General features: G+C 61.0%; 49 protein-coding genes, 3 tRNA genes and 1 pseudogene. 32 read left to right on the top strand and 21 right to left on the bottom strand.

The genetic code is table 11. The features are described from left to right. Positions 1-251: 251 nt before the first annotated feature. The 3 genes from I2H36_RS19235 to I2H36_RS19225 form a co-directional block, all read right to left on the bottom strand. Entirely contained in the window at positions 252-443 is a 192-nt protein-coding gene (locus tag I2H36_RS19235; RefSeq protein ID WP_196265513.1) for a hypothetical protein, read from the bottom strand. 233 nt (positions 444-676) lie between these two features. After that, positions 677-2,086 (bottom strand): type I glutamate--ammonia ligase, encoded by a 1,410-nt coding sequence (glnA, locus tag I2H36_RS19230; protein WP_196265512.1) that lies wholly within the window; start codon positions 2,084-2,086, stop codon positions 677-679. A gap of 70 nt (positions 2,087-2,156) precedes the next feature. Next, entirely contained in the window at positions 2,157-2,495 is a 339-nt protein-coding gene (locus tag I2H36_RS19225; protein ID WP_036352735.1) for a P-II family nitrogen regulator, read from the bottom strand. A gap of 180 nt (positions 2,496-2,675) precedes the next feature. On the opposite strand from I2H36_RS19225, the gene I2H36_RS19220 reads away from it, so the two are divergent. After that, positions 2,676-4,163, top strand: coding sequence for an NAD(P)H-hydrate dehydratase (locus I2H36_RS19220; protein WP_196265511.1), 1,488 nt, complete (start codon positions 2,676-2,678; stop codon positions 4,161-4,163). Here I2H36_RS19220 and I2H36_RS19215 read toward each other — a convergent pair. After that, positions 4,156-5,496, bottom strand: coding sequence for a multicopper oxidase family protein (locus tag I2H36_RS19215; protein WP_196265510.1), 1,341 nt, complete (start codon positions 5,494-5,496; stop codon positions 4,156-4,158). The genes I2H36_RS19220 and I2H36_RS19215 overlap by 8 nt on opposite strands. Positions 5,497-5,668: 172 nt before the next feature. Here I2H36_RS19215 and I2H36_RS19210 point away from each other — a divergent pair. From I2H36_RS19210 to I2H36_RS19180, 7 genes are all read left to right on the top strand, one after another. Next, positions 5,669-5,753 (top strand) — tRNA-Leu (locus I2H36_RS19210). A gap of 114 nt (positions 5,754-5,867) precedes the next feature. After that, a complete protein-coding gene (tig, locus tag I2H36_RS19205; protein WP_196265517.1) occupies positions 5,868-7,229 on the top strand; it encodes a trigger factor in 1,362 nt (453 codons plus the stop codon). Between the two features lie 77 nt (positions 7,230-7,306). After that, positions 7,307-7,939 (top strand): ATP-dependent Clp protease proteolytic subunit, encoded by a 633-nt coding sequence (locus tag I2H36_RS19200; RefSeq protein ID WP_196265509.1) that lies wholly within the window; start codon positions 7,307-7,309, stop codon positions 7,937-7,939. A 225-nt stretch (positions 7,940-8,164) separates the two neighbouring features. Continuing rightward, on the top strand, positions 8,165-9,433 hold the full coding sequence (gene clpX / locus I2H36_RS19195; protein ID WP_196265508.1) for an ATP-dependent Clp protease ATP-binding subunit ClpX: 1,269 nt from the start codon (positions 8,165-8,167) through the stop codon (positions 9,431-9,433). Between the two features lie 231 nt (positions 9,434-9,664). Next, positions 9,665-12,091 carry an endopeptidase La gene (lon, locus tag I2H36_RS19190; protein ID WP_196265507.1) on the top strand — a complete coding sequence of 809 codons (2,427 nt, stop codon included), beginning with the start codon at positions 9,665-9,667 and terminating at the stop codon, positions 12,089-12,091. 195 nt (positions 12,092-12,286) lie between these two features. Then, positions 12,287-12,565, top strand: a complete 279-nt coding sequence (locus I2H36_RS19185; RefSeq protein WP_009490969.1) for an HU family DNA-binding protein — start codon at positions 12,287-12,289, stop codon at positions 12,563-12,565. Between the two features lie 81 nt (positions 12,566-12,646). Next, positions 12,647-12,722 (top strand) — tRNA-Val (locus I2H36_RS19180). A gap of 61 nt (positions 12,723-12,783) precedes the next feature. On the opposite strand, the pseudogene I2H36_RS19175 reads toward I2H36_RS19180, so the two are convergent. The 4 genes and pseudogenes from I2H36_RS19175 to I2H36_RS19160 all read right to left on the bottom strand — a co-directional run bounded on the left by I2H36_RS19175 (position 12,784) and on the right by I2H36_RS19160 (position 14,693). Then, positions 12,784-13,258 (bottom strand): annotated as a pseudogene (locus tag I2H36_RS19175) (DUF1003 domain-containing protein). 293 nt (positions 13,259-13,551) lie between these two features. After that, positions 13,552-13,962: a DUF4142 domain-containing protein gene (locus I2H36_RS19170; RefSeq protein ID WP_196265516.1), complete on the bottom strand. Its 411-nt coding sequence runs from the start codon at positions 13,960-13,962 to the stop codon at positions 13,552-13,554. Positions 13,963-14,092: 130 nt separating this feature from the next. Further along, positions 14,093-14,170: transfer RNA gene (locus I2H36_RS19165), tRNA-Pro, on the bottom strand. Between the two features lie 100 nt (positions 14,171-14,270). After that, complete coding sequence (locus I2H36_RS19160; protein WP_196265506.1) at positions 14,271-14,693, bottom strand: DUF2141 domain-containing protein; 423 nt, start codon at positions 14,691-14,693, stop codon at positions 14,271-14,273. Between the two features lie 318 nt (positions 14,694-15,011). Between I2H36_RS19160 and I2H36_RS19155 the strand changes: the two genes are divergently transcribed. Both I2H36_RS19155 and I2H36_RS19150 read left to right on the top strand, forming a co-directional pair. Further along, on the top strand, positions 15,012-15,872 hold the full coding sequence (locus I2H36_RS19155) for an ABC transporter ATP-binding protein (protein ID WP_210331151.1): 861 nt from the start codon (positions 15,012-15,014) through the stop codon (positions 15,870-15,872). Then, on the top strand, positions 15,869-17,074 hold the full coding sequence (locus I2H36_RS19150; protein WP_196265504.1) for an ABC transporter permease: 1,206 nt from the start codon (positions 15,869-15,871) through the stop codon (positions 17,072-17,074). Before I2H36_RS19155 ends, I2H36_RS19150 begins: the two co-directional genes overlap by 4 nt. 24 nt (positions 17,075-17,098) lie before the next feature. Here I2H36_RS19150 and I2H36_RS19145 read toward each other — a convergent pair whose 3' ends face one another. Further along, a complete protein-coding gene (locus I2H36_RS19145) occupies positions 17,099-19,483 on the bottom strand; it encodes an AI-2E family transporter (protein WP_246718918.1) in 2,385 nt (794 codons plus the stop codon). A 152-nt stretch (positions 19,484-19,635) separates the two neighbouring features. Further along, positions 19,636-20,607, bottom strand: coding sequence for a threonine ammonia-lyase (locus I2H36_RS19140; RefSeq protein WP_196265502.1), 972 nt, complete (start codon positions 20,605-20,607; stop codon positions 19,636-19,638). A 125-nt stretch (positions 20,608-20,732) separates the two neighbouring features. Between I2H36_RS19140 and argE the strand changes: the two genes are divergently transcribed. The 9 genes from argE (at position 20,733) to I2H36_RS19095 (ending at position 30,824) form a co-directional block, all read left to right on the top strand. Continuing rightward, positions 20,733-21,920 (top strand): acetylornithine deacetylase, encoded by a 1,188-nt coding sequence (gene argE, locus I2H36_RS19135; RefSeq protein WP_196265501.1) that lies wholly within the window; start codon positions 20,733-20,735, stop codon positions 21,918-21,920. A gap of 152 nt (positions 21,921-22,072) precedes the next feature. Further along, on the top strand, positions 22,073-23,671 hold the full coding sequence (locus tag I2H36_RS19130) for an ABC transporter substrate-binding protein (protein ID WP_196265500.1): 1,599 nt from the start codon (positions 22,073-22,075) through the stop codon (positions 23,669-23,671). A 105-nt stretch (positions 23,672-23,776) separates the two neighbouring features. Further along, the gene (locus I2H36_RS19125; RefSeq protein WP_196265499.1) at positions 23,777-24,757 is read left to right on the top strand and encodes an ABC transporter permease; all 981 of its coding nucleotides are present in this window, start codon (positions 23,777-23,779) and stop codon (positions 24,755-24,757) included. Positions 24,758-24,767: 10 nt separating this feature from the next. Continuing rightward, the gene (locus I2H36_RS19120) at positions 24,768-25,724 is read left to right on the top strand and encodes an ABC transporter permease (protein ID WP_196265498.1); all 957 of its coding nucleotides are present in this window, start codon (positions 24,768-24,770) and stop codon (positions 25,722-25,724) included. Between the two features lie 415 nt (positions 25,725-26,139). Continuing rightward, the gene (locus I2H36_RS19115; RefSeq protein WP_196265497.1) at positions 26,140-27,132 is read left to right on the top strand and encodes an ABC transporter ATP-binding protein; all 993 of its coding nucleotides are present in this window, start codon (positions 26,140-26,142) and stop codon (positions 27,130-27,132) included. A 38-nt stretch (positions 27,133-27,170) separates the two neighbouring features. Beyond that, on the top strand, positions 27,171-28,133 hold the full coding sequence (locus I2H36_RS19110) for an ABC transporter ATP-binding protein (protein WP_196265515.1): 963 nt from the start codon (positions 27,171-27,173) through the stop codon (positions 28,131-28,133). A gap of 71 nt (positions 28,134-28,204) precedes the next feature. After that, positions 28,205-29,140 carry a bifunctional helix-turn-helix transcriptional regulator/GNAT family N-acetyltransferase gene (locus I2H36_RS19105; protein ID WP_196265496.1) on the top strand — a complete coding sequence of 312 codons (936 nt, stop codon included), beginning with the start codon at positions 28,205-28,207 and terminating at the stop codon, positions 29,138-29,140. Next, positions 29,137-30,027, top strand: coding sequence for an EamA family transporter (locus I2H36_RS19100; protein ID WP_196265495.1), 891 nt, complete (start codon positions 29,137-29,139; stop codon positions 30,025-30,027). The genes I2H36_RS19105 and I2H36_RS19100 overlap by 4 nt, the downstream gene beginning before the upstream one ends. A 356-nt stretch (positions 30,028-30,383) precedes the next feature. Further along, positions 30,384-30,824, top strand: coding sequence for a hypothetical protein (locus tag I2H36_RS19095; protein WP_196265494.1), 441 nt, complete (start codon positions 30,384-30,386; stop codon positions 30,822-30,824). 99 nt (positions 30,825-30,923) lie between these two features. Here the strand turns inward: I2H36_RS19095 and I2H36_RS19090 are convergent, their stop codons facing one another. Beyond that, complete coding sequence (locus I2H36_RS19090; RefSeq protein ID WP_196265493.1) at positions 30,924-33,200, bottom strand: CDC48 family AAA ATPase; 2,277 nt, start codon at positions 33,198-33,200, stop codon at positions 30,924-30,926. A 176-nt stretch (positions 33,201-33,376) separates the two neighbouring features. After that, positions 33,377-33,886 carry a hypothetical protein gene (locus tag I2H36_RS19085; protein WP_196265492.1) on the bottom strand — a complete coding sequence of 170 codons (510 nt, stop codon included), beginning with the start codon at positions 33,884-33,886 and terminating at the stop codon, positions 33,377-33,379. Positions 33,887-34,037: 151 nt separating this feature from the next. Here I2H36_RS19085 and I2H36_RS19080 point away from each other — a divergent pair, with 151 nt between their 5' ends. Together I2H36_RS19080 and I2H36_RS19075 are read left to right on the top strand one after the other, a co-directional pair. Then, the gene (locus I2H36_RS19080; protein WP_196265491.1) at positions 34,038-34,781 is read left to right on the top strand and encodes an extensin-like domain-containing protein; all 744 of its coding nucleotides are present in this window, start codon (positions 34,038-34,040) and stop codon (positions 34,779-34,781) included. 61 nt (positions 34,782-34,842) lie between these two features. Then, positions 34,843-35,829 (top strand): L,D-transpeptidase family protein, encoded by a 987-nt coding sequence (locus tag I2H36_RS19075; protein ID WP_196265490.1) that lies wholly within the window; start codon positions 34,843-34,845, stop codon positions 35,827-35,829. 25 nt (positions 35,830-35,854) lie between these two features. Here the strand turns inward: I2H36_RS19075 and I2H36_RS19070 are convergent, their stop codons facing one another. Both I2H36_RS19070 and I2H36_RS19065 read right to left on the bottom strand, forming a co-directional pair. Next, entirely contained in the window at positions 35,855-36,130 is a 276-nt protein-coding gene (locus tag I2H36_RS19070) for a hypothetical protein (RefSeq protein WP_196265489.1), read from the bottom strand. A 186-nt stretch (positions 36,131-36,316) separates the two neighbouring features. Then, the gene (locus I2H36_RS19065; protein ID WP_343234481.1) at positions 36,317-36,727 is read right to left on the bottom strand and encodes a BA14K family protein; all 411 of its coding nucleotides are present in this window, start codon (positions 36,725-36,727) and stop codon (positions 36,317-36,319) included. 391 nt (positions 36,728-37,118) lie between these two features. Here I2H36_RS19065 and I2H36_RS19060 point away from each other — a divergent pair, with 391 nt between their 5' ends. After that, positions 37,119-37,625 carry a putative pterin-binding protein gene (locus I2H36_RS19060; RefSeq protein ID WP_196265488.1) on the top strand — a complete coding sequence of 169 codons (507 nt, stop codon included), beginning with the start codon at positions 37,119-37,121 and terminating at the stop codon, positions 37,623-37,625. A gap of 194 nt (positions 37,626-37,819) precedes the next feature. On the opposite strand, the gene I2H36_RS19055 is transcribed toward I2H36_RS19060, so the two are convergent. Continuing rightward, positions 37,820-38,335, bottom strand: a complete 516-nt coding sequence (locus I2H36_RS19055) for a hypothetical protein (RefSeq protein WP_196265487.1) — start codon at positions 38,333-38,335, stop codon at positions 37,820-37,822. On the opposite strand from I2H36_RS19055, the gene I2H36_RS19050 reads away from it, so the two are divergent. From I2H36_RS19050 to I2H36_RS19035, 4 genes are all read left to right on the top strand, one after another. After that, complete coding sequence (locus I2H36_RS19050; RefSeq protein WP_196265486.1) at positions 38,321-39,772, top strand: sensor histidine kinase; 1,452 nt, start codon at positions 38,321-38,323, stop codon at positions 39,770-39,772. The two genes, I2H36_RS19055 and I2H36_RS19050, sit on opposite strands and share 15 nt — an antisense overlap. Before the next feature lie 12 nt (positions 39,773-39,784). After that, a complete protein-coding gene (locus tag I2H36_RS19045) occupies positions 39,785-40,828 on the top strand; it encodes a response regulator (protein ID WP_196265485.1) in 1,044 nt (347 codons plus the stop codon). Between the two features lie 164 nt (positions 40,829-40,992). Further along, positions 40,993-41,358: a hypothetical protein gene (locus I2H36_RS19040; RefSeq protein WP_196265484.1), complete on the top strand. Its 366-nt coding sequence runs from the start codon at positions 40,993-40,995 to the stop codon at positions 41,356-41,358. A 104-nt stretch (positions 41,359-41,462) separates the two neighbouring features. After that, positions 41,463-41,657 (top strand): hypothetical protein, encoded by a 195-nt coding sequence (locus I2H36_RS19035; RefSeq protein ID WP_196265483.1) that lies wholly within the window; start codon positions 41,463-41,465, stop codon positions 41,655-41,657. Positions 41,658-41,660: 3 nt separating this feature from the next. Here the strand turns inward: I2H36_RS19035 and I2H36_RS19030 are convergent, their stop codons facing one another. Continuing rightward, positions 41,661-41,870 (bottom strand): DUF2842 domain-containing protein, encoded by a 210-nt coding sequence (locus tag I2H36_RS19030; protein ID WP_196265482.1) that lies wholly within the window; start codon positions 41,868-41,870, stop codon positions 41,661-41,663. Positions 41,871-42,001: 131 nt separating this feature from the next. Here I2H36_RS19030 and I2H36_RS19025 point away from each other — a divergent pair, with 131 nt between their 5' ends. Further along, the gene (locus I2H36_RS19025) at positions 42,002-43,066 is read left to right on the top strand and encodes a COX15/CtaA family protein (RefSeq protein WP_196265481.1); all 1,065 of its coding nucleotides are present in this window, start codon (positions 42,002-42,004) and stop codon (positions 43,064-43,066) included. A gap of 54 nt (positions 43,067-43,120) precedes the next feature. Here the strand turns inward: I2H36_RS19025 and I2H36_RS19020 are convergent, their stop codons facing one another. Then, positions 43,121-43,528 (bottom strand): DUF1236 domain-containing protein, encoded by a 408-nt coding sequence (locus I2H36_RS19020; RefSeq protein WP_196265480.1) that lies wholly within the window; start codon positions 43,526-43,528, stop codon positions 43,121-43,123. Positions 43,529-44,008: 480 nt separating this feature from the next. Here I2H36_RS19020 and I2H36_RS19015 point away from each other — a divergent pair, with 480 nt between their 5' ends. After that, positions 44,009-44,683, top strand: coding sequence for a ParA family protein (locus I2H36_RS19015; protein WP_196265479.1), 675 nt, complete (start codon positions 44,009-44,011; stop codon positions 44,681-44,683). Positions 44,684-44,758: 75 nt separating this feature from the next. On the opposite strand, the gene I2H36_RS19010 is transcribed toward I2H36_RS19015, so the two are convergent. The 3 genes from I2H36_RS19010 to I2H36_RS19000 form a co-directional block, all read right to left on the bottom strand. Continuing rightward, positions 44,759-46,042, bottom strand: a complete 1,284-nt coding sequence (locus I2H36_RS19010) for an O-acetylhomoserine aminocarboxypropyltransferase (protein ID WP_196265478.1) — start codon at positions 46,040-46,042, stop codon at positions 44,759-44,761. 140 nt (positions 46,043-46,182) lie between these two features. Then, positions 46,183-46,599: a VOC family protein gene (locus I2H36_RS19005; RefSeq protein ID WP_196265477.1), complete on the bottom strand. Its 417-nt coding sequence runs from the start codon at positions 46,597-46,599 to the stop codon at positions 46,183-46,185. 138 nt (positions 46,600-46,737) lie between these two features. Continuing rightward, a complete protein-coding gene (locus I2H36_RS19000) occupies positions 46,738-47,262 on the bottom strand; it encodes a CoA-binding protein (RefSeq protein ID WP_246718916.1) in 525 nt (174 codons plus the stop codon). A gap of 51 nt (positions 47,263-47,313) precedes the next feature. Here I2H36_RS19000 and I2H36_RS18995 point away from each other — a divergent pair, with 51 nt between their 5' ends. Continuing rightward, positions 47,314-47,751 (top strand): PaaI family thioesterase, encoded by a 438-nt coding sequence (locus tag I2H36_RS18995; protein ID WP_196265475.1) that lies wholly within the window; start codon positions 47,314-47,316, stop codon positions 47,749-47,751. A 15-nt stretch (positions 47,752-47,766) separates the two neighbouring features. On the opposite strand, the gene I2H36_RS18990 is transcribed toward I2H36_RS18995, so the two are convergent. Continuing rightward, on the bottom strand, positions 47,767-48,393 hold the full coding sequence (locus I2H36_RS18990) for a glutathione S-transferase family protein (protein WP_196265474.1): 627 nt from the start codon (positions 48,391-48,393) through the stop codon (positions 47,767-47,769). A gap of 294 nt (positions 48,394-48,687) precedes the next feature. Between I2H36_RS18990 and rplM the strand changes: the two genes are divergently transcribed. The 3 genes from rplM to I2H36_RS18975 all read left to right on the top strand — a co-directional run. Next, complete coding sequence (gene rplM / locus I2H36_RS18985; RefSeq protein ID WP_196265473.1) at positions 48,688-49,152, top strand: 50S ribosomal protein L13; 465 nt, start codon at positions 48,688-48,690, stop codon at positions 49,150-49,152. Between the two features lie 2 nt (positions 49,153-49,154). Then, a complete protein-coding gene (rpsI, locus tag I2H36_RS18980) occupies positions 49,155-49,631 on the top strand; it encodes a 30S ribosomal protein S9 (protein ID WP_196265472.1) in 477 nt (158 codons plus the stop codon). 301 nt (positions 49,632-49,932) lie between these two features. Next, on the top strand, positions 49,933-52,031 hold a 2,099-nt coding region (locus tag I2H36_RS18975), incomplete at its 3' end, for a calcium-binding protein (RefSeq protein ID WP_196265471.1).

The raw sequence follows: 52,031 nt of genomic DNA, 5'->3' as shown, positions 1-52,031 counted from the left end.
GACTTCGGTGTGGTTCGCGCCGGCCTGAACTTCCGCTTCGGCACCTACTAAGATCCTTCGCCTCGGCGATCGACGAAGAAGGCCCGGGTCAACACCCGGGCCTTCTTCGTTTCACGGGGTAACTCGGGTATCAATCGACGATCGACACGACCTTCCAGCTTTGTGCGCCCGCCGGAACGACCTCGTCATAAACATGGTGGCTCCTGCCATTCGCAGCGGGAATGTCCGAGACAACGGTCTCAAGGGTAAGACTACAACTCCGCTGCATCCAAAATCATCGCGCCGCCGATCGCCAGTTCCTTCATGGTGACCGGTGTGGCTGTGCGCCTCTGCTGGCGGATGACAATGCGCTTCTGTGGACGAACCATCAAAATCCCTGTTGCCTTGGTGGGATCGTAATGACCAAGATCTGACTGCCAGCGCCAGCCCTGGTAGACGATCATAGAGCTCTTCCTGGTTCACCTACTGAAATTTACCTCGTGCAGGCTCCAAACATGCGCAGATCGTCCGCTTGCCGCGCATCCAATCAATCATGGCTAGGCAATCCGCTCCTCATCATAGCGCATTTGTCCTGCTGACAGGCTTGAGTTCCTGAACAGATACAACAAAAAAGCCGGAGCCCAAAGGCTCCGGCGAAGGAAGGCTGCTGATCCGCAGCCGGGAGGATAAGCGTCCGTTAGACGGAGTAGTACATCTGGAACTCGACCGGATGCGGAGTCATCTCGAACCGGGCGACCTCGGCCATCTTCAGTTCGATGTAGCTGTCGATGAAGTCGTCATTGAACACACCGCCGGCCTTCAGGAACGCGCGGTCCTTGTCGACGCTGGCGAGCGCTTCGCGTAAGCTACCGCAGACGGTCGGGATCTTCTTCAGCTCGCGCGGAGGCAGGTCGTAGAGATCCTTGTCCATGGCCGGGCCGGGATCGATCTTGTTCAGGATGCCGTCCAGACCGGCCATCATGATCGCCGCGAAGGCGAGATACGGGTTGGCGGTCGGATCGGGGAAGCGGATCTCGACGCGCTTGGCCTTCGGCGAGGTCGTCCACGGAATACGGCAAGAGGCCGAGCGGTTACGGGCCGAATAAGCCAGCAGCACCGGAGCCTCGTAGCCCGGGACGAGACGCTTGTAGGAGTTCGTCGACGGGTTAGTGAAGGCGTTCAGTGCCTTGGCGTGCTTGATGATGCCGCCGATGTACCACAGGCATTCTTGGGACAAGTCGGCATACTTGTTGCCCGCGAACAACGGCTTGCCGCCCTTCCAGAGTGATTGGTGCACGTGCATGCCCGAGCCGTTGTCGCCATAGACCGGCTTCGGCATGAAGGTTGCGGTCTTGCCGTAGGACTGGGCGACGTTGTGGATGCAGTACTTGTAGATCTGCATCTCGTCGGCGGTGCGCACGAGGGTGTTGAACTTCGTGCCGAGCTCGTGCTGGGCCGACGCCACCTCGTGGTGATGCTTCTCGACGGTGACGCCCATGGCCTTCATGGCGGCCAACATTTCGCTGCGCATGTCCTGGGCGGAATCGAGCGGGGGAACCGGGAAGTAGCCGCCCTTGGTCGGGATGCGGTGGCCGAGGTTGCCGCCCTCGTAAGGGGTGTCGCCGTTGATCGGCAACTCGGCGGAGTCGAGCTTGAACCCGGTGTTATAGGGGTCGGCCATGAACTTCACGTCGTCGAAGATGAAGAACTCGGCCTCGGGACCGACATAGACGGTGTCGGCAATGCCCGTGGACTTGAGATAGGCCTCGGCCTTCTTGGCGATGCCGCGCGGATCGCGGTTATAGGGTTCGCCGGTTGCAGGCTCGAGAATGTCGCAGTTGATCGCCAAGGTGGAGGCCGCGAAGAATGGGTCCATCTGGGCCGTCGTCGGGTCTGGCATGAGAGTCATGTCGGACTCGTTGATCGCCTTCCAGCCCGCGATGGACGAGCCGTCGAACATGATGCCGTCGGCGAACATATCCTCGTCGACCATCGACACGTCGAAGGTCACGTGCTGCCACTTGCCGCGGGGGTCCGTGAAGCGGAAGTCAACGTACTGAACGTCGTTATCCTTGATCGCCTTAAGCACATCCTTGGCGGTCTGCATGGTCGTCTGGTCCTCTTCTGCCCTTGAGAATCGTCCTTGGCCGTCAGGCCTTGGCTTTAAAAAAGCGAGCTTAGATCGCGTCAGATCCGGTCTCGCCCGTGCGGATGCGAACGGCCTCTTCGACCGTCGAAACGAAAATCTTGCCGTCTCCGATACGGCCGGTCTGGGCCGCCTTGCGGATGGCCTCGATGGCGGCGTCCGCCATGTCGTCGTTGAGAACGATCTCGAGCTTCACCTTCGGCAGGAAGTCGACGACGTACTCGGCGCCGCGATAGAGTTCCGTATGGCCTTTCTGACGGCCGAAACCCTTGGCCTCGATGACGGTGATGCCTTGCAGGCCAACTTCCTGCAGAGCCTCTTTGACTTCATCGAGCTTGAAGGGCTTGATGATGGCTTCGATCTTTTTCATCCCGTTCAACCGCTCTCGTTCGAGGTTTTGCTGCTTTTAGCACCAGCCGGGAGGAGCCTTCCATGGTCTCGTCGAGTCAAAGTCGTCCATTCTGCTGCCTTGGCGGGCATCTTCTGCTTAAAGTTTGGGCAGTTGCGAAAAACCTCGCCAAATCTTCGGAAATCGCTCCATTTTGCTCCCATGACAGCCCCTGAACTCATTCTGACGCCCTCTGAAATGAAGCAAGCCGACCGGGAAACGGTCGAAAGCGGGATTTCGGGAATCGAGCTCATGCGGCGCGCTGGACACGCTGTGGCCGATCATGCCGAAAAATTAGTCTCCCCAGGCGCCAGGATCGTCGTAGCGGCAGGGCCCGGCCAGAACGGCAGCGACGGCTTCATCGCGGCAGCGCTTCTGGTCGGGAGGGGCTACCAGGTACGCCTCGGGCTCCTGGGTTCATCGGACCGGCTGACGGGCGATGCCGCCGAGGCCGCCAAGGACTGGACCGGTGAGATCGGACGGGCCGAGGATCTGCCCTTCCATGAAACTGATCTGGTGATTGACGCTTTGTTCGGCACGGGCCTCGCGCGTGACCTTGAGGGCGCTGTGCGCCTGACCGTCGAGCGCATGAACGCCTCGGGGCGTCCGATCTTGGCGGTAGATCTTCCCTCCGGCATCGACGGCGACACCGGAGAGGTGCGAGGCGTCGCGGTCAAAGCCACCCGGACCGTGACCTTCGCCACCCGCAAGCCGTGCCATCTGCTGATGCCTGGTCGGGCCTATAGCGGCCCGGTTGAGGTGGCTGATATCGGAATCGGCCGCAAGATTTTGGAAGCTAAGGGCGGCACGCTGTTCGCCAACAATCCGGCTCTCTGGAATCATGTATTGCCGAGGCCGGGTCTTTCCTCCCACAAGTATGAGCGCGGTCACACGCTGGTCGCCTCCGGCGGTGCGACCCGAACGGGCGCAGCGCGGCTGGCTGCGCGGGCAGCACTTCGGATCGGCTCCGGTCTTGTAACCGTGGCCTCGCCCCCAGAGGCGCTCGGGGTCAACGCGGCCCACCTCACGGCCGTCATGCTGCGCGGCTGCGACGGACCGGAAGGCCTGAACACGATTCTCCAGGACCCGCGCTTTAATGCTCTGGTCCTAGGCCCGGCGCTCGGCATACACGCGGGCACCCGAGCCATGGTGGCCGTGGCGGTCCATGCTAGGCGCAGCCTCGTTCTCGATGCGGACGCATTGACCTCCTTCGAGGGGCTGGCGACCGAGCTGCATGGAGCCTTCCGCCATGCCCCGACGGTGCTCACGCCCCATGACGGCGAGTTCAACCGCCTTTTCAAAGGGCATCCCGATCTCCTTGATCCTGCATCGAAACTTGAGCGCGCCCGCCGCGCTGCTGTGTATACGGGAGCAGTGCTGTTGCTGAAAGGGCCGGATACGGTCATTGCGGCGCCCGATGGGCGTACCGCAATCAACGAGAACGGCACGCCTTATCTGGCCACGGCAGGATCGGGCGACACCCTCTGCGGCCTCATCGCCGGCTTGATGGCACAGGGTGTGCCCGCCTTCGAGGCAGCTTGTGCCGGTGTTTGGATTCATGCACAGGCCGGGGCGAGCTTCGGTCCGGGGCTCATCGCCGAAGATCTGGCGGAACTGGTGCCGGGAGTTTTGCGGGAACTGCTCAAATAACCTCGACCCAGGTCCAAAGGCCCGCATCGAACCGTTCAAGCACGGTCGAGGCGAGAAGCCACTTGCCGGGGTTGTCCGCCACGAAGGCAATGCGGACGGTCTTGTTCTCCGGCACTTGCACCGTGTCCAGCCAATAGGGCTCCCAGCCATCATCCAGGGCATGGAGAAGACGGGCGCAGTGGCCGTGCAGATGGAGCGGCTGCATGAGGCCGGTCTGGTTGGTGAGCGTCAGTACCACCGGGCTGCCGCGCTTCACTTTAAGGAGTGGAGCGCCGTTCGGTTGGCCTATGGCTCCATTGATCGTCCATGGGACGTTCGGTGCCTTTGGATCTCCCTTGATCACCACATCCTTGCGGGTAGCGTTCTGAAGCTTGATCGTGTCCGACAGCTTCGTGTTGGCCGGCAGCGGAGCGATGGCGGGCAGGGCCGGGCGCTTCTCACCGGCAGTGACGATCTCGAGAAGGGGCAGCCCGTTGCCGATCAGGGCCGTCACGGCGCCGGTCGATCCAGGCTCCGTGGAAAGGTCTACGAGCAGATCGTAGCGGGAGCCAGGCGCGAAAGGCAGGGAGGCTCTCAGCGGCTCGAAAGTGCTCGTAGGCTGCCCGTCGATAGCAATTACATAGGCCTTCAACCCATCGAAGCGCAGGCGCATGGCGCGGGCATTGCAGGCATTGGCGAGCCGCAGCCGCAGGCGTCCACCGGGAGGGGCTTCGATCTTCTGTGGCGTCGGTTTGCCATTCAGGCTGAGCCAGCTCCCGAGGCGACCAGCCGGCGCAGCGTCAGTGGGTTTTTCAAAGGCTGCAAGAGAGCCGTCGTCATTCAAACCCCAGTCGTCGATCAACAGTGCAAGATCCTGATCGACATGCGGAGGATTCGCTTCTTCCACGACCAAAAGGCCCGAGAGGCCGCGCTCCTGGGGTTCGGCGCTGCCGCCAAGAATGCAAGGCCGGATCAGGAAGGTGCCGGCATCGGGTGGTGTGAAGCGGTAATCGTAAGTCTGGCCGGGCGCCACCGGCTCCTGTGTCAGGCGACCGGAGCCATCCATGGCATTCGGACCGCGAACCCCATGGAAATGGAGGGACAGGGGCAGGGCGGTGTCGTTGCGCAATTTCAGACGCAGCTCGGCTCCGTGTTTGATCCTTACGATGGGGGCGAGGGAGCCATTGAAGGCCCACGCCTCGGCCTCACGGACCGAATCCGGACCGAGCTTCAGCGGCGTGGCCTTTGCCGTCATCTCTTCAACTTGGGCGGCCGGGTCCTGTGCCAAGCCGATCCGAGGCAGGCCGATCAGAGAGGTGGCAAGGCCGGCGGTGACGGCGCGGCGGGTGATCATGCGGGAGGCTCGCGAAGGGCTGGAGGGTGTCGCTATGGGTACAGCGTTGAACGTGAACGGCCAAGTTTGGTTGCCAATTGGACGCACGCGAACTTTTTTGATGCACGCTTTCTCAACCATGCTATAGAGCCGCGTCCCGGAAGAGGGGCGCGTTCGCGCGCGCCGCTCCCGCGCGGGCGTGGCGGAATTGGTAGACGCACTGGATTTAGGTTCCAGCGACGCAAGTTGTGGGGGTTCGAGTCCCTCCGCCCGCACCAATCCCGTCAGGGTTGGATCCGGAGGCTCCGAGCGGCTCAGGTGACGGCATGACGCCGCATCGGCCGAGCCTGGATTTGAGATTCATATTCGAGTGGATGAAGGCGAATAATACCATGCAGGTGACGGAAACACTGTCCCAAGGCTTGAAGCGAGAGTTCAAGGTCGTGCTCCCGGCCACCGAGTTGGAAGAGCGCCTGAACAGCGAATTGTCGACCCTCAAGGACCGGGTACGGCTCAACGGTTTCCGCCCCGGCAAGGTGCCGGTGGGCCACCTGCGCAAGGTCTATGGCCGCTCCGTCATGGCCGACGTGCTGCAGAACGCCGTCAACGAGGCCAACCGTAAGATCGTGGAGGACAACAGCCTGAAGCTTGCCAACGAGCCCCAGGTCCAGTTCCCGGAGAGCCAGGAAGAGGTCGAGAAGGCCATGGACGCCAAGGGCGACTTGGCGTTCACCGTTGCCCTCGAAGTCCTGCCGGACTTCGAGCTGGCTGACCTGTCGGACGTGGCCGTCACGAAGCCGGTGGCCGAGATCACCGACGCCGAGATCACCGAATCGCTCGAGCGCATGGCCAAGCAGAACCGCTCCTTCGAGACGAAGGACGGTGAGGCGGTTTCCGGCGATCGCGTCGTGGTGGATTTCGTGGGCCGCATCGACGGCACCGCGTTCGAGGGCGGCAACGGCCAGGACATCCGGGTCGAGCTCGGCTCCAACACCTTCATCCCGGGCTTCGAGGACCAGCTCCTCGGCCTCAAGGCTGGCGACACCAAGCTCGTGAAGGTCACCTTCCCGGTGAACTACATGGCCGCTCACCTGGCCGGCAAGGATGCCGAGTTTGACGTGACTGTGAAGGAAGTCGAGGCTCCGGGCGAGCTGAAGATCGACGACGAGATGGCCAAGGGCTTCGGAATGGAGTCCCTGGACAAGCTCAAGGACGCGATCCGCGACGCGATCCGCAAGGATTTCGACACCCAGTCCCGCCGCAAGGTCAAGAAGGACCTTCTCGACTCCCTGGACGCAAAGTACAGCTTCGAGCTGCCGCCGACCCTGGTCGAGCAGGAGTTCACGGCCGTGTGGTCGCAGGTCGTGGGCGACATGAAGTCTAACAACCGCACCTTCGAGGATGAGGAAACCACCGAGGACGAGGCTAAGGCCGAGTACCGCAAGATCGCCGAGCGCCGTGTGCGTCTCGGGTTGGTCCTTGCACAGATCGGTGAGAAGTCCGATATCAAGATCTCCGACGATGAGGTGACTCAGGCCCTCATCGAGCGGGTCCGTCAGTACCCCGGCCAGGAGCGCCAGGTTTGGGAGTTCTACCAAAAGAACCCGCAGGCCCTAGCTGAAATCCGGGCTCCTCTGTTTGAAGAGAAGGTCGTCGACCAGATCCTGTCCCAGGTGAAGGTGAATGAAGAGACCGTCTCCAAGGACGCGCTCTTCAGCGACGAGGACGAAGAGAAATCCGGCAAGGGCGAGTAACGCTCCTTTAAGCGTCTCGTTGCTTGCATGACATGCACGGCCGCGGATTCGCGCGGCCGAACTGGAGCAGTGAGACAATGAGAGATCCGGTAGCCCTCTTTAACAATACGCTCGTCCCGATGGTGGTTGAGCAGTCGAACCGCGGCGAACGCGCCTTCGACATCTATTCGCGCCTTCTGCGCGAACGGATTATCTTCCTTACGGGCCCCGTCGAAGACTACTCGGCCTCGCTGATCGTGGCGCAGCTTCTGTTCCTCGAGGCCGAGAACCCGAAGAAGGAAATCTCCTTCTACATCAACTCGCCCGGCGGCGTGGTGACGTCGGGCCTGTCGATCTACGACACCATGCAGTTCATCCGCTGCCCGGTCTCGACCCTCTGCGTCGGCCAGGCTGCCTCGATGGGCTCACTCCTGCTGACGGCCGGCGAGAAGAGCATGCGATTTGCGCTCCCGAACGCCCGAATCATGGTCCACCAGCCTTCCGGCGGCTACCAGGGGCAGGTCACGGACATCATGATCCACGCCCGCGAGAGCGAGGCCCTCAAGCGCCGGTTGAACGAAATCTATGTTCAGCACACCAGCCAGCCTTACGAGGCAATCGAGCGGGCCCTGGAGCGCGACAATTTCATGACCGCCGAGGCTGCCCAGGAGTTCGGCTTGATCGACCAAGTGATCTCCAAGCGCCCCGAGCCGGCAGCCACTCCGGTCTAACCCTTAAATCCTGGGGACAAATTCCTCCAGGGTGCGTCTTTTTGGCGGGCAATTCCGTTTCTATTGATCCCGTGCCCTGCGCGTGATTGCATGTGGATTCGGAAAACGTGGCGATTTGATCGTTCAATTCTTAGCGACGGAACCTTTCGTTAGGCCCGCCGCTCATAAACTTAGAAGAAGTGCTGGGCCGGAAGGGCCGTCCCGGTGCGGATTGGAGATGTGATAATGACCAAGGCTGGCGGCAACGACTCCAAGAGCACGCTGTACTGCTCCTTTTGCGGCAAGAGCCAGCACGAGGTTCGCAAGCTGATCGCTGGCCCGACGGTTTTCATCTGCGATGAATGCGTCGAGCTCTGCATGGACATCATCCGCGAGGAGTCGAAATCGTCTCTCGTGAAGTCCCGCGACGGGGTTCCAACCCCGAAGGAAATCAGCCGCGTTCTGGACGACTATGTGATCGGCCAGGAGCACGCCAAGAAGGTGCTCTCGGTAGCAGTCCACAACCATTACAAGCGCCTGGCCCATGCGACGAAGCACAACGACGTCGAGTTGGCCAAGTCGAACATCCTGCTGATCGGACCGACCGGCTCGGGCAAGACCCTGCTGGCCCAGACCCTGGCCCGGATCCTCGACGTGCCGTTCACCATGGCGGACGCCACGACTCTGACCGAGGCTGGTTACGTTGGCGAGGACGTGGAGAACATCATCCTCAAGCTGCTCCAGGCCTCCGACTACAATGTCGAGCGGGCGCAGCGCGGCATCGTCTATATCGACGAGATCGACAAAATCTCCCGCAAGTCGGACAATCCCTCGATCACCCGTGACGTGTCGGGCGAGGGCGTGCAGCAGGCGCTCCTGAAGATCATGGAAGGCACCGTCGCCTCCGTGCCTCCTCAGGGTGGCCGCAAGCACCCGCAGCAGGAGTTCCTTCAGGTCGACACCACGAACATCCTGTTCATCTGCGGCGGTGCCTTCGCGGGCCTGGAACGGATCATCGCAAGCCGCGGCAAGGGCACGTCCATCGGCTTTGCGGCTTCCGTGAGTTCCCCGGACGACCGTCGGACGGGCGAGATCTTCCGCGAGGTCGAGCCCGAGGATCTGCTGAAATTCGGCCTGATCCCTGAGTTCGTCGGCCGTCTGCCGGTCCTGGCGACGCTGGAAGACCTGGATGTCGACGCCTTGAAGACCATTCTGCAGGAGCCGAAGAACGCCCTGGTCAAGCAGTATCAGCGCCTCTTCGAGATGGAGAACGTCCAGCTCACGTTCCAGGACGAGGCCCTGACCCTCATCGCCAAGAAGGCAATCGAGCGGAAGACGGGCGCCCGCGGCCTGCGGTCCATCATGGAAGGGATCCTGCTGGAGACCATGTACGACCTGCCTGGCCTCGATTCGGTCGAGCAGGTGGTGATCGGGCCCGAGGTGGTGGAGGGCAAGGCCAAGCCGCTCTTCATCCACGGCGAGCGCAACGATCAGGCCGCGAGCGCCAGCGCCTAGAGAATCGGCTCGGGGGCTCCTTATGAACCCAACCGTTGCGGGCGATCTTCTTGAAAGGTTGAGCCCGCAACGCCACATTATCTCCTGCGCCGAAGCTGTCCGCTCATCTCCCGAGGGATGGCCCGGCGTACCGGATGCAGCCCATAACAAAAGCCTGAGCATTCCGGTTATCCGTCTGAGGTCCAGCTCATGTGAGGGGATTCCCGGACGCAGTCAAAAGGAAGTCATCTCATGACACAATCGAAGCCACGTCAGCCTGTTGTTTCAGGCTCGACCGGAACCTATGCGGTTCTGCCTCTGCGCGACATTGTTGTCTTTCCGCACATGATCGTGCCGCTCTTTGTCGGCCGTGAAAAGTCGATCCGCGCGCTTGAGGAAGTGGTCAAGGGGGACCGTCATATCCTTCTGGCAACCCAGATCGATGCAACGGATGACGATCCGGCAACGGATGCCATCTACAAGGTCGGCACCCTGGCCAACGTGCTCCAGCTGCTGAAGCTGCCGGACGGCACCGTGAAGGTGCTGGTCGAAGGCGCGAGCCGCGCTCAGGTGAAGACCTATACCCGCACGGATGAATATTACGAGGCCGAGGCCGAGGCTCTGCCCGACTCGCTCGGTGACCAGGTGGAGGCCGAGGCGCTCGCCCGCTCCGTGGTGTCCGAGTTCGAGAACTACGTGAAGCTCAACAAGAAGGTTTCGCCCGAGGTTGTGACCGCGGTGACCCAGATCGACGAGCCGGCCAAGCTCGCCGACACCATCGCTTCGCACCTCGCCATCAAGATTGCCGACAAGCAGGCGATCCTCGAGACCCCGACCGTCGCCCAGCGCCTGGAAAAGGTTCTCGGCATGATGGAGAGCGAGATTTCGGTTCTCCAGGTCGAGAAGCGCATTCGTACCCGCGTGAAGCGTCAGATGGAGAAGACACAGCGCGAGTACTACCTCAACGAGCAGATGAAGGCGATCCAGAAGGAGCTCGGCGACGACGAAGGTCGCGACGAGCTGGCCGAGCTCGAGGAGAAGATCGAGAAGACCAAGTTCACGAAGGAAGCCCGCGAGAAGGCGATGGGCGAGCTCAAGAAGCTCCGCCAGATGTCGCCCATGTCGGCGGAAGCCACCGTCGTGCGCAACTATCTCGACTGGCTGCTCGGGATCCCGTGGAACCGCCGCTCGAAGATGAAGAAGGACCTGAAGGCCGCCCAGGATCTGCTCGATGCGGATCATTACGGCCTCGACAAGGTCAAGGAGCGTATCGTCGAGTACCTGGCCGTGCAGCAGCGCGCCAACAAGCTCACGGGTCCGATCCTCTGCCTCGTCGGTCCTCCCGGCGTGGGTAAGACCTCGCTCGGCAAGTCAATCGCCAAGGCCACGGGCCGCGAGTTCGTGCGCATGTCGCTTGGCGGCGTTCGCGACGAGTCCGAGATCCGCGGCCACCGCCGGACCTATATCGGCTCGATGCCCGGCAAGATCATCCAGTCGATGCGCAAGGCTAAGACGTCCAACCCGCTCATCCTGCTCGACGAGATCGACAAGATGGGCATGGACTTCCGCGGCGATCCGTCGGCAGCCCTTCTGGAGGTCCTCGACCCTGAGCAGAACTCGACCTTCAACGACCATTACCTGGAGGTCGATTACGACCTGTCCAACGTGATGTTCGTGACGACGGCCAACACGCTCAACATTCCCGGCCCGCTGCTCGACCGTATGGAAGTGATCCGCATCGCGGGTTACACGGAGGAGGAGAAGGCCGAGATTGCCCGCACCCACCTGATCCCGTCCTCCATGCAGAAGCATGGTTTGGCGCAGAAGGAGTGGAAGATCGGCGACGAGGCTCTCCTCATGCTGATCCGCCGCTACACCCGCGAGGCGGGCGTGCGTAACCTCGAACGCGAGCTGGCCAACCTCATCCGCAAGGCCGTGAAGGAGATCCTGATCTCCAAGGTCAAGTCGGTGGAGGTCACGACCGATAATCTGCCGGAGTTCCTGGGACCCCCGCGCTATCGCTACGGCGAGGCCGAGACCGAGGACATGGTTGGTGCGGTCACGGGCCTTGCTTGGACCGAAGTGGGCGGCGAACTGCTGACCATCGAAGGCATCATGATGCCGGGCAAGGGCAAGATGACTGTCACGGGCAACCTGCGTGACGTCATGAAGGAATCGATCTCGGCCGCGGCATCTTATGTCCGCTCCCGGGCCCTCGATTTCGGCGTCGAGCCGCCCATGTTCGACCGTCGTGACATACACGTGCACGTGCCGGAAGGCGCGACGCCCAAGGATGGCCCCTCGGCCGGCATTGCCATGGCAACCGCCATCGTTTCCGTCATCACGAGCATCCCGGTTCGCCGCGATATCGCCATGACGGGCGAGGTGACGCTGCGGGGCAGGGTGCTGCCCATCGGCGGGCTGAAGGAGAAGCTTCTCGCGGCGCTTCGCGGCGGCATGAAGAAGGTCCTGATTCCCGAGGAGAACGCCAAGGACTTGGCCGACATCCCGGCAAGCGTGAAGAACGGGCTCGAGATCGTGCCGGTTTCCATGATGGATCAGGTTCTCCAGCATGCCCTCGTGCGCATGCCGGAGCGGATCGAGTGGGATGAGGCTTCGGTTCTCAAGGGCCCGAAGCCTGCTGTCGAGGACGACTCAACCGGGGTTGTTGCGCACTAAAGCATCAACCTGACGCAACGACAGAAGCCCCCGAACGTGAGTTCGGGGGCTTCTTTTTTGGCAAAAATTGCTAAAAAACGGCTGATTTCAGCCACTTCGGGGCTTGCCTACGGACAAGCTTTGCGCCAAACGGGTGGTCCCTGAAACGGTGGACCATTTCCTTTTGCGGCTGCCGTGATCACTGGAGGATAAGACATGAATAAAGGCGAGCTCGTTGCGGCCGTCGCCGACAAGGTGGGCCTTTCGCGTGGCCAGGCTGGTGACGCGATCGACGCCGCCATCGAGGCGATCACCGGCGCTCTGAAGAAGGGCGACGAGGTCAAGATCGTCGGCTTCGGCACTTTCGTGGTGACCAACCGCGCCGCCGGTGAGGCGCGCAACCCGCGCACCGGCGAGAAGGTCAAGGTTCCCGCTTCCAAGACCCCCAAGTTCCGCGCAGGCGCTGGCCTGAAGGACGCCGTCAACGCGAAGTAATCGCTTTTAGACGGTGTTTGCTTGCAAAGAAGGCCAACGGCGCTTGCGTTGTTGGCCTTCTGTTTTTATGTCAGGCCTGTCGGGCGGTTAGCTCAGCTGGTAGAGCATCGGTTTTACACACCGCAGGTCGGGGGTTCGAACCCCTCACCGCCCACCATTCCCGAATCGTGTGACCGCTTTGGGCGCCTGTCAGGACGGACCGTTCCCGCCGTCGTCCATCAGCCGGTCGGGCACCTTCTCCGGTGCCACTTGCTGTTCCAGATCCTCAAAAGCGGGTCATTGGCTTCCTTGATGCCGAGATGCTCGGCAATGGCGCGGGTCAGCGTCAGGAGCCGTGCGATCTCATGTTTCGAGAGAAGATTGGTCTGGAGGTCAAGCTCGGAGCGGCGGTCCGCCTCCGCGGCCGCGCGGTTCTGGCTGATCAGAACGAAAGTGGAGAGAGATTGCCTCCACGGATGCGAAGGTCGCAAGGATCACGAAGGTCGGATCGAAGACTGAAACACCGGGAATGATCCCAAGGTTGGCGGCAATCCAACCGCTGACCAAGGCAAGGTGTATGTAGGCGAAGGCCAGGCTGCCTGTGAAACGGGTGCTTCCCTGGGCAATCCTGTCCTGAAGACTGGCCTTTCTCTCCTCCTCCTGGCGTTTGTGGCGCAGGGCGTCGATATTTCGCTCCAGCACAGAAGCGAACATATTCGGTTCAATCGGGGGGCGCCTGGGGCTTTCACGCCATGCCTTCGCCGCGTGCTTCCCTATGGTCTTTGTCACGGCATCACTCTCCATGGCCCCGTTCCGGCTGGATTGAAACGGCTGGCCAGCGCAACAGTTCAGCTGTGAAAGGTCGGCTCAAATTGTGGGATGGAACGCCGCACCCTGAAACAATCCGTTTTCCAGAGGGTTGGACAAGATCCCTCCAAGGATTGCTCCTGAGACTTGGACCCGCTCCAGCACTTACTGGAGCGGGGCTTTTTCAATCGGCTGGTGCTTCAGCGTATGGTGTTCTGCGTATCCTCGAGCAGGGCGATGTGCTGGCGGATGTGCTTACGGGCCATCTTGGCGAGATTCACATGCTCGCGGCTCTGGGGATTGGACTGCAGATAGCGCTCTTGGACCTGCAGCAGATCGCGGTGACCCTGGAGTTGCGCTTCCAGGTACATCTTGTCGAATTCGGCGCCAGCCTGCCGATTCTGCATCTTCTGCATCAGGTCGTGGGCGCTGGCATCCATCTGCATGGCGGGCTGCCCCGACTGGCTGCTTACCGACCCCGTCGCGGCGGTTCCTCCCGGGTCCATCATGGAGCGTAGGACTTCCGACAGGGTGGTTTGCTCCTGAACCTCGAAATTGGCGAAGCGCTTTAGGTCCTCATTACGAACCTTGCTATCGCCATGCGGCTCGATTCCAGAACCTACGCCCCGCCTCCAGACCTAGGCGGTAATTGGTGCCGTCATTGTGCCGTCACAAAGCCAAACAAAAAAGCCGCCTCAACGGGCGGCTTCCTGTAGCCTCCTGATTTCTCAGGAGAAAGAATGGTCGGAGCGAGAGGATTTGAACCTCCGACCCCTAGTCCCCCAGACTAGTGCGCTAACCGGGCTGCGCTACGCTCCGACGCCTTTAACGGCTTGCTTCAATTAGCTCTGGCGCTTGCGCTGTGCAACCCCCGAAATTCACTTTGGCAGATGTCCTGATAGACCTTAGAGATAAAACTCTATCGGGCCAGAGGCGAGCGGGCGATCCGGACTCTCGTGAGGGTAGACCCCGTGACGGCAATGCGCGCGGCCTCGAACGAAGGCGGAGCGGTACGGCCTGTCCCGTTGCTGAAGCCGTAGGGCTCCAGGGGCAGCCCCCTTTGATCTCGGTCTAGGTCGTTGTTCCCGTTGGTGTCCTGGAAGACGGCGATCGCATATGATCCTTCAGGGACATCCGGGAACAGAACCTGGAACTCCGCCGCCGGAGGCTGGACCTCCTGGCTATACCGGCAGGAGCCGAAATCCAGGGATCCGGTGCAGATGCCGACCAGAACAGTGCCCTGCCCAGGATTGGCGCCTTCCACCTGCACGGTTAGCGGAACTGCCTCTGCTCCGCTCACGAGTATGAGAACCGCGATCATTCCGACGGTTGATCGAAGCATGGATGGTGCCCCTGGTTGGATTCTGCGCCGAAGACGGCTGGACAAGACAAACTTGGCGCTTGGGTTCGAGAATGCGAGGGCATCCGGCATCTAAAGCGATCACATCAATGCGGGCTCTCTTCCCGAAACCCGAATTGGAGCTAGGTTCCTGACGTGAGGCAGCCTGACTGCCAAGGTCGACTTCCCCAGGAGCCAGCCATCCCTGAACGTCAAAACCTGTCGACGATGCTCGAGCCGGTACTCACACATCCGGAGCCGTCCATTGCAGTTATGAGCGGCGTTCATGTTCGCCTGGGTGGGCGCGAAATTTTGCAGGGATTGAACCTTACTCTGAACCAGGGCGAGATTTTCGCTCTGCTCGGCCGCAACGGTACGGGCAAGACCACCCTGATGCGGCTCCTGACGGGACAGCTTCGGTCGACATCAGGCGATGTGCGGGTGTTCGGACGCGACCCGGGCCGAGAGGCCGAGCCCCGGCGGATGATGAGCCTGGTTCCGCAGGATATAGCCCTCTATCTGCGCCTGACGGTCCGGGAGAACCTGGAAGTGATGGCCGGGATGGCAGGGCTATCGAAGCGGGAAATTTCCCCGCGTGTCGAAGAGGCCATGGCGCTCGTGCAAGTGACGGGCCGCCAGCACGAGTTGATTGATCACCTCTCCGGCGGATACAAGCGCCGGGCCAACATTGCCGCAGCCCTGCTGACCCGGCCCCGGCTCCTGTTGCTTGACGAGCCCACCGTCGGTGTGGATGTGGATGCCCGACTGTCGCTGCACCGAACCTTGAAGCGCCTGCGGGATGACGGCACATCCATTCTGCTTACGACCCATGACCTCGACGAGGCCAGGACATTGGCGGATCGGATCGGCATTCTGGCATCGGGCCGGATGGCCGAGGAGGGGCCTGTCGAGGGCATTCTCCGCCGCATGTTCGGTGATAGGCGCGAGGTCTTGGCAACGTTGAGCCGGGAGCCGGACAATGCCGTGAAGAGCGCTCTTGAGCGATTGCGATTCGCGCCGACGCTCAACCCGCTGGAATGGACCTCGTGGTCGACCGGCATGGAGAGCTTCGCGTCCTTGCCCGTCGCGCTCCGGCGGCATGGCATCGATCTGCACGAGATTCGCCTGCGGGAGCCGGGGCTTGAGCATGTGCTGGCCCATGTCGAGGGAGCGAGCTCATGATATTACCGGCAGCACGGGTCATGTTTCTGACCCTGCTCAGGGATCGCGGCGCGCTCGCCATGGCGTTCGTGCTGCCGCCGCTGATCTTCGTTATTTTTGCGGCAATCTTCTCCTCCGCCGGCGGCGACCAGCTCCGGCTTCATGTGGGTGTCGCCGACATGGCGCGAACCCCAACGACCGCGCAGCTGGTTCAGGTGCTGAGGCAGGAGCCGACGCTGCGTGTCACCTACAGCGATGATGCAACGGATGAGAGCGTGCGCGGCCTCGTCAAGGACGGCGCCGTCGATCTGGGGCTCATCCTCAGGAGCGACCTGAACGCACGCGGGGCTGGTGCTCCTGTCCTACTGGTCACCCACGAGGCACGGGCGATTGCTGGTGCGATCATGGCAGGCCAGCTGCAGCGGCTGCTGGCCGTCCACATGCCGGACGTAGCCTTCGCCCAGGTGCTGGCGGATCTGGAGGCCATTGGTGGAATCACATCCGAGCAGCGGGTCTGGATCGACGAGACATTCAAGGAGAAAGCGGACGAGACCCGCAGCGATCCGCACATGCGGGACGCAGGCTTGGTCGCCACCGAATCCGCCCTTCCGCAGAATGCCGGATGGGCGGTGTCCTATTACGCCGGTGCCGTCGCGGTGATGTTCCTGCTTCTGGCCGCCGTGCAGGGAGCCGTTGGGCTCATCGAGGAGCGGCGCCTTGGCGTCTATGACCGCCTGCTCTCGGGGCCAAATGCCATTGCAAGGATCATCCTAGGCAAGTTCCTGTTCCTCGTCGCGCAGGGAAGCGTGCAGGCCGCCCTGGTCTTTGCTGCAGCGTACCTTCTCTATGGAGTGGATTTCATCGCCTCCTTCGGACCATGGCTCACGACGACGCTCGCGGTCGCTGCCGCGACGTCTGGCTTGGCACTGGCCCTGTGCGTCGTCTGCTCCTCGCGACAGCAGGCGCAGGTGCTGTCCACCTTCGTGGTGCTCATCCTGTCTGCCGCAGGCGGCAGCATGGTTCCGCGCTTCTTCCTGCCACCCTGGCTGCAAGAGGCTGGATGGTGGACGCCGAACGCCTGGTCGATCCAGGCCTATTCATCGGCGCTGACGCCAGGATCATCCCTCACGTCGCTCTGGACAGCATGGACAATCCTGGCCGCCATGGCGGCAGGGGCGTTGCTCTTCAGTCTGGCGATTTCGCTTCGCCGCCGCTCCATCTGACCATACGAGGTTCAGGTGCCTCGCTCAGGAGGAAGCATCCAGCTTCTGTCTCTGACCTGACATTTGGATGTCATCGCTCTCGGTGTCGGGTTGTTCGGAGCCGCGTTCGAGGTCAAACATCAAATCGTCGGCCATCTGCTGCAGCCGAACGCGGTCAGTGTCGGAAAACTCACGCGGTTCCATGTCGATGACGCACAAGGACCCCAGGGCCAAGCCTGAGGATGTGCGCAGGGGCGCTCCGGCGTAGAACCGAATGCCCTTTTCGAGCACGAGTGGATTGTCCGTGAACCGGGGATCCTTGGTCACATCCTCGGATACCACGACCTCATCTGCCGCCATCACGTGTCCACAGACCGATTCCTCGCGAGGGACCGGATGGCCGGCGTTCGGATTCGGCGACAGGCTTTGCGCGCCGGGCATGACCTGCTGCTCGTCGGTGATTAGTGACACCAGGGCAATCGGGGCGCCGAATGTTTCGGCAACCCGTTTCGTCACCTCATCGAACGAATGACCGCGGCCTCCAGCTAGTCCCAGGTGGTGCAACGCGGCGAGCCGCTCGTGCTCGTTGTCGATGGTTGCCGTCAATGGGCGTCCATTCGCGTCGGAGGCATTCTCCTTGTGCGCAAGCCACGCATCGACTTGGTTCACGCACACGTCGAGCGACAGGATCGCCGCGTCGGCAGACATCTGCCGGGCCATGTCCTCCGTATGGGTGCCCTGGGGTGGCGCGTTCCAACAGCAGACGATCAGCTTTACATGCGGCGCACGCCGGCGCAGGCGACGGCAGATGTACCGCGCGAAGACCTGCGGCTGTGGATGAAGATAGGACAGGCAGACGACCTCGACACCTGTCAGATCGAGCTGCGCCAAAGCACCCTCGGTCACTGAAATCGGCGGCAGGACCCGCGCCCCATTTCCGTTTTCCTCAAGAACCTGTGCCAGCATTTCGGCCGCAGCCCGATCGAGCTCCGTCCGGCCTGCAATGCAGAGAATGGGTTTGTTCGGAGCAGCCGTAGACAGGTCCTTGCCGGAATTGACGGCCTCATCGGACGATGGGGCCTTCTCCTGAATGTGGTCCTCAACCTCCCTGACAACACAGATGGCGGTATTGGCGACCAAACGCCGGTAGTTGGTGTCGGTCGTGCTCCGCTGCCGGTCGTTCTCGGCGAGCCGGAGGGCCGGGATCGCCACGTGATCGTAGAACTCACGGGAGGAATGCTCATCCACGTAATCCTCGGCGATCTCGGTGGCTTCTTCCAGATTGCCGGCCAGCAGACGCTGGTACAGGCGCTCCTCGGGAGCAAGGACCGGATCGCTGCCGAGAAGCACACCGAGAAACTCGAGCTGAGGCACGTAACGGCCGATCACGACAAGGCAAACCGTCAGCGGCGTGGCGAGAAACAGGCCGACCGGTCCCCACAGGGTGGTCCAGAAGATCGCCGCCATGATAATGGCGAGCGAAGACAGTCCCGTGCTCGATCCATAGAGCCACGGCTCGATGACATTGTTGCTGATCAGTTCGGCCACAACAAAAAGACCGATGACCCACAGCAGCATCGACCAGCCGGGATCAACCGCAATTGCGAGTGCGATAGGAAAGAGCGCGGCCAGAAATGGGCCAAGATACGGCACGAAACGCAGCACAGCGGCGAGCAGGCCCCAGAGGATGGCGTTGGGCACACCGATGAGGTAGAGGCCGATGCCGATCGGGATTCCATAGGTGAAGTTCACCATCATCTGCATCAGCAGGTAGCGGCTCACCCGCGCGGCCGCATCGTTGAGGGCCTGGGTGCTCTTCTGCAGATCGCCTGCGCCGGCGAGTTTGATGAAGCGGTCGCGCAGATCCTCCCGCTCGAGAAGGACGAAGATCACGAAAATGATGACCAGGCCTGCGGTCGCCAAAGGAGCGAGCAGGGGGCCGACGATAGTCTGAATGATTTCGAGCGGTTTCGCTTGAGGCGGCTCGATCCTGACCGCCATGGGCTCCTGCGGAGCTGGAACATTGCCCAAGCTTCGTGGCCCAGGCGGCTCGGCAGGCTTGTCGTCTCCGGAGATTTCCTTGCTCAGATCCTGAATCGTCGTAGTGACCTTATCGACCACGCCGCCTCCAGGGGCGGAAGCCTGAAGGGATCGGATCTTCTCGGTGATTGTGGTCTGGTAGCTCGGAAGATTGTTGGCGAGCTGAACCAACTGGCGTCCCACCACGAAGGCGATGCCGCCGATCAGGATGAAGGCGAGGGTCACCGCAATGATGACAGCGGCGATCCTAGGCAGCTTCAGCCGCCTGAGCCAGTTCACCAGGGGTGTCAGGGCAAAGCTTAGGAGAATGGCCAGGGCGAATGGGATGAAAATATCCTGCCCGAGATAAAGCCCTCCGATCGCCAGCACGATGCCGCCGACCGTGAACATCGAAGAGCTTGCAGGCGGTGGAGCCGGCTGAGGGGCAGGGAGAGCCGGGTCGACCATGCGGGGTGCTTTCCAGTTGAGCTGTCATGCAGACAACTCGGCAGCACCTTGTTGGATCCGGCAGACTTAAGCGGGCAGGGGCCAGGGTGACAGGATCAGGCTCCCTTCGACGCCTGACGCCACGCGTCGAGATCGTCCAGGGACAGGTTCGAGCCGCAGAGAACGAGGCCGATCACGCTGTCGTCGGAGAGCGAGGGAGCGACGATTTCAGCTGCGGTCAGCACACAGGCGGCAGCCGGTTCGCAGAGGAGCTTTTCCTTCTGCAGAAGCCAGCTCACGTCGGCGATCACCGGCTCGTCCTCCACGAGAAGGATCTCCTTCAGAAAGAGCTTGGCGCCGGCGACCGTCCTGTGGGTTGCGAACGGAGCGCCAAGGGTCCGGGCGATGGAGGTCGGGCGGATCGTGACCGGCTCACCGGCCTTCAGCGCTTCCGTCATGGTCGGCGCGCCGACGGTCTCGACACCGTAGACGGTCATTGAGGGCCGCTTTGCCTTCAAGGCGGCTGCGACGCCGGACATGAAGCCGCCGCCGCCGATGGAGACGAATACGTGGGTAAGGTCGGGAACGTCCTCCAGGAATTCGAGCCCGAGGGTGCCATGACCCGCAATGATCGCCGGGTCGTCGTAAGGGTGAACGAAGAGCCGACCTTGGCGCTGGTAGTCCTCCGCCTTGGCGAAGGCTTCAGCGGCATCGTCGCAGAGTTCGATGTGAGCGCCGTATTTCGTCGCGAGATCCACGTTGAAGCGCGGTGTCACCTTCGGCATCAGCACGAGGGCGTCGAGGCCCAGCGTACCGGCGACCCGCGCGACCGCGATGGCATGGTTGCCGCCCGACACCGTCACCAGCCCGCGGCGGCGTTCCTCGTCGCTCAAGGTCAGCACCTTGTTGAACACGCCGCGCACCTTGAACGAACCCGCCAGCTGCAGGGCCTCCATCTTCAAGGCCGTGCGCCGGCCGAGCCGCGCCGAGACCTCGGGGCTGTCGAAGGCCGGCGTGCGCCGGACACGTCCGGCGATGCGGCTGCGGGCGGCTTCGATATCGGCAAGCGTGACGTCAAAGGTGGTCATCGTGTCTCCGTCGGGGCGGAAGTGAAGTGGGCGGATCATGGTCGCGTGCACCCTGCCGCGTCAACTGGCACGCCAGCAGTTGATGGGCGATAAATCCGGCTTGACCCGCCGCGCCATAGGGTCGGATGCTCACGCCTTTCCTTGGGAGAAGCACGACATGTCCTTTATCGCCCCGCGAGATGCTCGCGCGTCTGGTTGCCTTTCCGACCGTCTCGACGAGCAGCAATCTCGACATCATCAACTTCTGCCGGGACTGGCTCAACAGCCATGGGGTGGAGAGCACCCTCGTCATGAGCCCGGACGGCGACAAGGCCAATCTCTACGCCACAATCGGTCCGCAGGTGGAGGGCGGGATCGTGTTTTCCGGCCATACGGACGTAGTGCCGGTGGAAGGCCAGAACTGGACCACCGATCCCTGGACCCTCACCGAAAAGAACGGCCGCCTCTACGGACGCGGCTCGGCCGATATGAAGGGCTTCGATGCGCTCGTTCTGGCGCTGGTGCCCGAGATGGTGAAAGGGCCCCTGAAGCGGCCGGTCCATATCGCGCTCTCCTATGATGAGGAGATTGCCTGCAGGGGTGCGCCCTCCATGGTGGCGGCCATGGCGCGATCACTCCCGAAGCCCGCTGCCGTCATCGTAGGCGAGCCGACCCGGTATGCGGTGGTGACCGGTCATAAGGCTTCCGTGCAGCTGCGCACCCAGGTGACCGGTTACGCAGTCCATTCCAGCCGGATCGACCAGGGGGTGAGCGCGGTCATGAACGCGGCCCGCCTGATCGCCTGGCACGAGGACGTCATGGATGAGAACCGGCGCCAGGCCGATCCGGCCAATCCTTTCGAGCCGCCCTACACGACGCTGCATTGCGGCATGGTGGCGGGTGGCAATGCCGCCAACGTGGTGTCGTCTTCGGCGTGGTTCTTCAGCGACATCCGGGCGATCCCAACGGAGAGCCCGCGCGACTATCTGGATCGATACGAAGCCTATATCCGGGAGGTCGTCGAACCGCGAATGAAGGCGATCAGGCCTGAGTCCGGGGTTGCCGTGGAACTCATCGCGGAGGTGCCTGGTCTCAGGCCCGAGACGGACGGGGATGCCGAGCGTCTCATGCGCCGCTTCACCGGAGACAACGGCACCCATGTAGTCTCGTATGGCACCGAAGCTGGCATCTTCCAGCGGGCCGGATGGTCGACCGTCGTCTGCGGCCCGGGAGACATCGCCCAGGCCCACCAGCCGGACGAGTATATCGAGATCAGCGAGCTGGAGGCAGGCGAGCGCTTGCTGCGCCGCATCATTGGAGAGCTCTGTGCCTAAATGGTAAGCAGGGTGGTCCAAGTCAGGGCTAGACCGCCGGCCACTTTCCTGCCTACCTTCATGCCCGACGGAAGGAACACGGCCCGAGCCGGGCTTCCGACAAGAAGAACTCCGCGCAAAGACGTGGAGCTTCCAGAGGAGAAAGACATAACATGACGAAGCGTTCGAAATTTCTCGCTGCCACGGTTGCGACGCTCATGATTGGCGCAGCCCTGCCGGCGATGGCCGTAACCCTACGCTATGCCAATCAAGGCGACCTCAAGTCGCTTGATCCCTATACCCTCAACGAGACCACCACGATTGCACATCACGGGCACGTCTACGAGGGCCTGACCAAGCGTGACAAGGACCTCTCCATCATTCCGGGCCTCGCCGAGCGCTGGGAGATCAGTGAAGACGGCCTCACCTGGCGCCTGTTCCTGCGCAAGAACGTGAAGTTCCACAATGGCAACCCGTTCAATGCGGATGACGTGATCTTCTCGGCCACCCGCGTGCGCGCCCAAGGCTCTAACTTCCAGACCCGCGTTCCCAGCGGCTCCGAATGGGTCAAGGTCGACGATTATACAGTCGACGTGAAGCTGAAGTCTCCGAACCCGATCATGAATGCCCAGTGGGATACCTGGTACATCATGGACAAGGAGTGGGCGGAGGCGAACAACAGCGTTGCGCCGACCCCGGCTGCTGCGACGACGCCGAGCTACGCGTCGCTGAACGCCAATGGCACCGGCCCGTTCAAGATCGAAAGCCACCAGCCGGGCGTGAAGACCGTCTTCAAGCCCAACAAGGACTGGTGGGGAAAGGTCGAGCATAACCTGGACGAGATCGTCTTCACCCCCATCGCATCGGACGCCACACGCGTGGCAGCGCTGCTCTCCGGCGAGGTGGACGTGGTCGAGCCGGTTCCGCTGCAGGACGTCCAGCGCGTCAACAGCAGCGCCAACGCGAAGGTGCAAGCGGGCCCCGAACTGCGCACCATCTTCCTCGGCTTCGACCAGACCCGCGACGAGCTTCTGTTCTCGAATGTGAAGGGCAAGAATCCCTTCAAGGACAAGCGTGTGCGCGAGGCCTTCTACAAGGCCATCGACATCGAGACCATCAAGTCCCGCGTCATGCGCGGCATGTCTACGCCGTCAGCGCTCATGATCGCCCCGCAACTCTTCAGCCTCTCGAAGGACTTCGAGCGTCCGAAAGCCGACGTTGAGGGAGCAAAGAAGCTCCTGGCCGATGCCGGTTATCCGAACGGGTTCGAGGTCGGCATGGATTGCCCGAACGACCGTTACGTCAATGACGAGGCGATCTGCCAGGCCGTCGTCGGCATGCTGGCTCGCGCCGGCGTCAAGGTTAACCTGATGGCCCAGCCCAAGGCGCAGTATTTCGCCAAGGTGCTGAAGTCGGGTAACTACAACACCTCGTTCTATCTGCTGGGCTGGACGCCGGGCACCTTCGACAGCCACAACGTGCTGTTCGACATCGAGGGCTGCCGCAACGATCCGAACTCATCGCGCGGCGAGTCGAATCTCGGCAACTTCTGCAACAAGCAGCATGACGAGCTGACCGACAAGATCCTGGTTGAGAGCAACAAGGAGAAGCGCGACCAGATGATCAAGCAGGCCTTCCAGATCACCTTCGACGAGTACGGCTATATTCCGCTGCACCAGCAGGCTCTGGCCTGGGGCGTGTCGAACAAGGTCAACCTGGTCCAGCGCGCCGACAACCAGGTGCTGCTCTACTGGGCTCAGAAGAAGGAATAGTTAGCGCCTGATCGCATGTCCCGGGCAGCGTGCTGCCCGGGACAATTCATTCGAGGGCCCCGGACGACAAACTTTTCCGAGGCATAGCGATCAAGAGATTTGTGCATGTTTGCTTTTGTTATCCGGCGTGCCCTCCAGGCTATCGGCGTTCTCCTGGCCGTCGGCATCATTTCGTTTGCGATGTTCCGCTTTGCCGGCGATCCGGTGAACCAGATCGTCTCCCTGGACACCCCCGCGGCGGAGCGGGAACAGGTCCGCCGCTCTCTTGGCCTCGATGATCCGGTTCCGGTGCAGTTCGCGCGCTACCTCTCCAGAGCCGTTCAGGGCGAGTTCGGCGTGTCGTATCAGTTCCGGCAGCCGGTCTCGGATTTGCTGGCCGAGCGCATGCCGGCGACCTTGGAACTGGCCTTCTGCGCGACGCTCTTCGCCATCGGGTTCGGTGTGCTGATGGGCGTCTATTCGGGACTGAAACGGGACAGCTTCTTGGCCAAGGTGTTCCAGACGATCTCGCTGATCGGCATCTCGCTGCCCACCTTCCTAATCGGGATTCTGCTGATCTATCTCTTTTCCGTCATCCTGGGTTGGCTGCCGTCCTTTGGGCGCGGCGACACAGTTCGGCTGGGCTGGTGGTCGACCGGACTTCTCACCACATCGGGCCTGAAGGCCCTGATCATGCCCTCGATCACGCTTGGCCTGTTCCAGATGACGCTGATCATGCGCATCGTCCGGGCAGAGATGCTTGAGGTGCTGCGCACCGACTACATTAAGTTTGCGCGGGCGAGGGGACTCTCCACCCGCGCCATTCATTTCGGGCATGCACTCAAGAATACGCTGGTTCCGGTCATCACCATCGTGGGCTTGCAGTTCGGCTCGGTCATTGCTTTTGCGATCATCACGGAGACCGTGTTTCAGTGGCCCGGCATGGGCCTCCTGTTCGTGCAAGCGGTTCAGAACGTCGATATTCCGATCATGGCAGCCTACCTGATGCTCGTGGCGCTCATCTTCGTTCTGATCAACCTCGCCGTCGACATCCTCTACACGATCGTCGATCCCCGCCTGAGAACGTCCATCCGGCAGCCAGCCTGAGGAGGGAACCATGGCAGATGCAATTCAGGCGGCACCCGCGCCGCATTCCACACCCACCACATGGGCTGGCCGCTTCTTCGACAGCGATGTTTGGGCGAGCTTCAAGCGCTCCAAGCTCACGATGGTGGCCGCCTTCCTGACCGCTCTCTTCATGGCTTCGGCCATCCTGGCAGGATTGCTGTCGCCGCAGGATCCGTTCGATCCGGCGCAGCTGGAGCTTATGAACAGCCGGCTTCCACCGATCTGGGATGCGGAAGGGCAGATGCCTTTCGTGCTGGGCACGGACGAGCAGGGCCGCGATATCTTTTCGGCCATCCTCTACGGCCTGCGGATCTCGCTTGCGGTGGGCATCCTCGGCGTGGCTCTTTCGGCCACTCTCGGGATCACCCTGGGCCTCGTTGCCGGTTATCTGGGCGGCACGGTCGATGCCATCATCATGCGCATCGCCGATGTGCAGCTGACCTTTCCGGCCATTCTGATCGCCCTTCTCGTCGACGGCGTGGTGAAAGCGGTCCTCGGCGGTCAGCTCGATGAGGTGACGACTCTGTCCGTGCTGGTCTTCTCCATAGGCCTGAGCTTCTGGGTTCAATATGCCCGCACCGTGCGCGGATCGGTGATGGTGGAGAAGAACAAGGACTACATCGCCGCCGCCCGGCTCATTGGCTTGCCGACCCCGGTGATCATGTTCAGGCACGTCCTGCCCAACGTCCTGGGGCCGGTTCTGGTGATCGCCACCATCAACCTGGCGCTCGCCGTCATCACCGAGGCGACCCTGTCGTTCCTAGGCACCGGCATGCCCGAGACCATGCCTTCGCTCGGGACGCTCATCCGTATCGGCAACAACTATCTGTTCTCCGGTGAGTGGTGGATCGTGGCCTTCCCGGGCATCGCGCTGGCGGTCCTCGTGCTCGCCATCAACCTTCTGGGCGACTGGCTGCGCGATGCGCTCAATCCGAAGCTGCGATGATGAAGTATCTTATTTTTACATCACTGATGTTACCACTGGGAGCATATGCTCAGGCGCCCGTGTCCGAGAGAGTCAATACAGCCTGCATCTGGAGCCTTGCTAGAATGGTCCAGGTCTACGAAAGGCTCTGCCATCCTGAGGAGCGGAGTGTTTATCGAGCATCCCTGGATGTAAGCGTAACAGCCCTTCATGCGCGAACGCTGGAGCTCGGCACTCTCCCGGATATTGACCGTGTTTCCAGTGAACTGAAGGGACATATGGAGAGCATGTCGGCTATGAACCCTGCTTTCTGTCAGCGTGGCCACATTTACGACATGTCTCGTAAAATGAGACACAGAGGTATCGATGGGATGAAGCAGGATGTGTCCAAGGCTCTAGCGGCGCCCCGCGAGAGACAGACGGTTGGGTGTCTCTGATGGCTGAACCTGTCCTCTCCGTTCGGGATCTGCGCGTCGAGTTCGTCACGCGGCGCGGCATTCTCAAGGCCATCGACGGCATCTCCTTCGACATCGCCAAGGGTGAGGTCCTCGGCGTCGTGGGCGAATCCGGCGCCGGCAAATCCGTGACCGGCTCTGCCGTCATCGGCCTTATCGACCCGCCGGGCCGAATCGCCGGAGGGGAAGTTTTGCTGTCGGGAATGCGCATCGACAACCTGCCGCCGGAGGAGATGCGGCGGGTGCGCGGCAAGCGCATCGGCATGATCTTCCAGGATCCGCTGACCAGCCTTAACCCGCTCTACCGGGTCAGCGAGCAACTCGTCGAGACCATCCGCACCCACACGAATCTCTCAGCCTCGGGGGCGCGCAAGCGTGCGATCGACCTCCTGGCGGAGGTCGGCATTCCGGCACCCGAACGGCGGATCGACAGCTACCCGCACGAATTCTCCGGGGGCATGCGCCAGCGCGTCGTGATCGCACTTGCCCTGTGTGCGGAGCCCGAGCTCATCATCGCCGACGAGCCGACGACAGCCCTCGACGTCTCCGTGCAGGCGCAGATCATATCCCTCCTGAAGCGCCTCGGGCGCGAGCACGGCACGGCCATCATGCTGGTCACGCACGACATGGGTGTGATCGCCGAAACGGCCGACCGTGTGGCCGTGATGTATGCGGGCCGCATTGCCGAGATCGGCCCTGTTCGGGACGTGGTGCAGAACCCGTTGCACCCGTATGCCAAAGGCCTCATGGGCGCAATCCCGTCTCTTGAGAGCGAGACAGACCGCCTCGTGCAGATCCCGGGCTCGATGCCGCGCCTGTCGGCCATTCCGCCCGGCTGCCCGTTCAATCCGCGCTGTCCTTTCGTCTTCGATCGCTGCCGGGTCGAGCGGCCGGAGCCGATCCAGCACAGCGAGCACCGGGTCGCCTGCCATCTCTACGATGAAACTTCCGCCCGACCGGAGGCCGTTGCGTGACCGAGCGTTCCTATATCGAAGTCAAAGACCTGCGCCGCCTGTTCGACGTCTCCAAACCCTGGCTGAACCGGGTGCTGGAAGGCGGCGAGAAGCAATACCTGAAGGCGGTGGACGGCGTTTCCTTCTCCATTGCCAAGGGCGAGACCTTTGCGCTCGTCGGCGAGTCCGGTTCGGGCAAGTCGACGGTCGCCCGCATGGTGGTGGGATTGCTGCCGCCGACGGATGGCGAGGTGGTGATCGATGGCGTCTCCATGTCCAGTAGGGCTGCCTTGGCCGAGCGCCAGCGCCTGCGGCGGCGCATCCAGATGATCTTCCAGGACCCCTATGCCAGCCTCAACCCGCGCTGGCAGGTGGACCGTATCGTCGCCGAGCCGATCCGTGCGTTCCGGTTGATCGAGCGGGAGAAGGAGATCACGGATCGCGTCGGCGAGTTGCTGACCCTCGTCGGGCTTCATCCGGCGGACGGCAAGAAGTATCCGCACGAGTTCTCCGGCGGCCAGCGCCAGCGCGTCGCGATTGCGCGTGCGCTCGCGTCGAATGCGGAGTTCATCGTTTGCGACGAGCCGACCTCGGCGCTCGACGTGTCAGTCCAAGCCCAGATCCTCAATCTCATGCGCGATCTGCAGGATCGTCTCGGCCTGACCTACCTACTCATCAGCCACAACCTCGCTGTCGTCCGTCACATGGCGAGCCGTATCGGCGTCATGTATCTCGGCCGCATCGTCGAGATCTCCAACGGGCGCGAACTCTTCGCCCATCCGAAACATCCCTATACCCGCATGCTTCTCGATGCGGTGCCGGATGTGGGCATGACTGGGCGTCAACGCATTCCGGTGAGCGGCGAGATCCCGAATCCGATCAGCCCACCCTCCGGTTGCACGTTCAACCCGCGCTGCCCCTTTGCCAACGAGCGGTGCCGAGCCGAGATTCCGCCGCTCCTGGGCGGAGTCGCCTGCCACGCCATTCATGAGGGACGCTTGGCGGTGGATGCCGCCGCGTAGCCTCGATGACCTTCGAATATAGTTGACAAAGTCAACTATCTAGCAGAGTCTTTTGGCCAGGGGAGGCGACCATGTCTCAACTGTCCAACTCGTCTATGGATGACCGGGTCGAGAAGATCCGGAAGTTCAACCGTTTCTACACGCGCCACATTGGTCTTCTGAACGAGGGGCTCCTTGAGAGCGAGTATTCCCTTACTGAAGTCCGCATTCTCTACGAGCTGGCCCATCGCGAGCCAATGACAGCGGCTACCCTGGGTCAGGAACTGGGTCTCGATCCGGGGTATCTCAGCCGCATCCTCAAGAAGTTCGACGGCCGCGATCTGCTCCAAAAGTCCCGATCGGATGATGACCGGCGTCAGGTTTTTCTGTCCCTCACCGAGGCCGGACGCGCGGCCTTCGCACCCCTCAACCAAGCGTCAGCCCGTCAGATCGGCGCCATGCTGGCCAAGCTCTCAGGCATTGAGCAAGAGCGGTTGGTGGAAGCGATGAGCATTGTAGAGCGCCTCATCGGTGAGTCAGGGCGGGAAGTTTCTTATAGCCTGCGTCCGCACCGGGTCGGGGATATTGGTTGGATCGCGCACCGGCAGGGGCTGCTCTACGCTCAGGAATATGGGTGGGACGAGACCTTCGAGGCCCTGGTCGCGGAGATCGCTGCCGCGTTTGTCAGAAACTTCGATCCGGCGCAGGAACATTGCTGGATCGCGGAACGGGATGGCGACGTCGTCGGAAGTGTGTTCCTTGTGCGTCATTCGGACGAGGTTGCCAAACTTCGGCTGCTCTATGTGGAGCCTTCCGCGAGAGGGCTTGGTCTTGGGCATCGGCTTGTTGACGAGTGCATTACTTTCGCCAGAGCCAAAGGATACAAGACGCTGACTCTCTGGACCAATGATGTCCTGGTAGCGGCTCGCGGGATCTATCAGGCAGCGGGCTTCCAACTCGTCAGGGAAGAGACGCACCATTCCTTCGGCCAGGATCTCGTCGGGCAGATCTGGAATCTCGAACTGTGAAGCGTCACGACACACTCGCTCTTGTTGCTGCGGCAGTCACGGGTGTCCAGGTCGGGGCCGCCCTTGTGGCGAGCCGCTTCGTCATTCACGACATCGGCCCGGCATCCCTGGCGTTCCTGCGCTATGCCATCGCGGTTCTGTGCCTTGCGCCTTTCGTGATCGCGAGCGCGCGGGTGCGCTTCACATTTCGCGATCTTCTCGCCGTGATGGGGCTCGGGATCGTTCAATTCGGCATCCTCATCGTGCTTCTGAATCTCGGCCTCCAGTTCATATCGTCCACGCGTGCGGCGCTTCTGTTCTCCACTTTTCCATTGCTCACCATGATCATCGCAGCCCTTCTCGGGCGCGAGCGACTGACCGGCGCCAAGTCGGCCGGGGTGACATTGACCGTCGTTGGCGTTGCCATCGCCTTGGGTGAGAGGCTGATCACCGATAACGGAGCAGGCGATGGCCTCGGAGCGCTTCTTGTCCTTGCCGCCGCCCTCTGCGGTGCCGTGAGTTCCGTGCTATATCGGCCCTATCTCTCTCGCTATCCCACCTTGCCGGTTGGCGCCTTGGCGATGCTGGCTTCGGTCGTATTCCTGGCCGGCCCGGCAGGCCTGGAGGGGCTCTTCACGGAAGGAACACGCCTCGATCAGCCCGGCTGGATCGTCGTTCTCCTGATCGGTCTGTCGAGCGGCATCGGCTATGTTCTGTGGCTCTGGGCGCTCAAGCATACGACCCCAACCCGCGTGACGGTTTTCCTCTCTCTAAGTCCTATTACGGCATCGCTGCTTGGAGCGCTCATCCTCAGCGAACCGCTCACCCTCGGTGTCTTGCTCGGCCTTGCTGGCGTCGTAGGCGGATTGTGGCTTGCGACGCGAATGATCGTCGATGAACCAGTCTGATATTTTTCGTTCGTTCAACCGGTTCGGTCAGTGCCGAGAGCGCTCATGATAACGCGGATCTGAAAGTAGCAATCAAGCTGTGCATTTTCTGTATTCGACCGGAATCGAATTTTCTCAAGTTTAGAGAAACTTCAGACTATAATGAATTTTGTGACAGAACTTGATCAATCGCGACAGTAATTGTTCTTGTAAGATAATGTCTCTAAGCTTGGCTATAAAGAAGCTTGGCCTTTCGCGGTGGCAGCATCACAACTCTGTGGGTTGAAAATACGCGTGGGAAACCAATTGGACTGAGCGCGTTGAGCCTGTGTTCTTATGGCGAGAAGCCATGCCTAACCCAAGCATAGGAGACTTCTATGACGAGGATCGCACTCATTGCTGGCGCCGGTCTGATGGCCCTTTCCGGGATTGGCACTGCCGTCGCGCAGCCGGTTTCCGGAACCCCAAACTCTCCCTTCCCGTATGCAGCTCCGCATGAGATCGCCTGGATCAACGGCATGCCGTGCCGGACCATGTACGATTATGGCTCAAAGACCCGTATCCCCGTCGCCTGCGCCACTCCGAGAGGCATCGTCAGCGTATCCCCAATGGGTATGCCCGGTGCTGACATCACTGCCACCGGCAGCATCGCTCCGACCCCTGTCGGGCCCATGATGGGTGCGCCTGTGTCCGGTACCCCAGGTTCGCCGTTTCCCTATGCGGCCCCACATGAGATCCGGACCATAAACGGCGTGCCGTGCCGGACCGTTTACGACTACGGTTCAAAGACCCGTATCCCCGTCGCCTGTGCACAGTAATATCCGTTCTTGCTGACAAAGGGCGTGGACCTGATGGGCCCACGCCCTTTTCATATCGATTGCTCGAGAACAATATGCCTACTCGTCCAAGCGACGATGCTATTCAGCCGCCTGCCTGAGGGGCAGGAAGCCAATGGCTTGGCGCTGCGGCCCGGTCTGCTTGAGGGTGCCGACCAGTTGCTCATATTCCCGCTCCATCTCAGGTGTGACGGAGGGGCGCGTCTCGCGTAGGGACTGTTCGAAATGCGCCATGGTCACGCTCTGCGCCTGAAGCGATACCCGAAGGGCCAGAAGACCGGCCCGGCGGGTGAGGTCCTCAAGATCGGCCCCCGTGTATCGATCAGTCCGTTCGGCGATACTGTCCAGGTCGACATCAGGCGCAAGCGGCATCGCCTTAGTGTGAATGCCAAGGATATGCCGGCGGCCCTTCGCGTCGGGAACCGGCACATAGATCAGTTCGTCGAAGCGACCTGGACGGAGCAGGGCAGGATCGATCAGGTTTGGCCGATTGGTGGCTGCCATGACAACGACACCCTGTAGCTCCTCGAGCCCGTCCATTTCTGCCAGGATCGTGTTGACCACCCGCTCGGTCACGGCTGGCTCTCCCAGTCCGCCGCCGCGTACGGGCGCAAGGGAATCGATCTCGTCGATGAAGATGACCGTAGGGGCAACCTGGCGGGCGCGGGCGAAAAGGCGCGACACCTGCTGCTCGGATTCGCCGTACCATTTCGACAGGAGATCGGAGGACTTCGTGGCGACGAAGTTGGCCTGAGCCTCTCGCGCAACGGCCTTCGCCAGCAGGGTCTTGCCGGTACCTGGCGGGCCGAAGAGCAGGAAGCCTTTGGCGGGCCGAATCCCAAGGCGGCGGAACGATTCCGGGCTCTTGAGGGGAAGCTCCACGCCTTCACGCAGGCGCGTGCGTGCCTCCTCCACGCCGCCGATGTCATCCCAGGTGACGTTGGGCACCTGGATCATGATTTCGCGCAGGGCGGAGGGCTGGACGCGCTTCATGGCGTTCATGAAATCCTGCCGGTTCACCTGCAGGCTCTCGAGCACGTTTGATGGAATACCGTCGCGCAGGTTGATGCCGGGAAGGATCCGCCGGAGCGAGTCCATGGCGGCTTCGCGGGACAGCGCTGCCAGATCTGCCCCGACGAACCCGTACGTGGTGCGGGCCACCTCGGCGAGGTCCACGTCCTCGGCCAAGGGCATGCCGCGGGTATGGATGCCGAGGATCTCACGGCGGCCTGGCTCGTCCGGCACTCCGATGACGATTTCGCGGTCGAACCGGCCCGGGCGGCGCAGGGCTTCGTCGATGGCCTCGCGTCGGTTTGTGGCGCCGATCACCACAATGTTCTGCCGGGGCTCCAGCCCATCCATGAGAGTGAGAAGCTGCGCCACGATGCGCCGCTCGACTTCGCCCGTCACTTCCTCCCGCTTGGGCGCGATGCTGTCGATCTCGTCGATGAAGATGATCGCCGGCACATTCTTCTGCGCCTCTTGGAAAACCTGGCGAAGGCGTTGCTCCGACTCGCCGTAATGGCGGCCCATGATCTCGGGCCCGGCGATGTGATAGAACTGCGCCTCCGTCTCGTTGGCGACGGCGCGTGCCAGCCGGGTCTTGCCGGTGCCGGGCGGTCCATAGAGCAGCACGCCCTTCGGCGGGTCGATGCCGAGGCGCTGGAACAGTTCGGGATGGCGAAGCGGCAACTCCACCATCTCGCGCAGTTGATCGACCGTGGTGCCGAGACCGCCGATATCGTCATAGGTGACATCGGCACGGCGGGCCTCCCGCGGCTCCTCGAATTGCGGACGGAGCTCGATCTCGGTTTCCGCCGTCACGTGCACGATGCCGCGCGGCTGGGTCGTGACGACGACGAGGCGGATCTCCTGCAGACCATAGGCCGGGATGTTGAGCAACCCGCGCAACTCCTCCGGCAGGCGCTGATCGGTCGAACGCTGCGAATAGACCGAGGTTGAGATCACATCGCCTGCCGTGAGCGGGCGCTGGTGGAAGGTGCGCTTCAGAGCATCGCCCGAACCCTGAAGCCGCAGACCCTTTTGCGCCGGTGCGAGCACGACGCGGGTGGCAGGGCGGACATCGGCACGCTTCACCTCCACATGATCGCCGCTGCCGACGCCCGCGTTCACACGCTGCAGGCCGTCGAGACGCACGATGTTGAGGCCCTCGTCCTCCGCATAAGGCGTGACCGCAATGGCTGTGGTATGGCGCTTTCCGATGATCTCGACGGCGTGGCCTTCCTGAACGCCGATCTCAGCCAGAGCTTGTCGGCTCATCCGGGCGATACCGCGTCCGGAATCGTCCGGTCGGGCATTCGCGACTTGGAGCCGTACATTCTGCCCATCCTCTGCCATGGCTGTCTTCCCATCGTTCGAGTGGTCGCTCATGCGATGGCAGAGGCGGGAAGAGGCCGGGGTTCAGGTCTTCCGAGTGCCATGCGGCGGGGCTTCGCTGGCGTTTCAGGAGGCGAAACCGGAGGGCAAACGCAAGATACGTGGAATTGTTGCAGATTCATCGGCAGGTGCCGGAACTACGACGAGGCGTCCCTGACCGGTGTCCAGAGCCTTTGGAGCGACACTTCTATGTCGTCCTCTCCGAGCTCCGAGCTGAGTGCAGGCTTGCTCACAGCCATGAAGGGAGCAATGGTCGGCAGCCTGAAAGTGCCTTCTGCATTCCCCTGCGCCTCAGTCTCCTTCGAGGGAGGGTCTATTAGTTCCCAGCTATCGAAGAGATCCATGGTCGAATGGCCGGGCAGGTCAGGGCCGAGATAAGGGACAATCTCGATCCAGGGACGCCCGTGAGGCCGCGCGGTAATCTTCGTCACTCGTCCGAAGAAATTCGTGAGAGGACAGCGGACGAAATCACCAGGAGCGGGCAGGCGTGTCTTTTCGTATTCCAGTTCGTTTTCGGCCTCGTGAAGCTCCGCCTGCAGCCGGACGATCCGAGCTTCGAGTTCAGCGACACGCTTCGTGCAAGAGCTTTCGTGCTCATGGCTGAACATAGAAACCAGCGCCAGGCTCTTGTCCGAACCGGTGTCCATTCCTGGGATTGCCCTCATGGTCGGCTCTCCAATCCTCCATTGGATTCTGGTGTTTTCCAGCTTCAGAGCAAGACGCGCAGAAGGCTGAGCGGGAACCTAAGCTTGGCGCATGAGGGTTATAGGACTGAGAGACGAAGAGATTGGAGTTGTGATGAAACTTCGGGGCCGCAGGGCAGGGCGGGTAAGCGGCAACATGGCTCTGCTGCTGATGCTGGTGTCGACGGCCTGGGCCCAGACGCCAACAGCTCCGCTGCCGCCACCGCGTCCGGACCGCCCAGTGCCGACCAATCCCGAACCCCAGACCGAAACTCCGCCCGCGACCGAGACACCTGTCGAGAAGAAGGCCTCCGAGGATAACAACGCTCACACGGCCTGTCTCGAAAGCCTCTCTAAGCTGGGATTGCGCTTTGAAACGCGGCCTCCTGTGCAGGAGGGCCGGTGCAGCATCGGAAACCCTGTTCTCCTGTCAGCTCTAGCCAATGGCATCGAGGTTGCTCCCGCGTCGCTCATGGCCTGTCCGGTGGCCGAGAGCCTTGCCCGGTGGATGAGCGAGATGGTCGCTCCTGAGGCTGAGCGTCAGTTCCAGAGCACCCCGACCAAGCTCCTGATTGGAACCTCCTACCAATGCCGTGACCAACGCAATGGCGCCAAGCTCAGTGAGCATGCTCTTGGCAACGGGGTCGATGTCATGGGGTTCGAATTTGCCAAGCGGCCGCCGCTGACAATCGCCTCGCAACCCGAGAGCTCCCCGGAAGCGAATTTTCAATCTGCGATCCAGAAGGCGGCCTGTCCCATCTTCAACACAGTGCTCGGGCCAGGCTCGGATGCAGACCATGGTGATCATCTTCACCTCGATCTGCGTGAGCGCAAAGGCGACTATCGGATCTGCCAGTAGATCACGGGAACAGGGAGGCGGTCCGGGCTTTGTCGTTCATGACATTGTCGTGGAGTCTCTCATGAAGTTGACAGCCTATGCTGCTCTTGGCGTCCTGTGCTCCCTTGGTCCTGCACTGGCGGCGCCTCAGGGCCTCAATTCGGAAGCGGTGAATGGTGCCGAGTGGACGGCCAAGGGCGGTAAGGGCAAGGAGATCGATCCGGTTCTGATCAAGGCCCAGGTCCTGCTCGACCGGGCCCGCTTCTCGCCGGGTGTCATCGACGGGCATAACGGCGAGAACCTTCAGAACGCGCTCAAGATCTTCGAGAAGACCCATGAGCTCAAGCCGGACGGAGCGGTCGACGAGGAGGCTTGGAGAAAGCTGGCGGAAACTTCAGCTGAGCCGGTGCTGATCGACTACACGATCACGGACGAGGATGTAAAAGGCCCCTTCGTCGACATCCCGGACAAGTTGGAAGATCAGGCGAAGCTCGATCGGCTCGGCTATTCCAGCCCGGCGGAGCTTCTGGCTGAGAAGTTCCACATGGATGTCGATCTGCTCAAGGCCCTGAATCCCGACCAGCCTTTCGACAAGGCCGGTACGGCCATCGTCGTGGCCAATGTGAACGCGAAGGCGGATCACGGGAAGAAGGAGAAAGTCGCCAAGATCCAGATTGTCAAAAGTGAGAAGGTTCTGCGCGCCTTAGGCAAAGATGGTGCTATCATGGCAGTTTATCCAGCGTCCATCGGTAGCGAGGAGAAGCCAGCACCCAGCGGCACCCACAGGGTCCGGGCTGTCGCACCGAACCCGAATTATACCTACAACCCGGATTATGCCTTCAAGGGCGTGAAGGCGAAGGAGAAGTTCGAGGTCAAGCCAGGACCCAACAACCCTGTCGGCAGCACCTGGATCGACCTGTCCGTTGAATCCTTCGGCATCCACGGTACGCCTGAACCGGAGAAGGTCGGCAAGGCCTATTCCCAAGGATGCGTGCGGCTGACGAACTGGGATGTGCAGGAACTGGCCCGGATGGTCGAGAAGGGCACTCCGGTGGAGTTTATCGATTAGCTTGGCTTCCCGACGTGCAGAAGAATCAGTCGTCGTTGGCGGAGTTCAGCTGGTCCGGTTTCATGCCTTCGTCCACTTCCGCGTCATGGGCTTGGACCAGCCACTCCATCTGCTCCTGGACGAAGTTCGGGTCGCTGTGGAAGCGCATGGCGCAGGCCACGAGAAAGATCGCGATCTCCGGCAGGTCGCTTTCGCCCATATCCGGAAGGATCAACTCGAGATCCGTCATGTTGCCGGAGGTCAGGATGGCGGCCTCGGTGGGAGGAATGACGGTTCCGCCGTTGTCAGAATCTTGAGTCATCGAGCTGTCCCTGAGCCTTCCGTTTCATTGTTGGGCGCATTGCCGGCCTTACAGCAGTGCGTGTTGTTTTAAGGCGTCCCCTTGCGAGGTAAAGGCTGATCGGGAGTGGGCAGACGACCTACTCAATGAAAAGCCCTGCGGCAGCGCATCTGCCGCAGGGCTTGAGGGTGGAGCGCCTGCAAAGAATTACGGATATGTGCAGACGTACCGCATCCCATTTGAGGCGAGGAACGTCCCAGTTCCGGGGTCGTAGGAGCGATACTTGCGGGCGCAATAGGCCGCAACCTGCGGATCGACGACACCGGGAGGCTGAGGAGCGGCCGGCTGAGCTTGGCTTGCGATCGCACCCGCGATCAGGGCTCCGGCAGCAAGGCCGGCGACACCCGCCGCAACGGCAGCGCCATTGTCGCGGCGATAATAATACCGGTCACGGTAGTAGGGGCGGTAGCCGCGCCGATAGTATTGGGCATAGCTCTCGTTCGGGTAATCTTGCTCAAGTTGCGGTAGGGAACGGGCCTGAATGGGAGCGGCGCTGGCCGGTAGGACAGGGGCTAACACGGCCACTGCAACCAAAGCCGTCACGAACTTTCGCATCATTGTCTCCTCTAAGCCGGTTGCCGACAGCGAACCGGCATTGATCATGACGCAGTATAATCCCTGAGGCCAAGCTTGCAAACATCAGCGAGAACGAACAAAAGGCGGACTTTCTGAGGATAGTATCCTTGAGAAATTCGGAGCCATGGCACAAATAGATATTAGAATATTTCTGTGAATTATTGCAGATAAATTGCGTATATATTATTGTAGATAATAATAAGCCTGCCAATTGTTGCGAGATTAGCGGGCAAATCATCCGCTTTGTCGATGGCAAGGCGCTCTGCATTAGCGTCAATCTTGAAATCTTTTCTCCCCCGGCGTGCTGGATTTTTTGGGCAAAATCGGACAAGATGTTATCGTTCTATTATAATCTGTCGCAGAACGGTAATGCATGCGTCTTTTGATCGGGAGTATATTCTTTACAGCAGCTCTGAGCGTGAGTGGCCTCTGTCATGCAGCGGAACCCTTGCCAATGCCCAAAGGGCCAGTGGTGCTGACTGTTTCCGGAAAGATCGAGCAGACCAACGGCGGCGGTGTAGCGCTATTCGACATGGCAATGCTGGAAGCCCTTGGCAAAGCATCCTTCTCGACAAGATGGGAGTTGTCCGAGGTACCTCAACTTTTCGAAGGCGTTCCTCTTCGGGCGCTGCTGGAAAGGGTGGGTGCTCAGGGCAAAAGCCTGAGAGCGTCGGCCTTGAATGACTATGTTGCGGTCATTCCCACTGAGGATCTCAAATTCGAGCCGATTATTGCCACGAAGGTGGAAGGCCGTATGCTGACGATCCGCGATAAGGGACCGTTGTGGATCGCTTATCCGAGAGATCTCCACAAAGTTTTGCAGGATTCCAGGTACGATGCCCGTTGGGTCTGGCAGCTCAATAAGCTTCATGTCGAGTAGTCATGCGGTTCAACTTGCATCATTATAAGACTGCTCTCGTCACGCTTGTCGCGACTGCAAGCCTCGTTGTGTGCTTAGCTTTTACCGTCGCACGATTGCTCGAGATGGAAAATGAATTCCGAAATGATGGAACCGTTGCTTCCGTTTGGTACGTGACTCAAACTCAATTCGAGGCCGCCGTCCTTGCGGAGGTCTTAGCCCGTGTCACCGCGAATGAGAACTTGAGCACGCCGGAGGAACAGCCGGGCTTTCGTACCAATATCCTCATCAGCCGACTGGCGGTTTTGCTGGAGGGACGCCAGGGCAAGCTGATGGAAAGCCTTGGTCTCATCGGCGACCTCAAGCAGATCTACCTTCAGCTCACGATGGCAGAGCCGCGCCTCCAGGACCAGATCGACGCCCAGGCTGCGGCGCTGCTTCGCGAGCAGATGATGCAGCTCGCACACAGGCTCAGGGATGCCGCCAATCGGATCGTTTCGCTCAGCCACGATCATGCAGCTTTGAAGCGGTCTGCCTATTTGCAGGTTGTTTTCGAAGGTGTCGCATTTCTGATGGGGATTGTTCTGAGTGCCGCTTTCCTGTTGGTGCGCCTCTTCAAAGGCGTTCAGGAGGCGAGTCAGGCCAGACAGCTGCTCAAGCAGGAACAGGAATTGTCCGACCTGGTGATCAACAACATCAGCAACCAGGGCATCATTATGTTTGATAGCCACCTCCATTGCCTGCTGTGGAACCCAGGCATGGTGGGTTTGCTGAACGTCAAGCCAGACCAGGCCATCGGCCAGCGGATGGAAAAGCTGGACCCTCTGTTCAGCAAGCCAGAGATCGTGGAAGCTCTCACTCGAGCTACGGAGGGGGCCAGCTCCATCCTGGAGCACGAGTCCGCGACATCGGAAGGCCACGAGCGCTGCCTGGAGATCAACAGCTTCCCAATCTACATGGCGGAGCGAAAGCTAGGAATCGCCTTCATTCGTGATGTGACGGAGCAGTGGCTTGCGCGCAAGCAGGCGGAGCGGCAGAACTTCGATCTTGAGATCAAGGTTCTCCAGAGGACTGCGGCATTGCGACAAGCTGAACGCCGGCTGATCGCAGCCATCAATTCTGCCTCTGAAGGTTTCGCGGCGTTCGACTGGACGGGAAAACTTCTCTTCGCCAACGAGCAGATCTGGGCCGCCGCTCCCGTGTCCCTGTGGTGCAACGAGGACATGAGCCTGCCCGTGTTCCTGAGATGCTTCGCCATGTGCGAGGGAGCCGATATGCGCCTCGTGAGCGCTCAGGCTCCCTTTGAGGAAATCGAATACGATCTTCTGGTGAAGAAGGATACTTGGCACCGGCTTTCCCTCACAAAGGCCGATGGGGCGACGATCTTTGTGCGTTTGACTGATATCAGCGGTTACAAGCATGTCGCGAAGGCCCTCGAATCGGCGCTGGAACGCGAGCGCGAGACGACGAATGCCTATCGCAGCTTCGTGTCGATGGTGTCTCACCAGTTCCGGACACCGCTTGCGATCCTGGACTCGAGCGCGCAGCGTATCCTGCGTCGCGGCTCGGCCTTGACCCAAGACGAGCTCGTGACCCGTGTGCAGAAGATCCGCAATGCGGGCACTAGGCTGACGCGCCTTGTGGATAGCGTTCTGAATGCAGCTAAGCTCGATGCCGGGACGATCGAGCTCAATCCGGCATCCTACAACCTTGTCGATCTGGTCATGGACATCTGCGAGCGGCAGCGGGAGGTCAGCGATCAAGCCGATATCCGCTTCGATGTGCCGGATGTCCCTGTTCGGGTCTATTGCGACGGCATGCTCATCGAGCAGGTCGTGGTGAATCTTCTGTCCAACGCCATCAAGTATTCCGGAACCTCGCCCGTCGTCGAAATCAAGATTTGGATGGACGGCTCGCGGGCGTATTGTTCCGTTCGCGATTGGGGCATCGGAATTCCCGCAGGCGAATTGCCGAAGATCTTTGAACGTTTCTATCGCGCCAGCACGGCTTCTGGTATCGCCGGTACCGGTATCGGCTTGAACTTCGCTCAGCGGATCATGCACCTCCATGGAGGCGAGATCCAGGTTGAGAGCTACGAGGCGGCAGGCTCCCTGTTCACCTTTGACCTACCGATCGCCAATGCTGATCAAGCACAGCAGGCTGCATAAGTGACCACCATCATGACAATACAAAAAACAATTCTCTGCGTTGAAGACGAAAACGACCTCCGGAGCGATATCGCTGAGGAACTCGAAGCCGCCAATTATCGCGTCCTTCAAGCAGCCAATGGCAGCGAAGCACTGGCGCTTCTCGAGAAGCATCGTCCGGATCTTGTCCTCTGTGACATTACCATGCCGGGTCTCGGCGGCTATGATGTGCTCAAGGCCCTGCGTGAGCAGGGGAACATGGTGGACGTGCCCTTCATCTTCCTCACGGCGCTGGCGGAGCGCAACGATGTCCTGATTGGCAAGCAGGCCGGAGCGGACGATTACTTGGTCAAGCCCATCGACTACGAGATTCTGCTCGCGACTGTCGCCGCCCGTCTCGATCAGGTTGCGCGGGTGCAGACGAGTGCCGTTCATCGGGCCGAGGAATCCTGGCAAGAGGTCCTCAAGGCCTCTCAGGGGCGTACTGTGGAAGCCCTCTACAAGGCCACTTTCGCTTTCGACCGTTTTCTTGTGGGCGTCGTGATCGTCGACGAGACCGGAGCGGTCCGGGTTATGAACAAGGAGGCTCAGCGCATTCTCGCTGAAGAGGATGGCCTGGGTGCATCGCAGGGCATCCTGAAAGGCTCTGTCGCCAAGCAGAACAACAAGCTCTATTCAGCGATCGAGAAAGCCTTCGAGGAGGAAACGCTCGACGAGATCATCTCCTTCCCGCGCCTCTCGGGCGGACGGCCCTACCTCGTATTAATTCCCGGCCAACGCTTCTCCCCTGAGGAGCGTCCCGAGGCTGTGGTGCTGCTCGTCATCGACACGGAGCAGCGCGCCAAGGTTTCCGGCGACACGCTGGTTCGCCTGTACAACCTGACGCCATCCGAAACACGGGTCGCGCTGATGCTGATCGACGGCAAGCGTCTCGACCAAATCGCCGAGGAGCTCGAGGTGGCTCAGACCACCGTCGTCTTCCATCTCAAGAATCTGTTCCGCAAAACGGATACGAACCGGCAGGCGGATCTGGTGCGCGTGCTTCTCTCCGTGCCGCTGCGGACCGCGGCAGACTGAATCGGTAGCTGCGGCCTCGTTAAGAGCTTGCTCACCATCCCGTCAAGATTGGCCAGAACCCAAGCTTTGCCACAATCTGTTCAGCTTTCAGAGAGATTTCGAACAGTATATCTCATGGCATGAAGAGGGAGACATGGGGCCTCCCTTCTGTCGGGGTGTTGATCATGAGGATCTTCCGTCTTGTTTCCGGCACGGCCGCTGCTCTGGCGCTGGTCTCCGGCCTTGCTGTGGCCGAACCGGCTGCAGCGCGCGATCGCCTGTCGCCGGGTGCCGCCGTGGCTATCGGCGCTCTTGGCGGTCTCGCCGTAGGTGCTGCCGTTGGCGCCGCTGTGGCTCAGCCTCAGCCGCCCATCGTCTATCGGGCTCCGCCCCCGCCGCCACCGGTCTATGTGGAGGAGCGCCCGGCTCCGGTCTACTACGAGCGTCCGGTCCGGGAGCGGGTCTATGTGGAGCAGTGCACAACCGAGCGCTACCGGGAATGGGTTCCCGGCTGGGGCTGGGAGCACCGCAGCCGCAGGGTGTGCAACTAATCTATGCGATCAGGCCCGCCTCTGAGCGGGCCTTTTCTTATGAACGGCGGAGAACCGGGGTTTTGCTGCCGCGTTGATCGCATGAGAACCATGCGAGATTTGCCATGACCAGCACACCGAAGGATCAGGCCGGCTCCGATCAGACGAAGCTGAATCCCGGCGATCAGGCTGAACCGGGCACTCCCGGTGCGGGCGAGAATGTGTGCCCGGAATGCAAAAGCAGCGGTCGCATCGGTGCGGCGGCGTGCCAGACCTGCGGCGGCACCGGCACGATCATCGAAGGAATTGGTGGCGCTTGAGCCTCAGAGCTTGTCCGGCTTTGCCATCCAGCGAATGAGCGGCATGAGCGGGACAATCCAGATGAGACCGAGGACGACATAGGCCAGGGTCTGGATGAGCCTCGGTGCCTCGGAGATCCGGCCCTCGGCAACCGCCATGGCGAAGAGCGCATAGAAGAAAATGAAGGCCAGCATCACAACTGTCCCGATCAGCTTGCGCGCGCGCGTACCCATGGCCGAAACCCTCAACTTCGTGAAATCTCATCCCGACGGTGCGTCACCGGCATGAATTGCCTCCAGGAGGCCTAGCCTCTATGTGACGTCCATATCCTGGGTTCAAGCCCTAATCGATGATGAGAGTAAGCATGGCTGTCGCAGCCTCAACCGAGGGTATGCCGCTGGCGCGCGTGCCCCAAACCCGGTCTCTGTCCGCAGTCCGTGCCTGGATCTACACCCTTGCGGCCCTGGTGGTGCTGATGGTCGCCATCGGCGGCGCCACGCGCCTGACCGGTTCCGGTCTCTCGATCACCGAATGGCGGCCGGTCACCGGCGCCATACCGCCGCTGACCGAGCAGGCTTGGCTGGTCGAGTTCGAGAAATATAAGCAGATCTCGCAATACGAACTCGTGAACAAGGGCATGACCCTGTCCGAGTTCAAATTCATCTATGGCTGGGAATGGGGACACAGGCAGCTCGGTCGCCTCATCGGCCTCGTGTTCTTCCTGCCGCTGGTCTGGTTCTGGGCAAGGGGTGTTATCAAGGGCAGGCTTGCCTTGACCCTCCTCGGCATCGGGGCTCTGGGCGGGCTGCAAGGCGCCATCGGTTGGATCATGGTGGCCTCGGGCCTTGAACCCGGCATGACGGCTGTGGCCCCCATCAAGCTTGCGCTGCATCTGACGGTCGCCAGTGTCATCCTGGCTTGCCTCGTCTGGGTGGCGGAAGGCCTGAGGGAGCGCCCCGCTGCTTTAGAGGTGCCCACAGGTTATGCGCCGCGCATTCTCATGGGGCTGATCCTGTTCCAGATCGCCCTCGGTGGCCTTGTCGCCGGCTCGAAGGCGGGATTGACCTACAACACCTGGCCCTTAATGGATGGCACCTTTGTCCCGCCAGGGTCGGCTCTGTTCTCGGTCTCGCCCTGGATCGAGAACTTCGTCGACAATGTCGTGCTGGTTCAGTTCAACCACCGCTTGGTCGCCTATGCCATCGTGGCCTTTGCCCTGTGGCATGCCTGGGCCTTATGGCGGACAGCCCCGGGCTCGAAGACAGCCGGCCGGGCCACTGTCATGGCCGGTCTGACCCTTGCCCAGATGGTGCTAGGCATCGTGACCCTGCTGCTTGTGGTACCGCTCTGGGCTGGCCTTGCCCATCAGGTCTTCGCCATGGCCGTTCTGGCCATGGCCGTGGTTCATGCTCGGGCCAGCGTCCGCTAAAACCAAGAAAAGGGCGGCCTTTCGGCCGCCCTTTTCTTTCAACCACGTCAGAGATTAGCGGATGACCTGGACGATGCGGCGGGTGCCGGGCTCGACCAGAACCGGGGTGTCGTTCACAACCGTGTAGCGGTAATTGGTGACGCCGTACTGCTGCGGAACTTCATAGTACTGCACGCCGGAAGCCGGGAGAGTCGCACCGACGCGGACCTCTTCCTGATAACGGTAGGACGGAACGCCCTGGGTCACCACGTACTGGCGGAACTGCGGCTGCTGCTGGTCGGCAAGGCCGCCTACGATCGCGCCCGTCACGCCGCCGATGGCTGCGCCAACCGGACCGCCGACAATGGCGCCGCCCACTGCACCGGTGGTCGCACCAGCCGCTGCGCCGCCCGACTGAGCAAAAGCGCCGACCGGGGCAAGAGCCACAAGAACAGCGCCTGCAAACAAGATCTTCTTCGACATGTGTCAGCTCCTAAATGGTGAAGTCTGGAGCTTAACGGCCAAGCAGAGGGGTGGTTCCGAACCCTGTAAGCTGCGTGAAATACGAATTGTGAATAAACTGCACCGGCTTCTTGTGCGGCTGCCCTGGCGATTGCGCATAACTTCGAAGCCTAGCTCGCACGATAGAAGTGAGGGTTCTAAGACTTGCCTCTCCTTGCAGGAGCCTTGCCCTCGCTCTGTGGTCAAGCCGTTTATGCTGAACTGAAACGGGCGTGCTCAAAGCCAGATTGTGCCGCATGAGGTTGAGAGGCTCCATAAACTTGGCTTTTTCGGCCTCTCAGCAGCAATCTAAGCAGCTTTGGCCCGTGAACGATAAAAATCGCAGTGGGAACACGGCTGAAATTAGGAAATCAGGTCTTGCTCTGCTACAGGTGAACAATATTAAGATAGGCTTAACCCTCAAGCGTAGTGCTGCAGGAACAGGCTGATAAGGAGTCAGGCATGAACGTGCTGGTCTTTGCTTCGCGAAAAGGCGGCTCGGGTAAGAGCACGCTCGCTGCTCATCTCGCGAGTTATATCGCCAACCCGTCACGCCGCACATTGCTCATCGACAACGACCCGCAGGGGTCTCTGTCCTTGTGGCACAAGATTCGGAACCAGGAATACCTTGGCCTCAGGCACAACGTTCGCAACATTGCGGATGCCATCCGGAACGCCAAGCGCGAGGGCTATGAGTGGGTCCTCGTCGATACGCCCCCGAACAAGTCTTCCATCGTGGCAGAAGCGATCAAGCAGGCAACCCTCGTGATCATTCCGACCCGGGCGAGCCTGTTCGACATCGCAGCCCTTCAGGACACGGTTGCGATTGCCCGCGAGCATCGCAAGCCATACGCGGCCGTGATCAACGCCGCGCCGGCCAAACACTCGGACAGTGAGGCGGCCGTCGTGGCCGACGCACGCGGAGCCCTGAATGCGCTCCAGGTCCCCGTTTGGGCCGGCCAGATCACGCATCGGCCGGAGCTGACGCTCTCCCTCTCAACAGGCGAGGGTGCGCGGGAATATGATGCAAACTCGCAGGGTGCGGACGAAATTGGTCGTCTCTGGACGGCACTCGAACGCTCTCTGAACGCCATTCACAATACCTACAAGAAGGCGGGCTCGTCCCGCGCTGCGTAGGCCTAAGCTTCACGGCATGAAAAAGGGCGGCACTGAGCCGCCCTTTTTGTTGGTCTCACTTCGATTCATCGGCGCTTATGCGGCGTCCAATGCCTGATCGAGGTCCTCGATCAAGTCCTGAGTATCTTCGAGGCCGATGGACAGGCGCACCACCTCGGGACCTGCGCCAGCCTGGGTTTTCTGCTCGTCGGTGAGCTGGCGGTGCGTGGTGGAGGCCGGGTGGATCACCAGGGAGCGGGTGTCGCCGATATTGGCCAAGTGCGAGAACAGCTTGAGGTTCGACACCAATTTCACTCCCGCCTCGTAGCCACCCTTGAGCCCGAACGTGAACACCGCGCCGGCCCCCTTGGGGCAATACTGCTTGGCAAGGTTGTGGTAGCGGTCCGAGCGAAGGCCGGGATAGCTCACCCAGGAGATCTTGCTGTGGTTTGCCAGATGCTCGGCGACCGTCAGCGCATTGTCCGAGTGGCGCTGCATACGCAGCGGCAGGGTCTCGATTCCGTTGAGGATCAGGAAGGCGTTGAACGGCGAGAGCGCCGGGCCAAGGTCGCGCAGGCCGAGCACGCGGCAGGCGATGGCGAAGCCGAAATTGCCGAAAGTCTCGCCCAGCACCATGCCGCCATATTCCGGACGCGGCTTGGAGAGCATCGGGTAGCGGTCATCGCCGGCGAAGTTAAACGTTCCGCCATCCACGATGAGGCCACCCACGGAGTTGCCGTGGCCGCCGAGGAACTTGGTGGCCGAGTGCACAATGATGTCGGCCCCATGCTCGAACGGGCGGATCAGGTAGGGCGAGGCCATCGTGTTGTCGACGATGAACGGGATACGGTGCTTCTTGGCGATAGCCGCAATGGCCTTGAGGTCCACGATCACGCCGCCCGGATTGGCGATGGACTCGACGAAAATCGCCTTGGTCTTCGGGGTGATGGCTGCCTCGAAGGAGGACGGATCGTCCGAATCGGCCCAGACCACGTTCCAGCCGAAGTTCTTGTAGGCGTGGTTGAACTGGTTGATCGAGCCGCCATAGAGCTTGCGGGCCGCTACGAACTCGTCGCCGGGCTGGAGCAGGGTGTGGAAGGTCAGGAACTCGGCTGCGTGGCCCGAAGCAACCGCCAGAGCCGCCGTGCCGCCTTCCAGCGCGGCAACACGCTCCTCGAGGACCGCGCAGGTCGGGTTGCCGATACGGGAATATATGTTGCCGAAGGCCTGAAGCCCGAAGAGCGAGGCGGCGTGATCGACGTCGTCGAAGACGAAGGAGGTCGTCTGGTAGATCGGCGTCGCCCTAGCACCGGTCGCAGCATCAGGAGCCGCTCCGGCATGGATGGCGAGCGTGTTGAAGCCTGGCAGACGGTCGGTCATGGTCGGAGCCTGTTCCTGTAAGACATGAATGCGTTCTATTTAAAGAACGTATTGTTCTTCCGTCAAGGCGTTCTTCAATCAAGGAGGGTCTTCGAGAGCCTCTGCATGTCCTCCCCGGCGAGCGGACCAAAGGAGTGGAGCTATCGCTCTGATGAGCTGCTCGCGTTGATCTCTACGACATGCCCATCCGGGTCCAGCAGATAGACCTGAGGGAAACCAGCGGGCCCATGGCGCTTCACCAGGAGTTTCCTCCCGCTCTCTTCGGGAGCATTTTCGACGTAGCCGTGCCGGTTCAAGTGATCAAGTGCGGCATCGAAATCCTCAACCCGCAGGGCGAAGTGACAGTCGTTGTTGTCGATGTCAGAGTTGGTCCGGAAGGTGGCCTCGGGGTGAACCACGAGATGGACCTGCGTCGAGCCCATGTCGAGCCAAGCGCCGCTCACCGGGAAAGCGGGCCGCGGCGCAGGCACTAGACCGAGGACACCGCTGTAGAAGGCGAGGGACCGTTCAAGGTCCCGCGTTGCGATCGCGACATGATGAACGGCTTGGATCTTCATCCTCTGCGCCTCCTGAAGGGTATCTCGGTTTCACGAGGTATAGTAACCTATCTGGAGGCGCTTGGGGTGTTTCGCGTTTATTGGTCTTGATCCTGGATCATCAGCCCCTTCCACGGGTTCTGGGAACGGCGCGCGCCATTAAGGCCGGTTGAGGCTGAGTTTCTGGAAGCCTTTTCCCGATAGAACCGGCTTCTTCGCGCTGATCATCCGCGAGTTGACGCCCTGCCAGGAGATCTCGCCGGAGAGGCGGCCGAACTCGATCTTGGGGCAGCGGTCCATGACCACCTGCAGGCCCTTCGCCTCCGCTTTGGCAGCCGCCTCGTCGTTGCGGACGGAGAGTTGCATCCAGATGACCTTCGGCAACGGATCGAGCGCCAGCGCCTCTTCCGTAATGGGCCCGGCGGCTTCCGAGTTGCGGAAGACCTCGACCATGTCGATCGGGACCGGCACATCCTTCAGGGACGCGTAGACCATCTTGCCCAGGAGCTCCGTGCCGGCGAGCCCCGGATTGATCGGGATCACGTCGTAGCCTCGCTCCAGCAGATACTTGGTGACGATCCAGCTCGGACGGGCCGGGTTCTGCGAGGCCCCGACCAGCGCGATGGTCTTCACGCTGTTGAGGATGCCGCGGATGTAATCGTTCGGATAATTGTCGTGATTCATGAAGGGACCGTATGGGATAGGGCAGGGCAGTTCAATGAGCATCGCAGATTCATGGCATCGCACCATCCCATCATGACCCGAGACGAACTCGCGTCCTTTCTCGACCGGGAGTTCCCGCAGATTCACCTGGGCGGACAAACCTATTTCGTGGATGAGGTCGGGCCTCTCTCGGCCAGGATGCGGATGGCCTATCACGAGCGCCACATCCGCCCCGGAGGAACGATCTCGGGACCGGCCATGATGGCCCTGGCCGATCTCGCCCTCTACGTGGCGATTCTGGCCCATATCGGCCCGGTGGCGCTTGCCGTCACCACGAGCCTGAACTTCAACTTCCTGAGGAAGCCCGAGCAGCGGGACCTCATCGCCAACTGCCGCCTCCTGAAGCTCGGCAAGCGGCTGGCAGTGGGCGACGTCTCCATCTATTCAGAAGGCAGCCCGGACGTGGTCTGCCATGCGACCGGGACCTATTCGATCCCGGACCGCCGCTGACGGTCAGAGGCTCGCTCAAGCTTTCGGTGGCAGGAGCGCATCATCCTTCTCGCGGGCCTTCAGAGCGGCCGGGCGATTGGCGATACGGTTCCAGTACGCCTCAAGGGCGGGCCGCTTCTCCAGGGTTCCGAACATTATGCCCCAGCCGATCTGCGAGCCCACATAGACATCGGCGGCGCTGAACTGGTCGCCTGCGATGTATTCCGACTGGGACACAGCATATTCCAAAGCGGTCAGCACATCCTCGATAGAGCCGTAGCCGACCATGCGCTGCCGGTCTGCCGGCACCTCGAAGCCGAGGGACTTGTTGCTCACGGCCGCCTCGAGCGGACCGGCGGCAAAGAACATCCAGCGGTAATAGGTGCCCCGGCGGGGATCTCCCGGAGGCGGCGCCAGCTTGGCATTGGGGAAGGCATCGGCCAGATAGGCGCAGATCGCTGCCGCCTCGGTCACGACCGTCCCTTCGTGGAGGATGGCCGGTACCTTGCCCATCGGGTTGATGGACCGATAACCGGGAGCCTTCATGTCCGGTCCGAAGTCCAGAATCTCCGTCCGGTAGGAACAGCCGGTTTCCTCCAACATCCACCGCACAATGCGGCCGCGCGACATAGGATTTGTGAAGAAGATCAGTTCGCTAGCCATGGACAGCCCCTCGTTATCGCTTTGGTCCGATTGTGCCCCAGACTTACGGCCACGCATAGCCTACGTTGAATTAAAGGCACGAATGTGTGGTGTCATAATACCTTGTATGTGGTCGCTCAATACCACATATAATTAAGCTATTGCAATATATAGATTTTCATCGCGATAAGACGTGTCTGTTTTTGTTTGACTTCTCCTTCTGGAGAAATTAAACACCTGTCACTCGCCGCCGCATCTCGCGGCGGTTTGTCGTTTTTAGAACCTGAGCCATTGGCTCGAATGGGAAACAGCGCAATGAAGACTACGACTTCGCTGAAGCCCGCCGATGTCGAGAAGAAGTGGGTTGTGATCGACGCGAAGGGCCTCGTTGTGGGCCGTCTCGCTTCGGTCGTGGCTATGCGCCTGCGCGGTAAGCATAAGCCCAGCTACACGCCCCACGTCGACTGCGGCGACAATGTTATCGTCATCAACGCCGATAAGGTGGTGTTCACCGGCCGCAAGCGCGAGCAGAAGGTGTATTACCACCACACCGGTTATCCCGGCGGCATCAAGGAGCGCACCGCGAAGTTCATTCTCGACGGCCGCTTCCCTGAGCGCGTGGTCGAGAAGGCTGTGGAGCGCATGCTCCCCCGCGGCCCGCTCTTCCGTCAGATCATGGGCAACCTGCGCGTCTACAAGGGCGCTGAGCATCCGCATACGGCTCAGCAGCCGGAAACGCTGGATGTTGGTGCCCTCAACAGCAAGAACGTGAGAGCATAATCATGGCGACCCTCCAGTCTCTCGCCGATCTCGGCACCAATGCTGAGGCCGCTGCTCCGGAAGCTCCGAAGCACGTCCAGAAGCTCGACTCGCTCGGCCGCGCCTACGCCACCGGCAAGCGCAAGGACGCGGTTGCCCGCGTGTGGATCAAGCCCGGCTCCGGCAAGATCGTGATCAACGGCCGCACGGCCGAGGTCTATTTCGCCCGTCCCGTGCTCCGCATGATCCTGGCGCAGCCGCTTCAGATCGCCCAGCGCGAAGGCCAGTACGACATCACCGTCAACGTTGACGGTGGCGGTCTCTCCGGCCAGGCCGGCGCGGTCCGTCACGGCCTCGCCAAGGCGCTGACCTACTACGAGCCGGAGCTTCGCGGCCCGCTCAAGAAGGAAGGCTTCCTGACCCGCGATCCGCGCGTCGTCGAGCGTAAGAAGTACGGCAAGAAGAAAGCCCGCCGCAGCTTCCAGTTCTCGAAGCGCTAAGGCTTATTCAAGCAGACATTTCGGAAAGGGCGGCTCTCGGGCCGCCCTTTTTGCGTTCGGGACAAGGTGCACTCGAAGTCCGCTCGGCGTAATTGACCCGGACCTATCGTAATCTGCCGCTGCGAGACTGCGTACTACGGGTTGCGATCCGTATGGGAAGATAAAACTTTTCATTTATATATGAGGGACTTAGGCCGTAAATAAACTCTAAATCCTACATATCCCGAGAGTTATCTTTAGGCGAAAAATTTGCACGGAATGCCCCAATCTCGGCTTTAGGCCGATTAGATTGGGGGCGAACATGGCACAGGACTCACTCAGCGCATGGCTTGATTGGTGGGAATCCAAAGGCAAGGCCATCTCATATTGCTACATCGGCAATGGCGGTTCGGTTGTTACCCCTGGAACGAGCAGCCAGAATGGCACCTCTGTCGTTGTCGGTGGTGCCCCCTCAGGCGGTGCTCCAGGTGATCGGGCGCCAAGTCTGAATGGTGGCGCATCGAGCGGCGAGGGGAGTTCGATCCCCGTCACGGCTGTGGTCGTATCCAGCGTTACTAACGCTGAAACCGTCGGCAATAGCAGCACTCCCAACGTAATCACGACTACGACGATTTATAGCAATGGTGCGAAAACGACAAAGATGGAAACTCCGTCTGGTTGGTCATGTCTCACCGAATTTCGAGATGGGAGCTCTCAGTTTATCACGTACAATGCCATTTCAAAGGAGACGACAACTCACCTGGAGGATCGATACGCAACGGCTACCTTTGTGAACAATGAACAAGGTAATCTAATCAGTGCAAATATTGAGCGAACCGATGGAACATGGGAACGTCTTTACCGCGATAAAGACGACAGACATTGGATTCAACTCACTCGGGGACCAGATTCAACGAGAACCGTTGATTTTATTACTGGGGAGGGAAAAAATGTTGAAATCCTTTACGACAATGACTCGAAACTCATAGAAAGATACGATGAGAATGGGAACTTAGAATATCGGAGTCATTATGATGCTAGTGCTGGAAGTTTTACATCCGTCAAGCACCTGGACAATGGTTCTGTAGTCGAGATTCAGCGCACGTCAACAAGAACGGATAACTGGTTTAGTAGAGGGTACGTTACTGATATCGAAGAAACCCGGACAATTACACACCCTGAAAATGGGGTCCAAACCCATACAACCCGCACCCGGATTGAAACGGATCTTAGTGGTGCCAACAACGGCCAGCCTAGCAGGATAGAACGGGCGGCCGATTGGCTGACGGATTCGATCCTGGACGCGTGGAGGCACCTTGGTGACGATAAGGATCGTGTCGCTCCCAAGGCTGGTGTAACACAACTGAGTTCGGAAAACGAAAAGTTTTCGTTTGCAATTCACGTCGGAACTTTGAATCGAGACGCGCTCTCCGGCGATGGCGTTCTCGTAGGGGGAGCCGAAAGTGATACTCTCACGGGAGGGGCAGGAACCGACATCCTCATCGGCGGAAGCGGCAACGACTTCTTGGAGGGGGGACTTGGAGGGGACTACCTTGAGGGTGGAACTGGTAAAGACTATGCCAGTTACGAAAAGTCATTGCAGGGCGTCGTCGCAAACCTTTCGGATGCCGCGCAAAATACCGGTGCAGCTGTCGGAGATAGATATAGCTCGATTGAATCGGTTCTTGGTTCGAGTTTCAATGACCGGTTGATCGGCGATACTGCAGACAATGTTTTGGCCGGCGGTGCTGGTCACGACACGCTGGAGGGTGGAGCTGGTAAAGATTATGCCAGTTACGAGCGGTCATCGCAGGGCGTCGTCGCAAACCTTTCGGATGCCGCGCAAAATACCGGCGAGGCTCTTGGGGACACCTACAGCGACATCGAGGGACTGACCGGCTCGGCCTATGACGACCGCCTCGTCGGCGATGCTATGCAGAATGTCCTGGAGGGCGGAGCCGGTCACGATATCCTGGAGGGCGGTGGAGGCAGCGACCGGCTTGTCGGCGGCGAGGGCAGCGACTTTGCCGATTATCAGAACGCCACCTCCGGCGTGATCGCGAAACTGCTGCATGCGGACCTGAATGAGGGTGAGGCAAAGGGCGATGTCTATGCCTCGATTGAGGGCATCATCGGTTCGAAGTTCAACGACGTTCTCGCCGGCGACAACGGCTCGAACGGTCTGCTGGCCGGCGACGGCAACGATGTGCTCATCGGGCTTGGCGGCGGGGACCGGATCGACGGCGGCGCCGGCGACGACACCCTGTATGGCGGGGTCGGCGGGGATCACCTGATCGGCGGGGCGGGTCTCGACACGGCGGCCTACAGCGTCGACGGCGCCGGCGTGACGGTGCATCTGGCCCAGCCGCACCTGAACACCGGCGAGGCCGCCGGCGACACCTATGACGGCATCGAGAACGT

Origin of the sequence: Microvirga terrestris, assembly GCF_015694425.1 — a bacterium.
Taxonomy (GTDB): domain Bacteria; phylum Pseudomonadota; class Alphaproteobacteria; order Rhizobiales; family Beijerinckiaceae; genus Microvirga; species Microvirga terrestris.
Note: the sequence above shows the minus strand (reverse complement) of the source record. Positions and strands in the feature narration are given on the sequence as shown.

Coding starts and splice junctions, on each gene's coding strand:
- I2H36_RS19185 (WP_009490969.1), top strand. CDS start 12,287: ATGAATAAAGGCGAGCTCGTTGCGGCCGTCGCCGACAAGGTGGGCCTT.
- I2H36_RS19005 (WP_196265477.1), bottom strand. CDS start 46,599: ATGAAGATCCAAGCCGTTCATCATGTCGCGATCGCAACGCGGGACCTT.
- I2H36_RS19095 (WP_196265494.1), top strand. CDS start 30,384: ATGACGAGGATCGCACTCATTGCTGGCGCCGGTCTGATGGCCCTTTCC.
- I2H36_RS19025 (WP_196265481.1), top strand. CDS start 42,002: ATGGCTGTCGCAGCCTCAACCGAGGGTATGCCGCTGGCGCGCGTGCCC.
- I2H36_RS19070 (WP_196265489.1), bottom strand. CDS start 36,130: ATGACTCAAGATTCTGACAACGGCGGAACCGTCATTCCTCCCACCGAG.
- glnA (WP_196265512.1), bottom strand. CDS start 2,086: ATGCAGACCGCCAAGGATGTGCTTAAGGCGATCAAGGATAACGACGTT.
- I2H36_RS19150 (WP_196265504.1), top strand. CDS start 15,869: ATGATATTACCGGCAGCACGGGTCATGTTTCTGACCCTGCTCAGGGAT.
- I2H36_RS19000 (WP_246718916.1), bottom strand. CDS start 47,262: ATGAATCACGACAATTATCCGAACGATTACATCCGCGGCATCCTCAAC.
- I2H36_RS19125 (WP_196265499.1), top strand. CDS start 23,777: ATGTTTGCTTTTGTTATCCGGCGTGCCCTCCAGGCTATCGGCGTTCTC.
- argE (WP_196265501.1), top strand. CDS start 20,733: ATGCTCACGCCTTTCCTTGGGAGAAGCACGACATGTCCTTTATCGCCC.
- I2H36_RS19200 (WP_196265509.1), top strand. CDS start 7,307: ATGAGAGATCCGGTAGCCCTCTTTAACAATACGCTCGTCCCGATGGTG.
- I2H36_RS19080 (WP_196265491.1), top strand. CDS start 34,038: ATGAAACTTCGGGGCCGCAGGGCAGGGCGGGTAAGCGGCAACATGGCT.
- I2H36_RS18995 (WP_196265475.1), top strand. CDS start 47,314: ATGGCATCGCACCATCCCATCATGACCCGAGACGAACTCGCGTCCTTT.
- I2H36_RS19225 (WP_036352735.1), bottom strand. CDS start 2,495: ATGAAAAAGATCGAAGCCATCATCAAGCCCTTCAAGCTCGATGAAGTC.
- I2H36_RS19085 (WP_196265492.1), bottom strand. CDS start 33,886: ATGGACACCGGTTCGGACAAGAGCCTGGCGCTGGTTTCTATGTTCAGC.
- I2H36_RS19030 (WP_196265482.1), bottom strand. CDS start 41,870: ATGGGTACGCGCGCGCGCAAGCTGATCGGGACAGTTGTGATGCTGGCC.
- I2H36_RS19105 (WP_196265496.1), top strand. CDS start 28,205: ATGTCTCAACTGTCCAACTCGTCTATGGATGACCGGGTCGAGAAGATC.
- I2H36_RS18990 (WP_196265474.1), bottom strand. CDS start 48,393: ATGGCTAGCGAACTGATCTTCTTCACAAATCCTATGTCGCGCGGCCGC.
- tig (WP_196265517.1), top strand. CDS start 5,868: ATGCAGGTGACGGAAACACTGTCCCAAGGCTTGAAGCGAGAGTTCAAG.
- I2H36_RS19215 (WP_196265510.1), bottom strand. CDS start 5,496: ATGATCACCCGCCGCGCCGTCACCGCCGGCCTTGCCACCTCTCTGATC.
- I2H36_RS19045 (WP_196265485.1), top strand. CDS start 39,785: ATGACAATACAAAAAACAATTCTCTGCGTTGAAGACGAAAACGACCTC.
- I2H36_RS19040 (WP_196265484.1), top strand. CDS start 40,993: ATGAGGATCTTCCGTCTTGTTTCCGGCACGGCCGCTGCTCTGGCGCTG.
- rplM (WP_196265473.1), top strand. CDS start 48,688: ATGAAGACTACGACTTCGCTGAAGCCCGCCGATGTCGAGAAGAAGTGG.
- I2H36_RS19145 (WP_246718918.1), bottom strand. CDS start 19,483: ATGTTCACGGTCGGCGGCATCGTGCTGGCGATCGGAGGGCTTTATCTC.
- lon (WP_196265507.1), top strand. CDS start 9,665: ATGACACAATCGAAGCCACGTCAGCCTGTTGTTTCAGGCTCGACCGGA.
- clpX (WP_196265508.1), top strand. CDS start 8,165: ATGACCAAGGCTGGCGGCAACGACTCCAAGAGCACGCTGTACTGCTCC.
- I2H36_RS19010 (WP_196265478.1), bottom strand. CDS start 46,042: ATGACCGACCGTCTGCCAGGCTTCAACACGCTCGCCATCCATGCCGGA.
- rpsI (WP_196265472.1), top strand. CDS start 49,155: ATGGCGACCCTCCAGTCTCTCGCCGATCTCGGCACCAATGCTGAGGCC.
- I2H36_RS19130 (WP_196265500.1), top strand. CDS start 22,073: ATGACGAAGCGTTCGAAATTTCTCGCTGCCACGGTTGCGACGCTCATG.
- I2H36_RS19060 (WP_196265488.1), top strand. CDS start 37,119: ATGCGTCTTTTGATCGGGAGTATATTCTTTACAGCAGCTCTGAGCGTG.
- I2H36_RS19020 (WP_196265480.1), bottom strand. CDS start 43,528: ATGTCGAAGAAGATCTTGTTTGCAGGCGCTGTTCTTGTGGCTCTTGCC.
- I2H36_RS19015 (WP_196265479.1), top strand. CDS start 44,009: ATGAACGTGCTGGTCTTTGCTTCGCGAAAAGGCGGCTCGGGTAAGAGC.
- I2H36_RS19065 (WP_343234481.1), bottom strand. CDS start 36,727: ATGATGCGAAAGTTCGTGACGGCTTTGGTTGCAGTGGCCGTGTTAGCC.
- I2H36_RS19050 (WP_196265486.1), top strand. CDS start 38,321: ATGTTTGATAGCCACCTCCATTGCCTGCTGTGGAACCCAGGCATGGTG.
- I2H36_RS19120 (WP_196265498.1), top strand. CDS start 24,768: ATGGCAGATGCAATTCAGGCGGCACCCGCGCCGCATTCCACACCCACC.
- I2H36_RS19035 (WP_196265483.1), top strand. CDS start 41,463: ATGACCAGCACACCGAAGGATCAGGCCGGCTCCGATCAGACGAAGCTG.
- I2H36_RS19090 (WP_196265493.1), bottom strand. CDS start 33,200: ATGGCAGAGGATGGGCAGAATGTACGGCTCCAAGTCGCGAATGCCCGA.
- I2H36_RS19075 (WP_196265490.1), top strand. CDS start 34,843: ATGAAGTTGACAGCCTATGCTGCTCTTGGCGTCCTGTGCTCCCTTGGT.
- I2H36_RS19160 (WP_196265506.1), bottom strand. CDS start 14,693: ATGCTTCGATCAACCGTCGGAATGATCGCGGTTCTCATACTCGTGAGC.
- I2H36_RS19115 (WP_196265497.1), top strand. CDS start 26,140: ATGGCTGAACCTGTCCTCTCCGTTCGGGATCTGCGCGTCGAGTTCGTC.
- I2H36_RS19220 (WP_196265511.1), top strand. CDS start 2,676: ATGACAGCCCCTGAACTCATTCTGACGCCCTCTGAAATGAAGCAAGCC.
- I2H36_RS19140 (WP_196265502.1), bottom strand. CDS start 20,607: ATGACCACCTTTGACGTCACGCTTGCCGATATCGAAGCCGCCCGCAGC.
- I2H36_RS19235 (WP_196265513.1), bottom strand. CDS start 443: ATGATCGTCTACCAGGGCTGGCGCTGGCAGTCAGATCTTGGTCATTAC.